We start from the raw sequence: 57,671 nt of genomic DNA, 5'->3' as shown, positions 1-57,671 counted from the left end.
GTGGGAAATATCGTGGTGCTTTCTCCTCTTTCATCATTTTGGGATTGTTTGGAGCCATTGCTGCCATGGTTTGGCAGGGATCGAGATTGCTGCAGGCAGGAGAAATGGCTGCCGGAGACCTGTTTTCCTTTGTCATCTATTCTGTTTTTGTGGGGGGAACCATCAGCGGATTGGCTAACGTGTATACCAATATCCAGAAATTTATTGGAGCAACCGAAGACCTGTTTAAAATTTACGATGAAGTTCCCGAGGAAATTGAGGACATCAAGGAGATCGATGCCAAATACAAAATGAATGGCTCCATACAGCTTAAAAAGCTAAGCTTTGCCTACCCTTCCCGATTGGAACAAAAGGTTTTGAATGATATCAATTTGGAGATTAAAAGCAATCAAATGGTGGCCTTGGTTGGTCATAGTGGAGCTGGTAAAAGCACCTTGGCTTCCTTGTTTTTAATGTTGCACCAACCACCGGGCAATAGTTTGTTTTACGATGAACTCGATTGCCATGCCTATCCCTTATCGGCTTTAAGAAATCAGATTTCGCTGGTTCCACAAGACATATTTTTGTTTGGCGGCAGTATCAGGGAAAACATTGGCTACGGAAAGCCCAATGCCAGCGATCAGGAGATATTCGAAGCTGCACAAAAGGCCAATGCTTTGGAGTTTATCGATCGTTTCCCTGAAAAGTTCGATACTATTGTTGGTGAACGCGGCACGCAGCTTTCGGGTGGTCAGCGCCAAAGGATTGCCATAGCACGCGCCATCTTGAACGATCCAAAGATTTTAATTTTAGATGAAGCCACGTCCTCCTTAGATTCAGAATCGGAACTTTTGGTGCAAGAAGCTTTGGAAAAACTCATGCAAGGAAGAACTTCCATTGTGATTGCTCACCGATTATCCACCATTAGAAAGGCCGATGAAATTGTAGTATTGGAGCATGGTAGCATTGTGGAAAAGGGAACCCATGAGGAACTGATGAAGATCAGGCAAGGGAAATACAAAAAGTTGATTGAATTGCAGTATGCAACTTGATGGATACTCATTTTAAATGGGTTCTTATAAAACTGTCACCATAACATATAAAACAAGACCGAATGCCTACTCCATCCGGTCTTTTGATGGCTTCCCAACCATCACTCACACTTTACAACTACCTATTTGCTGCATACAAGATTTTCTTGTACATCAACCAAGCATTTACTGTATTCCGTTTTATGAATCGTTTTAATTTCTTTCTATATAGAAACCTACTTTTTTCATGCTCCTATTTCCTGCTTCATCCTCTACTTCGATTTGGAAGTAGTAATCTCCTACCACTGCATTTTCATCAACGCCTATGGCAAACTCCAAACAGGTCTCTTTCTTTCCGGATATAACAGGGATATCATTCCCTTTTGCATCTCGTTTTGCATTTACCATATGATTGCAGGAAAAATACCGAGCAAAGCAGAGTGAGCTATCCCCACCCTTGGTTATCTTGATTTGGAAATCCTTTAAGGCCTGATTGTCTTTTACAAGCGCATTCACAATTACCGTTTCACCTTGCATCACTCTTACCGCATCAACCGGGCTAATTAAATCGATGCTGGGCTTTATTACATCTCTAGAATGATCTGTAGAAAAAAGTGTTGTAAGCATTAGAAGTACTGCGCTAAAAAAGTGGTTCATATCGTATTTTCTATAAGAAGAATGTTGTTTGCATTATTTCTGCAATGCTCTCTTCATTTGGTAAAAAATTTTGGCAGGTCGGCTTATAGTTATATTTGCAGACTATGTTAATAATTCAATTTATAGAATAATGCCAACCTGCCCACAGACATATCATTCATGTTTTCTTAGGAGAATAGAGAAAGGGGACTTAATAGGGGTATATTCCCCTTTTCTCTAGTCTTCCACTAACTAAAATTTGTGTAAAGTTTACTTCACTGGCCATTGAGTTATTGAGAAGAGCTCCCCCCAATGAACTGGGGGAAAACTCTAGTTGTTGTTGTTATAAAAAATAATCTACTATTGCTTGGTGAAAACGGTTTCTCCATAGTATGCAAAAGATCCTGCAGATACGGTTGGAGCCCACATTCCAGTGGTAATGTTTCCATTTTCATCAATTGTACATTCGATGTTATCCTGAGGATGATAAACCACATCATTTCTGCCATCACCATTATTATCAGGAACGATTTCGAAACTCACTGCAAAACAGTCACCATACGTACTATGCACAAATAATAACTGTCCTGGAAGAATACTCATCGTTTGGTTTTCAATATCAACCGACGCAACAATGATCTTGTCGTTGATTCCCCAGAAACCTGTCATGAAAACTTTAGTATCATCATTAGGATCTGCCTGGATCACCATATTATTTCCTGAATTTGCATCATACGATCCATCAGTAAAATAGTCATCCTGAACATAGTTACCCAAGATTAGTGCTAAAGGATGCTCATCATCAGAAATGGTAATCAAACATTGTGTATCCGCTCCATCTGCCAAACCTTGGTTTATGCCAGCTGAATTAGATTTCAATTTAATCACAAACTGCTTGTCGCCATCCTTACTGTCATTGTCGATGGTCTTGATGCGAATCACATCAACAAGCTGAGTAGATGAGAAGCTCAATGTTTTTGATTCATTCATGATTTGGTAATCTACTCCTTCTTCAGCCGGAGCGTCTAATCCTTCAAGAACGATTTCATAGTCCAGAGTTACATTTTTCGGGTTAACTGTTGAAATCCTTACTGGGATTTCCAATTCATCAGTTGCATTCTCGGCTACTGAAGCAGATGCCACATTGAATGCAATGTAAGAATCATCTTCCTGAAAGTATTCAGGATCGGCATCACAGGCTCCAAAACCAATGGAAACCAGTAAGATAAAAAGCCAATATATATTTTTCATTTTATTAATTTTTTAGTATCCAGGGTTTTGAACCATATTGTCATTTGCAAAGATTTCCTCAATTGGAATTGGGAATACAAATCGATAGTCTCCCGCTTCAAGATTTACGTTTGATGCAAGTAGCGCATCCTCTTCGATACGATGAATCGATTTCTCAAATCTTCTCAAATCATAGAATCGATGTCCTTCGTAAGCCAACTCTTTTCTTCTTTCCAATAGGATTTCATCCATTGCCAATGTTTGTGAAGCAAAGCTGATATTGGTATAATCAGCAATACGATTTGCTCTTAGCATATTGATATCATCAGCTGCATTTGCAAGGTCGTTGCCTTCATTTCTTCTTGCTGAAGCTTCGGCACGAATCAAATACAATTCAGAAATACGCAACAGTTTCACATCTACAAGGTTTAATGTTCCACCTACTTTGCCTCTGTGCTTCGCAACAACATCCTTACCATCAACCTGAGTAAAATAAACGTTGAATCTTGCATCCTCAGCAGTATACTTTGACATCAGGTCAACTCCCGGATGAAAAAAGACATCACCATTACCAGAACGAGTGTAGATATCTCCCAATAAACCTTCGCCTGGAGTGGTACGAGCTCTGCGGAACAATACTTCTACATCGTCAGCAGACTCATCTGTCCAAAGACTTGCAATTTCTGAAGCATTCGCCATTCTTACAGCAGAATTATCGATCACATCGCTTGCATAAGCAATGGCATTTGCCCAGTCGTTTTGGTACAAAGCAACTCTTGCCAACAATGCTGTAGCAGCATCTTTGGTTGCACGAGTACGATCTGTAAAATCAGCAGGAAGAAGACTCTGAGCATCCTTCAAATCATTAATAATATTGGCATAAACCACCGATGCTTTATCTCTTGCAGGCTCAGCAGCTACATTTGATTCAAGTATGTAAGGAACTGCCAAAGCATCTGGAGAATAGTTGCCAGAGAACAAACGCACCAATTCAAAATGACAGTAAGCACGCATAAATTTAGCTTCTCCAACAATTCTATTTACCAATGCAGCATTTTCGTTATTCGCAGCAAATTTTTCTGCAGCTGCCAATACTCGGTTTGCACGGTCGATGGTATGAGCCATATCAACCCAAACACTCCCTGTACTTCCTTCGCTAGCTGTGAAAGTCCAGTTGTGCATTTGTACACCCTGACCTGTATTCTCGTCAGATAGTCTTAAATCATCACCTGCACGGGATGAATTCACAATAGCCCCTGAACCACCAAAAGAGGAATAAACTCCTAACATTCCTGGCTCAAGATCTTCTACATTTTCAAAGGCCTTCCCTTCGTCAATTGAGTCGGTTGGTTTCAAATCCAGCAGATCCTCACAGGAACTGGACAGAACCATTACTGCCAATAACAGGCTATAAAATATCTTGTTCATTATATTTATAATTAATCTCTAAAAATTAAAAAGCAACATCAACACCTACAGTAAAGAATCTTGAAGATGGATATTCATACTTTGCAATGTTGTCGCTATCCTCAGGATCGAAACCTGTGTAGCTGGTCCAGGTATACAAGTTTTGTCCTTGCGCATAGATTCTTACATTATCAATTACCTTTTGATTTTGAAGCAAGCTCTTAGGTAAAGTATATGCAATCATCAGGTTTCTAAATCTCAAGAATGAGGCATCCTCAATGTCTTTAGAAGAGAATTCTCTCTCGGTTCCCAAACGCTGTATTTCTGTGATATCACCCGGTTTTTGCCAGATGGTATTCATCTCTGTAGAAAGGTTGAACTGTGCAAAGTTTGGATTCTCCTGGAAGAAGCTCTGGTTGTTGAAACGCTTGTATCCATGTGCAAATGAGAAGTTTGCAGAAAGCTCAATTCCTTTGTAAGATAATTTGGTATTGAAACCACCAATGAATGGAGGCTCGCTGGTTCCGAAATCGGTAACTGCATCAGAGCTACGGTAAGTATCAGTTAGCTGTCCATCTTTTGTATAATACATTGGGTTACCTGTTGTTGGATCAACACCAGCCCATTTTACGATGTAATGCGATCCCAATGGCAATCCTACTTTCACAATAGAAGTTCCCTGTTCGAACTCATCGACCTGACCCAACGATAAGATTTCATTGTCATTATAAGAAAGGTTAGCTCCTACACTCCAGGTAAAGTCTTTGGTACGAACTACATCGGCATTGAATAGGAATTCCACACCACGGTTTCTCATTTTACCAGCATTTACGCTTTTTGAGTCGCCAGGAACACCTGCCCAAGAGCTAAGCGTTTGTACAATAAACAGATCAGAAGTGATGTCATTATAGAATTCAACAGAACCCGAAATACGATTATTAAACAAGTTGTAATCGATACCAATGTTGAATTTCTTCCCGATCTCCCATTTGATGTCTGGATCTCCTGCATGTGTCAAGCCCATTGAAGGCTGTCCATTATATGATCCTGCACCATATAGAGTTTGCGACTCATAGCTTCCGATACCTTCCTGGTTACCGGTTGTACCATAACTTGCTCTCAATTTCAGGTTATTCACCCAGCTAAGGTTGCTCATGAATGCTTCCTCAGCAACATTCCAGGTAATACCTAAAGAGTACAATACCGCATATTTGTTGTTCTTACCAAACGCCGAAGACCCATCTCTACGCAAACTTCCGTAGAATGAATATTTTGAATCGTAAGTATAATTCAGAATTGAGAAAACAGAAAATAAGTTTCTCTCCGATTTGTAACCACTTACATTTGGAATAAAGTTGTTATCAGGAGATCCCGGAGTTACAGCAGCAGGTGTTTCAGGTAATTTCCCGTTTAGTCCATAACCTGTATATCCAAAACCATCATATTTTCTTTTGATTAACTCAGAACCAACCAAAGCACCAATTACATGCTTCTCACCAATTTCAGTTTTGTAATCGGCAGTATTGGTGAAGTTCATTTCACTTCTTCGGGCAAAATTTTCACTAATAGAACCTTGCTCTCCATTGGTTACTTGTTGACCTGCATATGAATTTGGATCAAGCCAACGCTCATATGTCGTCATTCTATAGTCGATCCCAACTTGCGACTTAATGGTTAAACCTTTAATAAGGTCATATTCTAAGTGCATGGCTCCAACACCTTTGGTTTCTGCTTTGTTATTCGATGAATTCAACAAACGATCCAAAGCATTAGAACCTGTGCGACCACCACCAGTTACAATATTTCCTTTTTCATCATATGGATTTTCATATGGATTTGCCAGGTAAGCTGCAGCAAATGGATTAGCCAAAGCGATTCCACCTTCCGACTCAATCATACTTGAAGTTGTGTAACCCATAGAAGTTGACAATCCGAAACGCAACTTGTCATTAATCTTATGATCCAGGTTCATACGTCCAGCCGTTCTTTCCAAATCGGAGCGAATGGCTTGTCCTTCCTGCTCAAAACGCTGTAAAGCAAAATAGAATTTGGTTTTATCGTTACCGCCAGACATGTTAATCTCGTGACTTTGTGTTTGCCCAGTACGAGTAAATACATCTCTCCAGTCAGTGTTGGTATTTCTTAGGCGATTCAATTCTCCTTCATTGGCAGCCAACTGAGCTTCAGACAAACCAGCATTGGCTGGATTCAAAGGAGACAATCTCCATCCTTCCCCTCTCATGGCCATTTCTTCAAATGCCAACTTCTCGGTTGAATTCATCATGTCGAACTTATCACGAGTTCTGCTGGTCCAACCATTTTGAAAGCGATAGTTAAACTTGGTCTCACCTGCCTTACCACGCTTGGTTGTAATCAATATTACCCCATTTGATGCACGAGAACCATAAATTGATGATGCAGAAGCATCCTTCAAAACAGAAATCGATTCAAAATCGTTCACATTTAAAGATGCAAATACTGAAGGCTCAATAGGCACACCATCCATTACATACAATGGAGAATTATTACCGGTAATAGATGCATTACCACGAATACGCACCTTTGTATCTCCCGATCCTGGCTGACCAGAACCAGAACTAATATAAACCCCAGTGGTTTTACCCTGCAAAGCCTGATCGAAAGTTGCCATTGGCACTTGCTCCAATTCGGATGACTGTACCGATGTTACAGCACCTTTCAAACCTACCTTACCTTTAGAACCATAAGCTGTTACAACAACTTCGTCCATACCAATGGTTTCTGCTTCCATTTCTACATTTACAAGAGTTCTTGCACCAATGGCAATTTCCTGCATTTTCATCCCTACAAAAGAGAATACCAATACATCCTTGCTGTTTGCCTGAATGGAATAATCACCTTCAATAGTGGTTACCGTACCTACCGTTGTACCTTTTATTACAACAGATACGCCGGGGATTCCAAGTCCATCCTCCTTACTGGTAACCTTACCAGTAATTTGTTTGGCTTGCGCGACTACCATCTGCACTCCCAACACAAAGAAGAGTACCGACAGTCCAATGATTTTTTTCATAGAAAACTTTTTAAATTAGTAATTGAGACAATTAGTTTAGTATTTCTCATTCCCATATCTTATTCTCTTTTCGCCTGAAAAGAGAAGCTATAAGGCTTTTTAAAATTGAAATCCAATCAAGTAATCCTTATACATTATTTTGAATTCCACTTCATCAGTTACATTGCCCGAGACAAGTATTCTCTTGTATCTTTTCCCCTTCTAATCCTCTCCATTTTTCGAGCTGCACAAGGATAAATCTTCCTACTTTTATTCTTAAAAAAACAGCCCTATCATAACTCCTACACGAAAGGCTTTTAGCCATATATTTATTACTACTCCCATGTTTCTTCAGCATATCAACACCACTACAAGCAGGGCTTTTATATCTGGTTTTATGCCACTTATAATCTGACCAACTCTTAATGTGAGTTTTTTAAAAAGAAGTACAGAATGTTTCCATTTGAAGAAATCTTCCATTACATTATCTCAAAATCAACAAGGCAATGAGAAATAGAAAAGGGATTTTCACTTTGGAAAATCCCTTTCTCTTATTCTTCAATTTTGGAAGCTAAGGTTCAACTTCGAATATGGAGCGCAAATCGTATACAGCTTTAAAATAATTAGGAGAACCGTACTTTTGTTCTCCATGGAGTAATCTACTAATGATCCTCGATTTGCTCTATAAAATCCCAATCTTTTCTGAATTGAGTTCAGTTGTCATTAATTAACACTTCCAATTTAGCGCATAAAAACGCTCTTAACTGAAAATCAGACAATCTAAATGAGGAAATTAAGCTCAAAAAAAAGGGATCTACTTTGCAGCAGACCCCCCATTTTCGCATATCAATTTCCAATTAAGGACGGGAAATTTCCAATTGTAATGTTTCTTCACTTCCGTTACCGGATTGATCTTTCACCGATAAAGTGAAAGTATAGAAACCGGCACGAGCATTATCAGCTATACCTATATCAAAGCTCAATTCTATAGATTTCATCCCCTTTATTACAGGTAGTGAATTTCCATAAGCATCCGTATCGGTATAAGAGTTAAAAGAAAACTCCTCTACATTTTTAACAGACTTTGTGCCTCCAGCAGAAATGGTAAGTACATATTCTTCCAATCCGAAATCATCTGACAGGCTGGCATTAACTTTCAATACACTACCTGGCAAGATACTAGTAGTTTCTGTTGGACTATTTAGTGTGATACTTGGTTTTGTTCCATCAACCGGATCATCTCCACCACTACTACATGCAAACAGGACTAAGCCTATAAGTAAGCAAATGGTATGATTTACTATTTTCATTTGTTTTGTTTTTAGTTATTAGTACCATATAATTCAGAATTACTTACTACGTTCATGCTTCTCAAATGAGGAACTCCTCCGCTCTTAAAAAAAGCTACGAATCACCAGTTGAAAGTAATTCATGAATTAAATAAAGAGGGAAGCCACGAAGGCTTCCTCTTCTTATTTTTTAACAACTTTTCTTACGATATCACCGTCGTTCGTACGAATACGAACCATATAAATACCAGATGGCATATTTGTAATATCAAGCTTCGTTTCATATTGACCTTTTGATTTGGTAATCTTTGTGTTATACTGACTGCTACCAATAATATTTAATACATCAATAATTACTTCACCCTCAATTTCGCCACCCAATACAATATTTAATGGACCATCGGTTGGGTTAGGATATACTCTGGTTGAAGATTCTGTGATCTCTTCAATACCTGTAACAGTTGCAATTATTACCTCGAAAGTAGTTTCTGCTTTCAATCCTAAAGGATCTATAGCAATCACCTTCACTGTTGCAGTACCTTCTGCCAATGGCTCAATCACAATACCTGTAACTGAAGTGTAAATATTCACTACAGACTGGTTGTCCACAGATACTTCATACCTCAATTCCTCACCGTCAGGATCGATAAAATGTTCATTTAAATCGATGTTTTCCAACTCTTCGTCTTCATAGTATTCTTTAGTTGCAATTGAATTTGTCAATTCAGGAGCACGATTCACATTGACTACCTCTACCTGGAACTTATAAGAACTCTTTGCTCCATGCTCATCGGTTGCAATCAACTCTAAATCATGAATACCCTGATCGAAGTATCCAGGCGCAAGGCTAATCGTGATGCCTTCTGCAGTAGAAACATAGGTATAATAATCACCAGCTCCACTAACTTCAACATTATAACTATCGCCCTCTTTATCAGTAATTGTAAATGGTACTTCCAAAGTTTCCGCCTCAATAACAGTTGGGTAAGGTACTGTGGTTGTAATATCCGGACCTTCGTTCATTAACAGATTTACATCCAACTCAAACTGCTGGTTGTTCGGATCATTGGTATTTACCAGAATCGTAGCATTGTTGCGAATCTCCTGAGCATATTCTGCCTTAAAGTTCAATGTTAATGTTGAAACCTCTCCTGCTGCCGCAGTTCCTGACATTTGATCAACTGTAACCCAGGTTTTCATATCCAGCTCTCTCTCCATGGCTTTCACCATGTAAGTATAAGTTTCAAAACCCCCCTGAGAAGTAAGATCATACCAATCTCCTTCATACTCGAAGAAGAAACGATCTGCTACAGCATCGTCTTTTTTCTGTAGAATTCTAGTTCCCTGAGGATTGCTTACTCCTAATGGGTAGTGAATTACCACATAAAAATCTTCTCCAGGATAGATATAAACAGCTTCATCCAATGCAATGGTAAAGAATTCGCCAATATCGTCGTTACCGTCTTTCGAATATTCCAATCTTCCTTCTGCCACTTTCGATGCAGTTGCAATACCATCACCACCAGCAAGAATTTCAGCGTGCAGAACGCCAGAATTAACCGTTTCTCTACGGAACCATGTTTTCACATCTGAAACAGAGAATCCGTCCGATGGAGCTGTAAACTTGGTTGCTGAAGTAAAGCTTAAGCTAGCACCAAATCCTAACCAGTTATCCACTTCCGTATCATTGTTATCATACTCCAATACACGGTTGTACTCTCCCGATTTGGTAGATTTTACTGATGATGGAGCAGGATTGTCATTCATTTCTGAGTTCAGAGATACAGGTGCCTTAACAGCAAATGTTTGTGCAGGAGCAACAGCCTCTTCCACTTTTCCTCTATTGAAAACAAACTCAAGATTCCACTCCAAATCATTATTTCCAGCTTCGTTGCCGATTACAAAATCACGAGTATCAGTAAATGTATAATCGTCAGCGTGTAAAGTAATGCTTTCATCGCTAATGGTAGCGACAGGTGGCAACATCGCATTTACAGATGCATTCCAAACCAGAGCCTCGTTGCCATCCGCATCAACAACCACAACATTGGCATTGGATGCACCTGGTGCTGTTGGTGTATAGGTTACAAAGAACTGCCAAGAATCACCAGGAGCCAATTGAGAACCATCAGCAACTAGAATAGGTCTTCTTCCAGGAATAATAATTTGTTCGCCAATAAAATCCTTAATCGGAACATATCCTTCTGGATATCCGAAGATCCCTGGAGCTCCAGGATAGTAAAACTCTACTTTCATGTCGGCATTCATGGTAACCTGAGCTGAATCTAACTGAATGGCTTTGGTACCGGTATTGGTAATGGTAAAACCTTCTACCACTTCCATTCCTTCTGTGTACCAGATATCTCCAAGTTCAACATCTGAAGCCGTCAATTCTGGAGAACCAATCACAGTTAGGTTCAGAGGTACAAGTTTCACACTTTCACCAACGGTATTGTTATTTACAACGATATTTGCATTGTAAGTACCATCATGCAAATTATTTGCATCCAAACGTAGGGCTATATCCTTTGTTGTTTGAGCTGGAACAATTTCCTTCTTCACAGGGAATACCGTATAAGAGTATCTATTAACCCCAGTAGGCATCAGCCCGTAATGTATCAAAAGACCTTCTTTTTCATCCGGACTTTCTACACCAACAAAACCAAATGATTTTACGATCTCAAAATTCTTATAGTTGAAATCGATTCTTCCATTGTTGTAAAGAATCACCTGGAAATCATAATTTTGACTCATAGCAGTCATGTCTATGTATTCATTCCAGGTTACAATTACCTTGTCTTCGTCTATCTGATAATAAATACCATCCTTTTTATCAGCGACAGTTCCATTAGGAACATGAAAGCCACCCATAGGAGCAATTGCACCTGGAACATTATCCTCAAAAGGAATTCCCTGTACACGATCCCACATTGATTCTCCTTTAGGTTTTACAAAACTAACCCAACCCATGAAACCAATGTACAAAGTATCGTAGGTTTGTCCATAGTAAGGAATTGGATTATTCAATTTCACAGCCTTGTAAGGAATCTCATCAAAAACAAACTGATCTCTCAAATTCGTTTCCGCAGCAGTTTCTGTGATATCAATCCAACCATTTCCATCACCTTCCACATTGATGTACTCAAAATCTTTGATATCCATTGCTGGAGAGGATGTCTCCAAAGGATAATACCATGAATCCGGAAGGATGGCAAGTTCCAAATCTCCCAAACCATCATTGGTTATCTGAAGTACGGTATCCTTTATGGTACGCGCAGGCATTTCCCAGGTAATACCCTCAGCAGGAGCAATGCTAATCAATGGATTCTCCACCACATTTCCTTTCAGTACTACTTTGAACTCCTCGCCTGCAGCAGTAGTTATATATATTGCATCTTCCAGTACGGCAGCAACTTCCGTATTGATCTTCACAGGAATGTAAGCAGACTGTCTGGTTCCCACTTCGATAGGAGCTAACTTGCTAGTGCTGAAATTACCATTTTCGAATCGGATACCAGTAATAGTTTCCTTCGCTGTTCCTGCATTAACCACCTGCACAGCAATTGAGTCCTGAGCCGTTTTGAAAACCTCTCCAAAATCGATGGTATCCTTTTTCACACTCATTACAGGAGCGCCACCTGCTACAAAATTGGCATATGTAGTAAAGGTTGAAATTGGTGAAGTAATATCATTACTAATAATAGGCAGTTTCTGATAAATTGAATCCTGTAAAACCTTATCGGTATTGTAGCTCAAAGTAATATCAGTTGTCTGACCTGGCATCAAAATACCTGATGCATTGGTAGCAGCAGTAATCATATCCTCGCCAGGATGATAGAATCTGAAGTAAGAATGATAAGATGTTGTTTCACCCATATTCAAACTGTACTCACTGTTTGTGGCAAAACAAACATCCTCATTTTTTTCGTCAATCAAACCTACAAGCCAGCCTTTGGCTCCTTCATCTGCAGTACCAGTTTTATTAAAGAGTACATCTACATCACCATTGGCGTGCAATACAATCTGGTAGTTAGGAAGAGACTTTCCATATTTCAAATATTTGAACTGAACACGGAATGTACCATCCTCTTTTTCATAGTAGATTGCAGCATTTGTATTATTCAAATCTGCTCTTGCCATTACTGCGGTAATCATATCGCGATCCTTCAAATAGCGCGGATCAAGAGGGGTTCCAGTAATCCAATCTAATCCTACGTTACCATCTTCACCAAAAATCAGGGCTCCTTCATAATTGATCCAAACCTTGTCGTAAAATTTATCACGGAATGGGAAAGAGAAACCAAGGTCTACTTCAATCGCAAATACCTGGTTGGTTTTGATCTGAGGAAGAATATCGTTAGAAGAAATGTTCTTCCAGCCGTATTCCTTTGAATCATTATAGGTTCCGCCGATCACATAGTCGTATGAGTATCCAAATTTGTTGAAAGGTCTTTTCAGTCCTTCCACCTCGTAACCAGGAGCAAATTTAGGTATCATATAATCCAGCGGATACTTTCCATCGTTGCGGATGGTAAAGGTACGATCTGCAATTGTATCGCCAATAGTTAAATCACCCGGTATAGTATCTCTTTCAGGTAAAATAGTAAGTTTGGCAGGTTCTGTAGCAACACCATGTACATTAAATGTATATGGATTGCTTCCATCAGTAATGGTGATGGTTTCGTTGAAAGTACCTGCTTCTGTTGGTTTAAAAGTCACTCTTACCCAACCTCCATCACGAGCCGGAATGTTATTCCCACTGGTCTTGTTGTCCGTGAAGAATATATTTTCATTGGAAGATGAATGAGCGTAGTTACCTAATTTATAACCAACATACCCTTCGTTTACAATCTGAATATCCAGAGTTTTTGTATTGCCAACAAATACGTCTCCAAAATTTACAGTTTTCTCAGATTTCAAGATTGGAAGGTGTCCATCAACATCCAAATTAATTTTGGCTTTCATCACCTTATTAACAGGATCGTTGGATGTAAACACAATATTTTCAGTGTACTGTCCGTCCACAAGGAATTCCGAAACCACATCAATAGCAACCTGAAGGGAATCCCCTCCGTCCACTACTCCATTATTAGGAGTTAAGGTAATGTATTCTCCAAGATCTTCGAACTGGCTTCTAAGGATCATTGCCCAGGCCCAAGTATCATCTTCTATAGCCTCTGCAAGGGGTTGCCAAGATTGTCCGCCGTTAAAACTCATCAAACAGTTGTCTGATCCTGTTTCCGTCTTTTCAGGAGAAATCCCCAAAGGATATAAGTTCCCTGCCGGCACATGGATTACCACCCAGTAATAAGATCCTTTTTTCATGAATACATGTTCGTCCATTTGCACAAAACGAGAATAATCAACATTTGCTTCTGAAAAAATATTTTGAGCAGTAATTAACTTAGCTTCCTCCAGTACAGGACCTTCCCATATTTCAAGCACAGCAGGGCCAATCTCTGGATCAAATTTTAGATGGGCCCACAAACCCGTTAAATTAAAACCTTTATCCTGCTCTACATAAAAACGGGAAGCCGAAGAATTGGTAACTGTAACATCATTATCTCCAATAAGTCTCCAGGCTTGTGACCCTTCACTATTACCCATTCTCTCGTCAATAGCCATGGAGGTTGGAGCCATTACTTTTTCAACCTGTGGAATCTCGTTTCCACCCAAACTTGTACTTTGCGAAAAGGTACTTACATTTGGATAAACGACATCCTTAACACTAAAAGCATCGGGCTCAAGACCCACCAAACCAACGTGAGCATTCCAGTTTAAGACACCAATAGAGTCATTGTAAACCCAAAGAGCATCAGAAACTTTAGGATTAACTGCTACATCAACGGCCATGTTTACATCTTCTCCCAATCGAATGCCAGGGCCTGAATTGGTAGAAACAACTTTCACATCAGAAAGTTCTGACTCATTACCCCAACGGTCATAAGCCTTAATGGCGAAATAATATGGAGTATTGGCATCCAATTCTTCAATCAGGTAATTCAGTTCATCACCTGCATTGGAATAGAATGATTTAATTACGGCAGAATTTGCATATTGAACCTTTGCAGCATCAAACTCATTTTTACTCCAATAAATAGAATAACTAACTGCTTTTCCATCATCTTCATCTGCAGGAACAGACCAGGTTAGAGAAGCAAAATCCTGAGCTGCAGTAACTGCTAAGTCATTAATTTTTTCGGGAGCTTTGGTTGCATCACCTGATTGAAGAGCCATGGCTGCATCAATATATCCATTCCCCATCTTCCCTTTCGCAAAATCTTCAACGAAAGGATCAATATCGTGAACTGAAGTTAGCAAGTGTCTCTTCAACCCCTCAGCTGTAATATTCCCCTTGAACTTTGATACGACCAAAGCAGCTATACCTGAGACATGCGGACAAGCCATTGAAGTACCTTGCAAATATGCATATTTGTCGCCAGGGGAAGTACTTAAAATCCCAGCTTCACGCGCAATTCCCATGTTTCCACCAGGAGCTGCCACATCAACCCAATCACCATAATTGGAGTAACCTGCACGCCCATTGTCTGGACCAAGTGAAGATACAGCAACACAAGGCTCATAATAAGCCGGGTAAGCATTCATCTCAACTCCATTATTACCAGCGGCAAAAATGGCAACCCCACCTTTCATTGGGCTACCTGCATAGTTACCTGCTTCCGCAATAAAGTAGTCAATGGCATCCAATACAGCCTGATCGTAATGATTGTGAGTCTTCCATCCCCATGAGTTCTGAGAAATAACAGCTCCCATATCAGCTGCATAAACCAAGGCATTAGCGAAACCACCAACTCCACCATCTTCAGTAAAAATCTGGCAGGACATCATTTTTACACCGGTTCCTTCGGTTCCATCACCTCCAGCAACACCCGAAACACCAATACCATTGTTGTTTACCGCACCTACAGTTCCCGCAACGTGCGTTCCATGATAATGATCCGTGATTTCACCTGAGTTCGTTACAAAGTTGTATCCGTAGATATCATCAGGGTAACCGTTACCATCATCATCAACGCCTTCCACGCCATTCAACTCTGCCTCATTCACCCACATATTCGCGGCTAAATCCTCATGATCCACATCAATACCACCATCAATAATGGCTACCACAACATCTGATGAACCGGTAGTTTCCTTCCAGGCTTCAAACAAGTTAATGTCAGCGCCAGCTATAGCTCCATCCACTACAGTTCCATCATTATTGTAATGCCACTGTGCATTCAAAGCTGGATCATTCATTGGTAATTCTTCAGAGGTGAGAACAGGAGCCTCGCTTGGTTGAGGTCCATCAATTAACTGAACTTCACCAATGGTTTCTGCAATGCTTACTTCTCCTAATTGTTTATAAGATTTTGCTACTTCTGCAGCATTTAAACTGGCATCGAATTTTACTTGGTACCACAAATGTAAACCATGTTTACGGTGTTTTTCTTCATGTGCTGGAGCATAAGGGAATACGCGCTCCAACTGATATGCTGACACTTTTGCTGATACTGCATCAAAAGCAGATATGCCAGTCTTAACACCACGACGTGTAGTTTTAAAACTTTTCGTGGCTGCTGATAATTCGGGCTTAAACTTTATTCTAATGACACCTTTCTGTGCTCCATTCTCGTATTGCTGTGCATTTGCAACTCCTGTTATAAGGATACAGGAAACGAGTAGTAAGAATAAAGATTTCAATCGTAATCTTTTTTTCATAGAAATTTGTTTTGAGTAAATCACTGTATTAATTCATTAGGTTCAGGTCATCCACTATGGGCTGTTGTTTTGGGTGTTCATTGTTTATGGGTTATTTTGTCTTGTCGTCTTTTCCACTTGACCAAAAACAATCGTTCATGACCATTGCACAAAACCAGAGGTTGATGATTTCAACTTCCAAATTTTATAGTTCGAAAGACCAACACTTGTTTTTATTTCGTTTTTTGATCTCTCTTTTTCTCAATCGACTCCAATATCTTTCGCAAAGCTTCTGTCTCATTTTTTTTCTTGTCAATGAGTTCAAGAATTTCTTTCTCTCGATCTGTTAGTTCTTTAGTTTTCTTTTCCCAATTCATATGCTGGCAATTTTATTTGCTCACAATGATAGACGGTATTTAATAGAGAAAAGAAGGATGTGCCTTATCAGGAATCTTCAACAATTAAAAATGACCTTAGAAATGCATCTACATTCCTATTTAGGCACCATAGCGGCACCTTAACAAAAGCATCCTAACACTTCATTATCTGTCACTTACAAATAAACAACACTAAAAACACTCTAAATCTTAAAACAGAGCATGAATACAATTTTCGGGGGAAAACGGTTGGCTTTTGGGAAGTAGAATTAAAAGAAAAAGTCCTATACAACCAGAAAAAAAATAAGCTGAGTTCAATTCAAAACTACACCATGTTTCAAATCAAACTCAGCTTATTAAATCAATAAAAAAGAATATTTCTAGGGAGTGAAATAAATCAGATAAGAGATGCCCTGATCAATTGATCTGTATTATAACAGCCAATTGGCATTAACATCTCACGTTGTGGATGTTGTAAATACTTACGATAAGGGAAATGAATCTTTACAATTCGGATAAAAAAGTAACCAAATTGACATCCTTGCCAGTAAGATCCAGTTTCTTGCGAATGCGGGACCTGGACACTTCAATACTTTTCACACTCTGGTGAATGATACTGGAAATCTCCTTGCTGGTCATGTTCAGCTTTAAAAATGCACAAAGCTTAACTTCTGAAGGAGACAAGTTTGGGAATCGTTCCTGTAATTTCTTGTAGTAATCGTTATGAACCTGTTGAAAACGCAGCTCAAATTCTTCCCACACATCCTGGTCGGCACCAGCCTGGAGGTCGAAAATGATCTTTTGAATAGGTTCCTTATTTTCTTGTTTTAGTTGGGATTTCAGCTGCAACAAACGGCTGGAAACACTAGTAATCAATTCATTTTTCTTTAAAAGATACATGACATTGGTGGTAAGCTCCTTGTTCTTAATCTCCAAATCCTGATTCTTCAGCACCAAATCTTTTTCCAATGTCTGCTTCTCTAAACTAATCGCCTTAGCCCTACTCTTTATAAAACCATAAAGCAATCCGGTAATAATCATTCCCAAAACCAAAATAGCCATCAGAAAAAGGTAAATCATTTCCTTTCGTTGCTGCTTCACCTGTCTCTCTTTTTCAAGTTTATCGAACTCGTACTGCATTTGTAGGCTGGTAACTTCGCGAACCGATGCTTCGTTGATAATGCTATCGTTATATGCATGAAATTTCTGATAAGCCATCAAGGTCCATCCGAATCGCCCAACTCTTTTTTTATTTGTGAAATGGTCTGGTAGGCTTCCATTAAAGACAGCATCGATCCTGCTTCACTGGCCAAATCTTTCCCAATATTAGCCTCGTCCAAAGCTTTTTGAAACGCTCCTGTTTTCCGATAATACTCTGCCATAAACAGGTGTGAACGAGACATGCCATTTTTATCGTTTATTGCCTTACGTGCTTGTAACGAGAGTTTCATATATTCCAATGACTCATCATACTTGCCCGTTTCCATAGAAACTTTTCCAAGATTGTTATAGATAACACCCAAATTCAATTTATCATCAAACTTTTGGGCTCCTTTCAAAGCTTTTAGAAAGTAAGTTTTGGCTATTTCATACTCTTTTTTCACATTGTAACAGTTCCCAATGCTATTGTAAAAAGCATGATGTTGAGTATAGTAAGTAGAATCTCCCATGGCTAGAATTTTATTTTGCATGGAAAGAGCTACCTTATAATGTTCCAGTGCTTTATCGTATTCCAACAAGCGATAAAAAATACTCCCCATATTGTGCTCAACACCAACCAGTGCGGTATGATTCTTTTCTTCTTCAAATATCTTTTTACTCTTTAGGTAATGGTCCAGGGAACGATCGTACAGACCCTTTCGAAATAAAATATCAGCTATTTTCTTATGACTTCTGGCCTGTTGTAATCTCAACTTTCCTGAGTTAGCAATTGCTAGGGCAGAATTTGCATATTCAAGACTCTGTTTAAAATCTGTATTCTGATAGGTATCTGATAATTTAAGTAGGATTTTAACTTTCGTACTATCTTCTTCTGCTGCATCCATTCGCATACTCAAGCTATCGACCAGAAAACGTTCCTGAGCCAGAAGCATCAATGGGAATAAAAGAATTAATAGTAAAACGTAGCGTTTCATAGATTGTGGGGTTTGGTTGTTTGTAATTTTTCTTGATGTGCCAAATAATTTGGCACATTGCTTATACGATGCAGGCAATACCCGATGGTTGCGTATGAACAATCTCTTTTCTTCAAAATTCTTGCTTACACTTCCATACCCTAGAATATACGAAATTTACAGGGAAAAATATTTATTTGTTTAGATAACGTGAAGAATCCCATTTCAGGTAAGAATTAAATAAATAGGCCATTGCACCAACAATGGGAATCAAAAGAATAACAAGTGAGTAAATCAGTAAGAATCTGTTTTTTTCATTTCGGATTACAAAATAGATAGACACAACACTGAATAGTAAATGAACAACAAGTAACAGAATCCAATCATCAGGGCTAATTACATCAAACATATTCATACGATGATATTTTGGTTCGATCGAAAGAATTGAAAATTTGTTTACAAACAAAAAGCTTCCTCCTTAGGAATTTACCTTACCTACCTTAGCAATACCATAGCAGTACTTTTTATTATCCTGATAATTAGAGCAAAAAAGCAGATAGAAACAATACTTTCGTATTTAACCTACTGAAATGAACTCATGCGAATTGAATTTCCAAGGCTGCTATTTGAGTTCGAAAATGATTCAATAGGTAAGTACTTTTTCAATTGATGGATGAAATATTTGTCGGAGCCAAATAAAATCTATCCCTACAAGAAATTAATGCCTAAAAAAAGGCAACACAACGTGCTGCCTTTAAAATATTTTCTAATAAGCTGAGTTCTTACAATCCGAAGAAATAAGTGAACACCTTACGAACGTAAGAATTATCTTCTACTCCACCTGTTTCGCGAACCGAGTGCATTCCAAACATTGGGTTACCTATGTCTACTGTACGAATATCAACCTGACCCGTTGACACATTACCTAGTGTGCTACCTCCAACTAAGTCGGAACGATTCACAAATTTTTGATAAGGAACATCCGCATTTTTACACAAAGTTTCGAACACTGTACCAGAATCTCCATCAGTAGTATACTTCTGGTTTGCGTGAATCTTAATTACTGGCCCTTTGTTGATGAATGGGCGGTTGGTTGGATCATGCTTCTCTCCAATATTTGGATGAACCGCATGAGCCATATCTGCCGAAATCATGAAAGAACTATAGATTGCACGATGTAATGCTTCCATATCTTTCCCCAATTTGAAAACAATGCGCTGCAAGATGTGACGCAATACCGGAGAACCTGCTCCTTGCTTGGTAACACTTCCCACCTCCTCGTTATCGAAAATGGCTAGCATTTGAGTCTTCTTCGAAGCTCCTACTGATAATAAAGCTTTTAATCCAGCATGAGCCATTGCCAAGTCATCCAAACGTGGTGATGAAATAAACTCATCATTCAAACCAAAGATAGATCCTTTTTCAACTTCAAATAAGTTCACATCAAAATCGATAATGGATTCAGCATCAATTTTCAATTCATCGGCAATCAATTTCACCAAACAATTGTCCTTTTCCATTTCTTCTGTAATCATAGATAGTAATGGAAGCATATCTTTCTGCTTGTTCAACTCAACACCTTCGTTAACCTCACGATTCAAGTGAATCGCCAGATTTGGAATCACCATCAAAGGACGATCAATCTTTACATACAAATGTTCAGGATACAAAGGGTCATTTGATTTTACTGATACGCGACCAGCAATTGATAGTGGACGATCCATCCAAGTATTCAAAATCGGACCTCCGTAAACTTCTGTATTTAATTTGATATAGTTTTCTTCAACTTCAATTTCAGGATTTGGTTTAATTTTAAATCCTGGAGCATCAGAATGGGCACAAATCATCTGGAATCCTTCCTCTTCAATCTCTCCACTTCCGATTTGAAAAGCGAAAATAGCCGATCCATTCTTTGTTGTAAAGTATTTTCCTCCCTTTTCAATTTTCCATTCATCACGAAGGTCCAGCTCCTCGAATCCAGCCTCGTTTAACTCCTTTCTGATATTATTTACCGCATGGTAAGTACTAGGACTTCCATGAATAAAATCGATTAATTCTTGTGCTTGTTGTTTTGAGTTACTCATAGTATATGTTTTAATATTGTCTTCAAAATTTGAATTTCAAATCTACATTAATTTTTAGGTTTGGCAAGTACTTTAGGCGGCTTATCGATTCATTTTTCGTTCAATAGTTTTATATTTGCTCTAATCTAATTACCCTAATAAAAACTGCCTATGACAAACGATCCAATACTGGAACTAAATAAGCATCAATTTGCAATCATTTCAATTGAAACAACTGGTATTTCACCCCAACATGGTGATCACCTTATTGAGGTGGCCATTCAAACCGTAAACTGGAACGGAGAATTACTGGATAGCTACGAAACTTTAATTCATCCGGGAAAAGAAATTGAAGGTTTTCAAATTCATGGCATTACTGATGACATGGTTAAAAATGCTCCTTCAGCTTCAGAAATTGTTCCTGATATCCTTTCCCGTTTAAATGGAAAAACTTTAGTTGCTCACGATTTAGATTTTACCATTCGCTTTTTAGACCCAATTCTAAATGATAGCATGCCTAAATTGGAAGGTATCTGTACTCTAAAGCTGTTCGATTTGGTTGCTCCGGAATCTGGTCTACGCCGATTGGAACAACTTTGTACTTATTACGATATTGAATTTTCAGTACGCCATAGTGCGAAGTCTGATTCATTGGCAACAGCCAAACTTTTCTCCATCCTGAAAAATCTATACGCTCAACAAAATGAGATTGAAGACTTTGTTGAAAACTTCCTTCATCGGATTGAAATTAAAGACTGTCCAAAAGAGCGCAACGTTTACATTAAACGTAAAGAAGCTAAGAACATAGCTAACATCCAAAAAACCAAACTTTACGACTTATTAAACAGACTAACTTCCAGTGCTGGAGATTCTGTTCCTGTACGTCAGTATCTGAATGTTCTGGATCGTGCTTTGGCCGATAGAATTTTAACTGAAAAAGAGATTATTTCTCTGGTTGATTTGGCCACCGATTACAAGCTTTCCAAAGATCAGGTAATGGAAATTCATGAAGAATACTTGCGCAAGCTAATTCGCATTTACCTTTTGGATGAGATTCTTACTAATGCAGAAATGAATGACCTTCATTTGGTTTCAGATTTGCTTTGTATTCTTCCCAAAGAATTGGATTTGCTAATTGAATATGAGCGTACCAAAATTCCGATTACTACACCTGGAATTCAAAAACAATTGAAGTCATTGAAAGGAAAGAGCGTTTGTTTCTCTGGCCACCTTAATTGCAAAATTAATGGAAAACGAATCGATCGTGAATTGGCTCAACAATTAGTAAAAGAACGTGGCTTATTCGTTAAAAGAGTGGTTTCTAAAAATGTTGATTACCTGATTACAGCTCATGCTGAGCAATTCTCCGGTAAAGGTCGAAAGAATCGGAAAGCCATGGAATATCATGTAAATGTGATAGATGAAGAAATCTTTTGGGAGATGATCGGAGTGCAGGTGGATAATGAATAATGAACAATTGGTATGACTAATATTGGCGCGAATTATCGCGCCTTTTTTGATTTAACTCTTACATATCTCACTTAAAGCGATCCTCAAAAGGCTTCGCTCGTAATTATTAATTCGCAATTCGCGATTGATTTTTCTACTTCATTCATTGCAGAGCTTGCAAATACCAAAGGATACATATCTTCGAAATACCAAAGTGAGGCAAAATACAATCCAATTGGGGTAGCTTTGATGTCATTCAAATCATTAGGCAGATGAGCTTGTAACCACTTCAATCCATTACTTATTTCTTCCTGATTATACATGCAAGCCAAAGCACGAATTGCCAAAGAAGTTTCTTCAATAGTAGAGATCAGATTTGCGTTTCCTCCCCATCCGCCATCTTCATTTTGAACAGATTGCAGAAAGGTCTGAGCCTTATTTTTAACTTTACGTAAACCTTTTAAAACATCTGGATTTAAATTACTTATAGAATATAACACTATTGAGGTCCCATACACAGGATTTTCATGCTGCAAATCGTCTTCATTTCCAAACCATAAAGCAACCAAGAGCCATTATCGAGTTGTGAACTTTGCAAATATCTCCATGCCTTCTGGATACTTTTATCTACCTTACTTATGGTATCTACATCCAATTTATCCCGCCAAAGAGATAATGCCTTTATAGCATGTGCTGAAATATCAGGGCAAGAACAGTCGAAAGGCAATTTTCCCCACCCCTTGCAAAAAGTAGGTAATCCTCCATCAATATTCTGCAAATCAATTAACCAATTCACACCATTTTTTATCGTCTCAATGGGAATATCCTGACATTCGTTCAATTTAAGCAGAGCAATCAATGCTCCCGAAGTATCATCGGCATCCGGCACTCCTCCTTGTAAATGAGTCCATGCCCAACCTCCTGGTTTTGCCTTTGTAAATGGATGAATATTCTTTAACTGATAATCAAGGTAATATGAAACAAGCTTCTCTTTATCAGCATTTTCAGTTAACATATTATTATCCAAAGCATTTATAGACAGAGAAGTTACCCAAGTTGCTAAATGTGTGTCAATAGGCCAGGATCCATCCTCACGAATCGAATGTATCAAAAAGCTTGCTGCTTTCTGACAAACTTCTATATCCCGCTCTCCTGCTCCAATCAAACTCATTAGAACGAAACCGGTTAAAGGCGCAGCTTCCAAAAAACCTCCATTGCCAGGCTGTTTTTCAGATAGAATCTTTAAAACTTTAGGTTTTACCAATTGATTCAGCTTCTTTGTTAACTTATTTAGCTTACTATTTTGTGCCTTTACCAAACCAATGGCAATTAATGCCGGGATAGCATAGCTTACCACTGACAAATTCAAAAACTTGAAAAGTTCATCTGGGAAAACCGCCATTTGAAATGGAAGTTGCGGAACCAGCTTCCAACCATCTTCTCCTAACCTTCCCGAAAGTGCACACATGGAAAGTATAGGTACCGAAAAAGTTTGATCACTTTGATAATGATTCAGTATGGCTGTACTTATCGATTCAGGATCCAATCTTTTCAGACGATCAGTCAACCAATTCTCAGCATTATGAATGCATTCAGCAAACTCAGGACGATCTTTGGCAATCGAAAAACAAGCCCATGTAAGCAAAGTAGTACTTAAATTACTTTTGCTTCTTATGGTATCTCCCCAGCCACCATCTAAATTGACATTTTTAACCAACCAAACCAACCCTTTGTTGATATGAATGTCGTATTTCTCTTTATCGTATTTCCACAATGCAAAAACCGCTACTGAAGTTGACAATGCACTACTAGATAATTTTCCATCCCAATATCCATTTTCATTTCGAAGAGAAAGGATATAAGTATCTAGTCTTTGTTTTAGGTTTTGCATGTGGTTGTAATTGGAAATCATGATCTGGTTCAATTTAGCAATTGGTTATCTCTTTCATAAATGGGTTTGTCCTAATTAAGACAAAACACCCAAAGCCAGAAGAGCATAATAGGTATATTCCACATCACAGGACATATCAGCAATGCTACCGAAAAAGCCTCCTGACTCATCCCAATGAAGGTTGATGAAATTTAAGGAATTTTCGGCAAACGAGTCCATATTTTCTCCAGACAATTTCAAAGCCAACAATGCAGTTGCTGTTGATAAAAGATCAGAAACAGGTACATCTTTAGCAGCCATAAATCCACCTCTTTTCGATCTCATTTGAAGTAACCAATCTTTACTTTTTCCATGATCCAAATTCATAATCATACCAGCAGAAGTAGCTGAAGTTACCCCATCTGAACTGTTATTTTCATTCGCATAAGAACCATTCTCCAATATTAATGACTGATTTGCATTTTGAATTTCCTCAATTGTATCCTCTTCTAATTGCAAATCTTGATATAAAGTCCACATTAAATAATTGGCATAAACGGTAGAGTGTTCTGCGTCTTTTCTATTGTGATTGTAACCTTCATCTTTTGCGATATAATTTTCCAGTTCCCACAGTACTTCTGAACAATCAATCATCGTTCTTTTGACCAATTTTCCTATTATTAAATCTTTAGCAAATCCTATTCTTAAATATTTGGTGGACTTAAATACTGTTTTTTGTTTTAAATCAATAAGGTGAAGCAAATAGAAAGCCCTTACCAAACATACTGAATGTACAAAATCAAGATTTTGTTGTTCAAATTGCTTCAGATATTTTTTCTCATCAGCTATATTCAATTTCAAATCCAAAACCAAAGCAAGCGTATATCCAAAAACCGAATAGTACAAATCTGATTTGCCAGCCTTATCGATAAATCCTCCTGATTCACATTTTTGGGAACGTAAAAACGAAATAATATGATTTTGAGCATCCTCGCTTAAAGCTTCTCTGGCTCCTAACAAGAATTCTAGTATAACTTGGTTACAATTAACTGACTTTTTGGACAATGTCATATTTATTCAGGTACAATCCGATTCAATAATCGCGTTAATAATATCTTTAAATTTGAATTGGACAACATGCATAGGCTTTTCATTGCTTTGTATTTGTACTCGCTCAGCATTTCTTCTGCTTCTTGTATTGCCTCTTTGGTTTCATCCCATTTCAGAATATCTGAATTTTGATTTTTCCTCCACTCCTTCATCTTCTGGGGATACTTTTCATTCAGTATACATGAAATCATAGAGGGTTGAACCGTATTAAATCCACTGGCAATTTCATTTTGCCTGAAATCATCCAAATCATCATTAATTTGATAAGCAATGCCAAGCGCTGTACTGTATTCCGTAATCACTTCGATAACATCATTTCCTGCATTGGCATGAATCGCTCCAAATTGCAACGCCACCTCAAAGGCTGGTGAAGTTTTATTACTAAATATTCGAATGATTTCTTCTCGATTAAGCAGTTTACCATTCGATCTCCAAAGCAACTCTTCACCTTGTCCTAAAGACAAATCGCGATGAGCACGAGAAGCTACCTTTAGCAAACTTTTAATATGCTTAGCCCCTGATTCAGCAATCATTTGGTAACCATATCCAACAATTAAATCACCAACATTTAAAGCAACAGGCACATCGAACTCCTTGTGTAAGCTAGGTTTACCATATCTCTTATCATCATCATCGGCAATGTCATCGTGCACCAAAGATGCTTTATGAAAGCACTCTATAGAAACAGCTAATTTTTGAATGGTTTCGTTGTATTCTCCCGATTTTCCTTTTAAGGCATCATAAACTGCAGTCATCATTAAAGGACGCCAACGCTTCCCATCTTTTTCAATCCAGTCAATTGCAATATCTACGGTACCGTCTTTGTAATCAAAAAACTCCTGCAATTTTTCCTTGCTAAACCATGATTTTACAGTTTTCTTCAGATGGTCCAAATCAATCCAACCATGCCAATTGCTTTCTTTTCTTACTGCAAGAACTTCATTCAACCAAATCTCATCGACTTTGGAATCTTTACAGTTGTTATTGTACAATGGAATTGCAATGGATGGAACAGCTTCTTTAACCGCCAAAGGGAAAGATTTTTCGAATGAGTGTAAACACCCTACACCAATTATACACTCTACCTGACCAGATGAAAGCAACACACTTGCTGATGTTGTTCCCTCGCTTACTATGGTATGATAGCCCAAATCATCGGCTCTGGAAATAATATCAGCCAAATCGCATCTGCCACATTGCTCACAGAGTAAACCCAATTCATCGAACTTTGCAGGACAATCGGCATGGCTAAAACATTTTGGCAACAATAGTATTCGACGATTAAAAGGAATACCAGCTACAATATTTTGCCATGCAAAATTATTAATCATTACAGCCAGTAATTTCTGATACAAAAACAATTCAGGATGCATTTTAATTAGTTCTCCTGAATGAAAAATCACCTCCGATTCCTGCAAAGGAGGAATAATTTCCGTTTCAGCAGCATAATCACGTATCAAATCCCTGATTTGCTTTAGCTTCTCAGGAGTTTGTGGTAGTGCATTTCCTAAATTGGTATTTATCTGATCTTTCCTTAATATCATTGCAATCTCATTATCGTAATCTTCTATATTTCCTCTTGTACAGACGCACGGCCGTTATTGATTTTCCCTTGTACAGACGCACGGCCGTGCGTCTCTACAATAATCATTTATCCATATGCTCCAAACCCAAAGAATGAATATTTCTTTGCAAATCGGTATACCCACGATTTTTCGGGAATTTCTTTTCCCGGGATATGATGACCAGCACATGGCTTCATTTTTTGTAATTCTTCGAATGCTTTGCTTCTTTTCGATGAATCGTAAGCATCAGCCTCTTTCAGCATGGTATGTAATTGCTTTGGATCATCCAACAAAATGCATCCTTGTGTACAATCAGTTATCCCATTTCTTAAGCCTGAAATGTATTTTGAATTTTCAATTAATTCAGGAATATTGGAATCCGCCTCAATTTTTTCACCTGCAAATTGTATTGGCGGACAAAACTCAATATCTCCATATGGATTAATATGGTGCGATAAACCTATGGCACCCGGACAAAGCGCATTTCCTTTCTCATCCCAATAGGTATCAATAATCATTAAGGGTGCTTTTACACGAATGTCAACCATGAATTGTCTCAGCTCCAGAATTTCTTCTTCCGATAAAGCCAATTCAGTGGTGGGACGTTCTCCCACTGGTCTATAAATGTAGTACCACAAGTAATGAATTCCCTTCTTGATACATGAATTCACAAACTCCTCGCTCACCAAATCTCTAAAATTCGATTTACAAACACTGGTGGCAACTCCCGTAAATAGTTTGTTATTAATGGCAGAGTCTATTCCCGTCATGGTGCGACCATACACATTTTTCGCTCCCCTTCTGATGTCACTCACATCCTTCAAGCCTTCCACACTAATCAAAGGAGAAACATTCCCTAACTTTCTTAAGCGCTGAGCCACTTCATCGGTCAGCAAAGTCCCATTGGTAAAAAGCTGAAAGTAACAATCGGAATGACGTTCGATCACATCCATTAATTGTGGATACATTAGCGGTTCACCACCTAAAAGGCCAAAAAAGTATGATCCTTTTTTCTTACTGGAATTGATGATATTTTCCAGTGTTTCCACATCCATTCCCTTGGAAGTATTGTTAATCGTTACCCAACAACCCTGGCAATTTAAGTTACAGTTATCCGTAACGGAAATCATCATGAAAGCCGGATACAATTCTCCATTCTTTAAACGCTTTTTATGCTTTGCAACTGCCTTCATGCCTTTAAAGCCAAGATTGTAGCCTAATTTCCAAAGCAACTTTAAATCAACAGTGCGTAATATTCTTGATCCTAATGAAAATATCATTCTTTCCTATTTAACAGCAACATGAATTCGAATCACCATCCTTGCAATCGCAATTACAATCGCAGCTTGCCTCTGGTTCTTCCTTGCAATTGCAGTCACAATCACATTTCTCTTCTTTTTTCTCTTCCGCCTTATCTGCTCCGCTGCAACAAGCTCGTCGCTCTTCCTCTGCCATTTGCAATTGATCTTTCTTCAATAATGACACCTGAAAATTCTTTCTTCTTGCACTTAGTACTGAATAAACATCATCATTCTGAATTTGTTCGAGGATATCTGTTTTTTCATTTTCAGAACCATCGCCTTCTCCTCCATCAATCGGACTTTCGGCATGTTTAGGAAAAATGATTGCATCTTGTGGACAAACCCTTGCGCAGGCAGGACACATGTCTTTACAATTTGCCGAAGCCGATACTACAACTGTTCCATCATCTTCAACAGAGTAAACGCTAAACAAACAGAAGTTCAAACATTTTCTACAGCCATTGCAACGTTCATAATCAATAACAGGATACCAAGGTTTCCAATCATCAGAATATTTAATCTTGAGTGGTTCACCTGTTCCCGATTCCAAACTCGAAATCAATTCCTCCTTGTCATCATCAATATGGTGGTACGTTGTTGTACTTTCTTCTATTCTTCTTCCTGAGTTGTCAACCAAATTCTGCATGGCACGAGCCTGACAGCCAAAAACAACAGCATCTTCAGCTGTGTACAGACTTTCCAAATCATCTGGATTCTTAAGAATTGTGCCACACATATCTTCAATATAAGTGAAGCCAATATTCTTCTCTTCCAGGGTCTCTATCAATTTTTGAACAGACTCTTTTTCGATTTTTCCATCTTTCTCACAACCACATATAAATATCTGCTTACTCATATTTTGATTATTTGATTAGCTTTTTTTCTTAATATCGTATGCCATTAATGCATCACCATGACGGATATACAATACACCATTGGCAATTACAGGTTGAGCAAAGTGCTCTTTGGTTCCTTTGGTAATTTTGAATTGACTTACCAATTCCATCTTTTCAGGACTTACTTCTACTAATCCAACTTGTCCTCTCTCGTTATAACAATACAACATACCATCGGCAGCAATACTCGAGCCTCTACCAAATTTCAAAGTATCTCTGGTTTCACCTGTCTCTACATCAACACTCTTCCAAGATTTCTTGCGATGTGCCGAAGCAATGATTTTCCCATTAAGCTTCACTACACCGCCCATAATGTTATCCAACTCTTCATTTCTCCACACTTCTGTGATTTTAGCACCCTCATCTTCCAATTTCAATTTCACAGTACCATTTCCACATCCGGTAACGTAATACAAATATCCATTTTCAAAAATCGGTGTATTTCCATTTACATCACCCTTTGTAGTATCCTGCTGGTGAGTCCATAAGGTTTTACCAGTTTGAGATTCTACGGCTAACAGTGCATGTTCCGAGAAGGTTACCAATATATTTCTTGTTGGATATTCAATTAAAAGAGGAGAACAGTATGCAGGAATTTCACCAACTCCCGAATTGATCCATTTGGTTTCTCCTGTAAATCGATCCAATGCAATAATGTTCTTTTCTTTCCCTCCAGGAGCAGCAAACACCAAATCACCATCGACCAAAAGAGATTGAGAATATCCAAAACGTGTATTTTTACCTTCAAATTTTTCCAACATGTTGATTTTCCACTTCAATTCACCTGTTTCAGCATGAATACAAGCAACATCTCCCAAACCAGAAGCTACGTAAACCAAACTATCAACAACAGTTGGTGCAGAACGGGATCCGATAAAATTCTTCATCCAATCTTTACCAAATTCTGTTTTCCAAAGCATCTTCCCTTCCAAATCCATTGCAATTAAATAAGCAATGCTATCCACCTCTCCATTCAAATAAATGTTATTATCAGTAACAACAGGCGATCCATAACCATTTCCAACTCCTTCTGCATCCCAAAGAAGATTTGGACCATCTTTTGGCCACTCTTTTAAAAGATTCGTTTCTGCATAAATTCCTGAGCGGTTTTCACCTCTCCATTCGCTTACTTTTTTCTGTTTCGATGTACATGAAAACAGCGATAATGCCATTAAGATTAGGATGTAGTTCTTCATTTGTAAGGGTTTATTATTTAAATTCTAGTTAGTTTTCCGTTATCAAGTTTGTATATTTTCTTCATTTTTTTTGCCAGATCCATTGAATGGGTAACCACTACAAGTGTTACTTTTTGTTTTTCGTTAATCGATACCAATAAATCTCCAAGCTGATCGGCAGATTTCTTATCCAAAGATCCTGTAGGTTCATCTGCCAGTAACAAACCTGGTTGATGGATCAATGCACGAACAACAGCAGTTCTCTGACACTCTCCACCCGACATTTGCCCAGGCAATTGACTTATTTGACCAGACAAACCAACAAAATCAATCAATTCTTGAGCCCTTTGCTCTGCCTCAACTTTTAACTTCTTATCTTTTTCAGGGATCAAGGGCACCAATACATTCTCAATTAAACTCAATTGAGGCAATAGATGATGCGACTGAAAAATGAAACCCAAATTTCTATTTCTGAACTGGGCAACTTCATCTTCTGCCAGCTTCCCAATTTCTCTTTCGCCATGAAGAATTACTCCCGAATTGGCATGATCCAACGAACTAATCAAGTTTAACAGAGTACTCTTGCCAGAACCCGATGGTCCTACAATTGCAATCGAATCACCCGATTCTATTTTCAAGGATAAATCGTCAAGAACCATTCTCTTTTCCTTGCCCGGAACCTGATAGTATTTTGAAATTTGCTTTAACTCTATTTTCATACTTGTAATCTTTTCGAATCCTTAAAATATTACTATTCGATTTTTAAATCACTTTTTTTCGTTCTATGCCTCAATTTTCCTGATAAAATCCACTTTCTCCGCAAATTGTTATTGGTTCATCATTATTTAAAAGCTTTCACCGCCTCCATGCGATCTTTCTCCATCACAATAATCCATTCTCCAGGTAAATCACTCATTTCTCCAGCATTTTTTCACGTTCTCCAAGTCATTTACCCAATTCTCCAGCAAAACAACCCGTTCTCCAGTAAAAAATCCGTTCTCCACAGGGCTTTCAGAAGATTTACCTTTCTCCAAAAACATAAACAGATCCATCCATAGCTGTCACCACAATCATTCCTTCAACCACGGCCGGTGTTCCAATTAAGGCTCTTCCAATTTCATATGACCATATTTTCTGACCATTTTCCTTATCCAATAAATATATGCGACCATCTCCAGATGCCATTACTACCTCATTCGCTGCAATCACAGGCGATGCCTCTATTTTGTTCCTGGTTTTAAATTGCCATTTTATTTTTCCTGATTTCTTATCGAAACAGTACACCTGTCTGTTCTCTGCTCCAATAATCACAATATCACTGGCAATGGCAGGCGATCCCAAATAAGAAATCGCTCCTTCCTTCTTCCAGTTGACCTGATTTTTCCTGAAATCCACACAGTAAAACTCCCCATCGTGATTTCCAAAGAATGCATGATTCCCATCCAAGGCAACTGATGATGCGATATAGGTCTGGATATCCAACTTATTCTTAGCTTTTCCTGTTTTCACATCCACCTGATGCAGGAAACCGTCACAACCACCAAACATGGCAATTTCGCCATTGCATGATGCCGCTCCGTTGATGTAGTTATCCGATTCATAATCCCATAATTTCTTTCCCGATTTGGCATCCAAACAGTACAATTTAAAATCGTAAGAACCGAATAGAATTCTTTTTTGCTTGCTTGCCTTATCGTAAAACCAATTGGCCGATCCTGAAACTTGACCTTCAGTTACAAACTTCCACCTCACTTTTCCAGTGCTCGCATTCAAACAATAAAACGTCCCATCCAAAGCTCCGAAATATACATTCCCATCCAGATACATGGGCGATGCCTCTACTGAAGTCTCCGCATTGAACTTCCACTTCAACTCCCCCAATTTACTTAAGGCATAAAGGTTTCCATCATTCGATCCAACATAGATGATGCCATTACGAACAATGGGCGATGATTTAATAGCATCACCAGTTTTGTAGGACCACAAAAGAGATGGATTCTTTGGCAATTCTGCTTGCGTAACACCACTCAACTGTGCATTCCCACGAAAGGAAAGCCAATTGTGTTTGTTTTGAGCTATTGATGATAGGCTCAATGCGATTGTAAATATGTATAGGAATAAATGTTTCATAGTTACCGAACTCTGACAGGTTCAAGACCTCTGTCAGGTCATTTTCTAGTATTATTAATTGTTAATTACCCATTCTTAATTAGAGCGAAGCGACAGAGCTCCCGTCGGACAAGCCTCGGCACACTCCTTTCCAGCAACTGTCAATGCTTCATTCAATTCCTGATTAAAAGGAACAGCCACTTTCACCGTAAAACCTCTACCAATATTGGTCAATCCCGTTTTCTCACCATGCCTTTCGGCGATTTCTATACACAATCCACATTTGATGCATTTTTCCGGCTCATAAATCACCGAATCATGATTGATGTATTTCAATACAGAATTTCTTTCGCCTAATGCAAATCTTCTACGATCAATCTTGTATTCTTCGGCACAATCTCTCAAACGACAATTGTCCAGCTTGCGGCAATCGCAATGCATACAGCGCTTTGCTTCTGCAATGGCTTCTTCTTTTGTATATCCATTCGGAGATTTTGCATCCACTCTATCTCCTTCAAGCGATTCTTTCAAATACTCAGTCAATTCCTCTTTTCGAAGGGTGCCAAATCGTGAATTGAATAACCTTTCTGTTGCTTTAGCTTTTCCTTCGCTTAAATAAGAATCAACCGACCAGGCAGCTTCTTTTCCCATAGCTATAGCTTTCACCGCCATTTTCTGAGTTCGAATTACACTACCACATGCAAAAACCTTCGGATCTGATGTTGTATAGGTTCCAGCATCTATTTTCAAGCCAGTCTTTCCAGCCTCCAGTCCAAATGTTTCTCCATCTGTTCCATTGGCAAGGATCACTGCATCGTATTCTTGCTTTAAGGATTCAAATTTCACTTGGGAAACTTCAGCATCGCAATTCGTAACTAATCCCAACTGATCTAAAACAGCAACTTCTCTAGCTATCACTTCTGTTGGCAATTCACCATTTAAAACTGATGCCAATAACATTCCTCCAACACCTTCATATTTTTCAAACAGCTCACAATCGTGTCCATTCAACAACAAATGATAAGCTGCAGAAAGTCCAGATGCTCCTCCACCAACAATAGCTACTTTCTTACCGCTTGCTTCTTTCTTCTCAGGCAAATAGTTTTGAGTTTCCTCTTCTGAGAATCGCTTCAACAAACAAATGGAAACTGGCTGGTCCACATCTTTTCTTCTACACACTTTCTCACAAGGAGCCGAGCATACGTATCCCAATATCCCTGGAAGAGCAATTTCCTCTTTTACAATTTTCAATGCCTTATCGAACTGATTATTGGCAATGAAACGGTTCATTTTTGGAATATCCATATAGGCAGGACAAGCTACACGACAAGGAGCTTCGCAATCACCAACATGATCACTCATCAAAAGCTCGATGGCTTCCTTTCTGGCTTCTTTTACTTCTGTGTCCTCACTTGCCAAATCCATTCCATCCACAACTTTCGTAGCACAGGAAGGAATCATTTGCTGATTGGCATTGTTTTTCACCATACAAACCATACAGGTTGGATGATTGCTACATACTTCCATATAACACATACTAGGAATGTGAATTCCTGCAGAACGAGCTGCATTTAGAATACTAGTTCCCTCTGCAACTGTAATGGTCTGATTGTCTATTTTTATTGTTGGCATTTTCGTAATTCGTAATTGATAATTCGTAATTCATTATTTATCAATCCGACGCTGAAAGGTTTTGCAAACGCTATCAGTCTTCCGGGCCTATTTTATTTCTACTGCATCAACCGGGCAAATCTGTTTACAGATATCGCATTTGATACACAATTCATTGTCCACTGTGTGCAATTCATATGGTTTTGCCTGTATGGCATCCACCGGACAACGTTGAGCACACTTGGTACATCCGGTACAATCATCATTGATTTCGTAGCGAATCAGGTTTTCACACTTCCCGGCAGCATTCGCCTTTGATGTGTGCCTCATATTCATGTCGGAAGTATTTTAATGTTGACAGTACAGGATTTGGCGCTGTTTTTCCCAAACCACAAATACTTCCCTTTTGGGTATTAATGGCCAGCTGCTCCAACAAATCCAAATCACTCAATTTTCCTTTTCCTGATTTGATTTTCGCTAAAATCTCAAGCATTCGTCTTGTACCAATTCTACAGAAGGTGCATCTACACACGATTCGTCTTGGGTAAATGACAAGAAATAATGAGCAATATCCACCATACAGTCCGATTCGTCCAAGACGATCAATCCTCCAGATCCCATCATGGCTCCGACTTCTTTAAGCGAATCAAAATCAATGGTTGTATCCGCCATTTCAGCAGGAATACATCCTCCTGATGGTCCACCTATCTGTACAGCTTTGAATTTCTTTCCATTGGCTATTCCTCCACCAATCTCTTCCACAATCTGACGAATGGTGATTCCCATTGGCACCTCAATCAAACCTCCGCGATTGATCTTGCCTGCCAAAGCAAATACCTTGGTTCCCTTGCTATTTTCAGTCCCAATTTCCTTGAAACTTTCAGCACCATTGCGAATAATAAATGGCACCAACGAAAGGGTTTCAGTATTGTTGATTAAAGTTGGTTTGCCCCACAAACCTTTTTCTGCCGGGTATGGCGGACGCAATTCCGGAATACCTCTTTTCCCTTCAATAGAAGCTATTAATGCTGTTTCTTCTCCACACACAAAGGCCCCGGCTCCTTCAAATACTTTCAAATCAAAAGAGAATCCTGAACCTAAAATGTTCTCACCAATCAATCCTTCTTTCTTGCAGATTTCCAGTCCTTCTTTTATTCGGGTTACTGCCAAAGGATACTCTGCACGAATGTACAAGCGCCCTTCATTGGCACCTACCGCATAGGCAGCAATTAGAATCCCTTCAATCACTCGGAAAGGATAGGATTCCAGCAACATGCGATCCATAAATGCTCCCGGATCTCCCTCATCACCATTACAGATGATGTATTTTTTATCAGCCTTGGCATTCTTCACCAAATTCCACTTGATAAAAGATGGAAAACCCGCGCCTCCTCGGCCTTTTAATCCACTTTCTTCTATCTGAGCGATAATCTCATCTGGTGATAGTTCTTTCAAACATTTTGTGAATGCCTCAAATCCATGTTTTGATTTGTATTCTTCAAAATCTGATGGCTTAATTTCTCCTCTATATTCAGTAGCAATGTTTACCTGTCCTTTTAAAAATTCTGCAATAGGTGTATCCTTTTCAGTTGAATTGTACCTATTTGAGCTAACCGGAACATCCGAAAAGGTCAAGTTCTCGGCGTAATTGTAGAACCTGTTTTTGAAGCGACTCATCCAATTTTCGGAGCGAAAGTGGTTTTTAATGATCTCACTTACCTCATTCGCCTTAATTTTTGTATAAAAAGCGGGTTCTTCACCATCCTTATGAATCTCCAACATTGGCACCTGGTTGCAGACACCAACGCATCCAACCTGTTTTACATCTACTTTAATTTTATTGTCTGCAAGAGTTCTTTCCAGTTCTTCCTTTACTCCCGAACTACCACTTGCAATACAACAGGAACCTAATCCGATTCGAATTTCTCCCTGTGAAATTCCATCTTCTGTAAGCTCTCTTACCTGCTTTTCTTCACTTGGTGCAAGATTTTTAAAATCCTCGATGATCTCAGCAACCTTTCCGGTTTCTACATGTCCGTAAGTCACATCATCAATCTGTACAACAGGAGCAATGGTACAACATCCCAAACAAGCCACTTCTTCAACAGTAAATAGCTTATCCACATCGGTATCACCTTCAGTAATTTTCAATTCACGCTTAAAACTATCGTAAACCTGCTTGGCTCCTTTTACGTGACAAGCCGTTCCCACACATACTTTAACAATATGTTTTCCTACTGGATGATGTCTAAACTGAGAGTAAAAGGTAGAGATTCCTGTAATCTGAGATTCCGTAATTTCCGTAGTATCGCAAACTCGCTTCAAAGCCTCCTCTGGTAAATAGTTGAATTTCCCTTGAATGGCTTGAAGAATCGGAATTACCTTATCAGAATCCTTCCCTTTTTCAGCAATTATCTTGTCAACAATATTTTGAATCTCCATCATATCTATTTCCCTATGCAATAAAGATGTTTCTCTCCGCGGATATATACTCTTCCATCAGCAAATGCCGGTGTCATGTCTGACTTCTCTCCCAGTGCAGGAGCTGCTATCTCCTGATATTCTTTATCAGCTTTAAAAATATGCATCACACCATCTCTGTCAAGCAGATATACATTCCCATTGGCAACAATAGGAGATGCATAAAATCCACTACCGAATTCCTGCTCCCAACTTATTTCTCCGGACTTGGCATCATAACATACCACGGCTCCATAACTGGTTACAATTATCAAATTATCTCCTGAAATAACAGGGCTAGGAACATCCGACAAGTAATCGTATGCTTCCCAAAGAACTTCTGGATTTGCTCCTGGTTTAATGGCCACAAGACTAGCATATTCATTCAAAGCATATACAATACCATTACCAACTGTCACAGAAGGACCAACTTCGCCAGTTATACAATCTAATTTCCAAAGTTCCTTTCCTGTATTCACATCGTATGAGGCTACACAAGGGTCAGCAGCCAGAATAAGTTCTGTATTTTCTCCAATCTGAGCAATCACCGGCGATGACCAGGATACACGAACTTTTCTTTTTGTACTCCACAGTTCGTCACCATTTGCAGTTGAAAGTGCCAATACTTTCGCATCTTTCTTGTGATCATACTGTACAATCAGTTTATCCTGATACACCAACAAAGATGAAGAATGTCCGTAATGATTATCAGGAACACCTAGATTCTTTGCCCATTTCTGTTTTCCATTAAAATCCAAGGCAATAATATCGCCATTGGCAAAAATGGCAAAAATTGATTTTCCATCCGTAGTAACGGTAGATGCCGCATGACCTGTGTCTGGTGTTACCTCAGGTGATTTTGCAGGAGAACCTGCAATGCCTTCCACTTTTGCTGTCCAAAGTAGCTTCCCATTATTTCTATCATAGCAGTATACTTCTCTTTGGGTGGCATTGGCTCCTGATAAAAACAGTTTATCTCCCCAAATTACGGGAGAGTTGTAGGCATGAATTGGCACTTGAACCTTCCACAATACATTTTTGCCACTTGCGCCATCCCAATCGGTTGGGATATTCTTTTGATAAGATACTCCCTGTCCACCTGCTCCACGGAATGCAGGGAAGTTTGCCATCATTTCTTTTGTAGGATATGATGCATTATCAGCAACTTTTTTGACAGGAGCTTCCTTTTTTACTTCCGGTTCTTTCTTCTCCGCTACTTCTTGCTTCTTTTCAGCCACAATAGTCTCTTGATTCTTAGGTTCCTCCTTTTTCACCACTTCTGCAGTTTTCTCTACAACAGGTTCTTCTTTTTCAACAGACTCTTCCTTCGCAACTTCTTTAACTGGCTCAATCACTTCCACATTATCACTGGTTTCTTCAGGAGTTGATTGTGCCACCAAAGCAGCTTGGGTAAATTGATTCCCCAATTCTTTATGAGTCAGAAAGGCAATCAATAAGGTTATCGCCACCAATCCAAAACCGCCAAGGCCAATCCATTTACGGGCTTTCTCTTTGAATAAAACAATATTCTCTTGTTCACTCTCCGTTACTTCTGGTAGTTTTTGCTTGCCTGCATAAAACATCTGTAAAGCAATTGCTGTAACAATAACACCTAATAACAAAAGATAACCACCAGCTTTCACCTGCCATTGATTGGTGAAGTATGCTTTACGCACCAAAAGATCCATTTCACGAATCTGCTCTCTCAATTGGTTGTCATTTGGATTTTCTTCCAATCGTTGCACCAATGAATTGATTAATTCTGTATTTACAGGATCAATTCGATTGATTTGTATATAATTCACCAAAACCAACATGCAGATGATAAACGAGAAAGTCCCCGCCACAATTGCAATATTTCTCCATAGAAATTGGTTGGTTTTTCTTAATTTGAACTTATTATTCATAGGTTAGTAATTATTTCAAAGTATTTTATTTTTCTACAGGACAATATTTTAAACATCTGGCACAGCTCACACATTCCCCTTTATCTGGCTCATAGTCTTCTCTATAACGATATATTGTTAATCCTGCCAATGACAAGCCAAATACCAAACCAATAAAGGCACCTAGCATCCACGATCCATAATAAAACTGCTTTAATATAGCTGCTGATTCCAGATATAGTTCCTCCTTGGTTTTGCCCGAGGTCCTGAATCCTTCGATCTCCAAACTTTCCTTCATCGTATTCGAATCGAAATGAAGCAATTCATTGGCCAAACGTACTTTCGAATTCACCATAGCCAAATTTTCATGGAAATTAGAAACAACCCAAGCTCCAATAATCATTAAGGCTGGAATAATCATTCCCAAAAGAATGAAACGTCTCGTTGCCGATCGCTTATCTTCCATTTGTTTGACTTCAACAGGTTTGTTGATGGCATCCAATGGACATGAATTCTCACAAAGTTTACACTGTATACAACTTGCCGGAGTAATGCTTAAATGCTTTTTAGAAACTCTACTTACCAAGTTCAAAATCACACCATAAGGACATAAAAATCGACAGTAAGGACGAGCAATAAAAACACTAATCAGTAGAAATGCTGCACCAATGGCAAACATGAAGAAAGTTGCGTTGAACCTGAATATTCCAACAAAAGGATCGTATCTACAGATAATAAAATCGGTCCCCGTAGCTGCATAAAGAATCGCTAAACCAAGATATATCCATGGAATCAATCCCAGAACTTTCTGCAACCATTTCTTCAAACTAACCGGTCTTAGCAGAAAAACATCTTGTACCGCACCTAAAGGGCAAACTCCTGCACAAAAGGTTCTTCCGAAAAACAGAGTATAAACCAATGGAATCACAAAAAATGCTAAAGCGGAGAGTGGTATATGATATCCTGGATTGAATAAAGCCAACACAACATTTTGAACTGATCCTACAGAACATACACATCCCTCTCTAAGGAATCCAAAATATAAAATGGAAAATAGTGAAGTAATTATAACACCTGTACGTGAACGCTTTTTATGAATAAACCAAGTAATCAAGCTTAAAGCTGCAATTAAAAGCAATACGTCCACCAATGCGAATATTCCTGCCCGAGGCTCTGGCATGGAAGTTATCGGCTGCGTATAGCCCGATTCAAATTCAGGTCTAGGAAATCTTTGAGTTTGCGCAAAAGCTGCAAAATCCATGATCAATAGTACTAACAGAGAGAATATCGAAAAGATTTTCTTCATTTCTTAAATCTTTTTATTGGTTTTGAAGCCGGCAAACTGGTAGGCTTCTTCAAGAGGAACTCGTTTAAATGCATCTGAAGGACAATCGCGTGCAATGGCGCATTCGTTGCAATTCACACACAAATCGTGACTGATTTGCAATTGCAGGGAACCATTTCCAAAAGCACCACAACCTTTTACACATTTGCCACATCCAATGCACAACTCATCAATGATCTCATATTTAAAATAAGGATCCTCTACATAAGTACGTTTGATGGCTCCGGTCGGACAAAGCATGTTTTCTGCTCCTGTAGATAGATTCTTCACATTAGGTCTAAAATATCCACCACACAAATCACAATAACCACACATGTCATAAACATGAATGCATTTTACAGCCGATGGCGTTACAACACAACTGGTTGCACAACGTCCACATTGTGTACATTTGGTTGGATCAAGTTGCCAAAGGTAATCTCCTTTTACACTTTTGCTCGCCAGAACTCCTGCAACTCCAACAATGCTTGCTCCCGCCGCAAAACGAAAGCATGTATTTATAAATTCTCTTCTGTCTTTTTTCATACTGACTAGTAATTAGTAACTAGTTGTTAGAAACTTTTTGATCTCTTTTGAATTTTAAGCCTTCTGGTTTTTTACAACTTTTTAACTGTTTACAATCCTGACATGGAGTTGTAAACTCGCAAGTTTCATTGGTTGTATAGTTTCTATAAACAAACCCCCCGCTAATTGCAGCCAATCCTGCGATTATTAATCCTCTCAAGCCACTTCTTAAAAAATCTCTTCTTTCCATTCTATTTTGCTTCAAAAATTCTAACTAAGCTTTTAGCCGGATCCAAAACCAAAATTCTATCTTCTGAATCCACTGCCAAATCAATACCAACCGTTCCAGGTTCAAACAAATCCGGAGCAGCTACTACCGATTTAAAATCTCCTGAAGGGAGATGTATTTTTACTCTTTCCAATCCTTTTTCTGCAGTCACAAAAGAACCATCAGATAAGATGGCAATATTCGATGGGTTGCAACATCCACTAAATCCTTCCACCCCCATAGAGGTTCTATTCCAACTTGATATTTGTTCACCTTCAAAATTGTATGCCTCAAAAGCATGTCGTCCCGGGTTTACCGCCCATAATTCACCTTGTCTTCCAATTAGCAAATCAAAATATGGACTAGGAATTACAAAACCTTTTATGCCTTCTGCCTGATTCTCTTCACCAATTTCCTTTATTTTTATTCCATCAATACTATAATGATGAATGATTTTCTGACCAGCATCGGCGATAAAAACATTGGTATCCTGAACCGCAATTGAAGTGATATAGGTTCGATCTCCTTTTACTACAAAACTGTTTCTTAAGCTTCCATCAGGTTTTCGTATATCGATACGATTACTCATTCCTACCAGAATATTACCATTCTCCATTACTGTGATACAAGATGCAGCCTGTCTTAATTTCAAACTATTGATTTGCTTGCCTTCTGAGTTGAGTACAAGTACATTTTTATCTGTTCCAACATAGATATTATCATCCTGATCTACGGCAATGGTATGAATTTCATCTGCATCAATTTTGATTTGCTTGCTCTCCTTATGACTTATTTTTGATTCATCTGCATGGCGCAAAGAATTCAAATCATACTCGTACACATTCTCCTGACTTACTTCACCTGTTTTAAACAGATCTTTCGCCATGAATGCGATCAATACGATTAGCAAAACAACAGACAACCATAAAATCAACTTATTCCTCATATCTGAATTCTTTAATTGGCTCGCACACCAATACATAGCATGTGCTTGTCATCTCTCATTAACAAACGTCCATCAACAACCACCAAAGGTCCCCAAGCATCATGTCCATCCATAATTTTAGCTTTATCCAAAAACTGAAAACTCTTTGATGTAGCCTTAGCAATGCTTATGGTTCCATCATCTTTAAGGATAAAGAATTTACCATCTGCAACTACATATGGTCCCAAACCAAATCGATGTGCTGAACCACTATCCCAAAGTATCTTTTGACTATCATTTGGATCAACGCAAACAAAACGATTTCTTAAACCACCGGCATCCTTAGGAAGAATACTAAACATGTGTCCATCATATAAAATAGGTGTTTGCTGTTCAGATGCAATTCCATCCTTTGGCTTGAACTTCTGTAAAGTTTCAACCGAATATTTATTACCTGATTTTTTTACCTGCAACAAAATACCTCCTGCACCATATCCTGCTGTCATGTATACTTTTCCATTGCCAAAAACAATTGGCGAAGGAGCCACAACCGAAGGAGCAAAATCTTTTGTTTTCCATAGGATCTCTCCCAAATCATCACCTTCTGCAGAAACACCAACAATACCACCTACGGCAGCATATACCCACATTTTTTTGCCATTCAAATTCATTGGCATAACAGATGAATGAGACATCTTCCATCCGTCAGGATTTGGAGTTTCCCAAACTACTTTACCCGTTGCACAATCCACACCGATTAATAAAGATGATCCTCCTGGAGCTAAAATGGCAATATTGTCGACGATAATCGGACACTGACCAGTATACCAAAAAGGAATTTCAGACATGTAATCCTTAACCAAATCAATTCCCCACAAGAAATCTCCCGTATTGGGATCGGTACACATCACATGACATCGAGGTCCAATGGTAATAATATACTTATCGTTGATAGCCGGAACAGTTCTGGATATACCATGATTTCGTTTGATATGCACTCGATACCATCTTCTCCACAACTCTTCCCCTGTTTCCAATGAAAAGCATCTTAAAGCATCGGCTTTTTTCACCTCATCGTAATCCAGCACATATACCTTCCCATTGTAAACCACTGGAGCAGCATGACCTTCTCCCAGTTCTACCTGCCAATCAATTTTGGGTCCATTTCCCCATGAATTAATCAATTTTGTTTGGTCTGCTGAAATATTATCTGAATTAGCTCCGCGAAACTGAACCCATTTTCCTTTTAGATCAGTAGATAACTCTTTAAAGAAATCAAATCCTTCACCAATCTTAACCTTTCCTCCACTGGATTCACTTTCCTTCGGACGATTATCCATTCCGGGAATACTTGCATGAATATCTTTAACCGGATTGTATAACAACCAATACACAAACAATACTGTTGCCACAGCAACAGTTAAGAGAATTAATCCTTTTTCGCTTCTTTTCGACAGCATATACTTATTCGTAAGAAACCTGTCAGGCTTTTAAAATCCCAACAGGTTTAGCATTTACATTATTCTTTTATTGAATAGGCCATAAGTGCATTTTCATGACGCACATACATCACTCCATCTTTTATCACCAAATGAGACCAGTGAGGTCCTTTTCCATATGGAACTTTAAACTCACTAATTATTTTAAATTCATTAGGATCAGCTTTCACCAAAGCGATATTTCCTCCTTTTTCATCGTAGCAATACAACATGCCTTCTGCCGAGATAATAGAGCCTTTGGTTTGCCATTGGGTTTCATACATTTTAGCACCTGTATTCCAATCCAAACAACACCAATTTCCCATTCTGTTATTCTCCCAGTTAGAACCATAAATGTAGCCATCCAATAATACTGCACCACCATGATGAACATCAAGTAAAGAATCTACATAAGCTAATTCAACTCCTGTTGCATCTTCATTCAAATTCAACATTACCGATTTGTGGTCGTATCCATTGGTCACATATATCTTACCATCTTTGTACAAAGGAGTATTGGTATTGATATTTGCTTTCCATTTGCCACCAGCATATGCTCCATAATCAAATCGCCATTCTATTTTTCCAGTATCGGGATTTACTCCAAATACATTTTTCTCAATTACCGTAACAATTTGATTTTTACCATTGCGATTGATCATTAATGGAGATACGTAACCAGGATTGTCATTCAAGCTTTCTGATTGCCAAATCGTTTCACCTGTCATTTTATCCAAAGCAATCATGGTAGTTTGTTCTCCACAAGGAGTATAATAAACCATATTTTTGTAAAGAAGTATCGATTCTGCAATCCCCCATTTACCAAAAGTTCCACCAAACTTTTCACTGGCATTTATTTTCCAGTTGATTTCTCCATTCAATGCATTTACACAAGCAACATCTCCCTTTCCACTGGAAAGATAAATTCTATCATCTTCAATGGTTGGAGTAGCACGACTATCTACAAAAGAGGCATCCCATCCTTTTCCATAGGCTACCTGCCATTTCTTGTTTCCATCCATGTCAAAAGCCAGAAGGTAATCCAAAGAATCAACTAATCCTGTTAGGTAAATTGTATTGTGAGCTATGGCAACCGAAGAATATCCTACAGGAATACTATCATTGTACCATAACATTTTTGGTCCCTCAGCAGGCCATTCCTTCAAGAGTCCTGTTTCATTGTAAACGCCTGTTCTATTTGGTCCTCTCCATTCGGTAAAAACCCTTTCCATGGTTCCTTGAGAAAAAGCTAAACAAGCAACAAGTCCCAGTCCTAGTAATCGTTTCATAATTTAATTGGTTATAGGTTATAGTAGTGTTATAATTTTTATTTCGCTATTGAGTACACCATTAATGAACTTCCATGACGTACATATAACTTCTTGTTGTGAATTACCAAATGAGCCCAATGCTGCTTTTCACCATAAGGAACACGGAATGAACTTACCTTATTGAATGAACCATTGCTTACATCAACCAATGCAACTTCTCCACTATCCCCATAGCAGTATAACATTCCATCAGCATAAATCACATTTCCGCGACTCAACATTTTCGAAGAATAAAGGGTTTCTCCTGTTTTCCAATCCAGACAAAACCATTCTCTGTTTACATGCCCTGATCCATAAATCTTACCATCCAGCAATATTACACCACCCATTTGGTTGTCCAGTTTCTCATTTCGCCACAATTCCTTTACACTTGAACCATCACTAGCCAATTGTAACATTACGCCACCTTTTCCATATCCGCTAAAGCAGTATAACATTCCATCTTTATAAACAGGAGTATTGGGATGAATCGAATATTTATTGGGATGATCCACACTCCATAGCATTTTACCATCCTTTGTATCGATACCAACAATTGAATTTTGCGTATGGGTAACCAATAGACTTCTGTTATCTAATTTTATCAAAGCAGGCGAGCAGTAGGCCGATTTTTCACCCTTTGCAGCAGATTTCCAGATTAGCTCACCACTCTTTTTATTCAATGCAACTACACTTGACTGACTGCCTCCTGGTGTACAAAAAAGATTTTCTCCTTCAACCAACAAGTTCTCTGTTACTCCCCAGCGAATGTTACTGCCTTCAAATTCATTTAAAACATTCTTCTTCCAAACAACAGTACCATCATCAGCATTCATTGCAACAAGCTCTCCATGTCCTGTTAATACATATAGCATTCCATCGTTAATCATAGGAGTAGTTCTCACACCATCATAAGAATCCATCCATTCCTTGCCATAAGATTGTTTCCAAATTTGTTTTCCTGAATGATCAAATGCAATCACAAAGCCTTCGTCACCTTCAGTACCTCCAGTGTACACATACTTTTCAGTAACAGCTGCAGATGCGTGTCCATCACCCAATTGATCGAAATGCCATAACATTTTGGGACCTTCAGCAGGCCAAGATTTTAAAAGATTAGAATCAGGATATTTACCATCTCTGTTTTCTCCGCGCCATTGAGCGTTATTCTGTGCAAAACCAGCAAAACTTGAAATAAGAATTACCAGGGATAAAAAAGTACGTAGCATGCTTGAATCATTTATATTTGTTAAAACTCTATAAAGATAATTGCAATGAGTCTTATTATAGACAAATTCACCCCTACACCATCAAATATGTTTTAGGTCTAAATAAAAATGCAATTCACCTAGCATTTTTTGTACCAAACATGAAAAACAACTACTGTCCACTACTGTAGGCAACTCAACACTATTTAGAATCTATCTAATCGTGTCCGTTTACGTTACATCACCGTCCGTTATTGAACTTTTAAGACTTACAAGTCTTTATTTTATTTACAATAACATTCTAAACTCACCCAAAGCAAATAAAAGGCATTATTAATTGGCTCTGGATATTTAAAACTGTTTTAACAAGTTTTTAACTTTCTTCTTTCTTCTTATAAGAATTGATCAAAATAAAACCATTATATTGTAGATCAAATTAAGACATACATCTATGAAAAATCTATTATTATCCTGCCTTTTTATTACTGCCATATTATTATCGGCCTGCAAAAATGAAAAACAAAGTAATTCGATTGACATTCCTGATGGAAAAGAGAAAATCAAAGTAACTGAATTGATTAATGGTAACACATACACATACATCAAGGGAAACAACGAGAACAGTGAAATTTGGGTTGCAATCAGGAAACAGCCAATAGAAATTGGTAAAACCTATTTTTACAAGAATGCCTTGCCAATGAAAGATTTTCACAGCAAAGAATTAGACAAAACTTTCCCACTAATCTATTTCTTAAACTCAATTTCAAGTGAACCATCTGGAAAAGCAGATCCTCACAGCAAATCACAAATGAAAAAACCAAATGCAGTAAAAGTTGAAGTGGACATTGAAGCTGGCGACGACTTTACAAACATCCAAAACATTTTCAAGAATAAAGACGAATTAGTTAATTCAGTTATTAAAGTAAAAGGAAAAGTAACCAAGTTTAACGAAAATATATTAAACAGAAACTGGATACACATTCAAGACGGCACAGAGCACAATGGTAATTTTGATTTAACGATTACCTCAACTCAAAAGGTTAGCATTGGTGAGATCGTTGAATTTAAAGGCGTTTTAATTACCGACAAAGATTTTGGAGCCGGATACAAATATGATGTGCTTTTAGAGAATGCAGAAAGATTAAACAATACAAAATCTCAATAAATTTTATAATAAACTTTTGATCGTTTAATTTATTTTATATAAATTTAATGGTAATCTCAATTACTACATACAACATTACTTTTTACCCACTATGAAAAAACGGCTTCGTCCGTTTTTTTTTATCACATTTTAACAGACAATCGCTATAAAACATACAATAAGAATTTCAATTCAAAATCGATTTGTTAATTTTAATGCTGATTCAAAAATAAGCTATGCAAAAAAGTAAGCTAAATCAACACATACGTTTTGTAATTGTTCTTCTTTTTACATTGAATATGCTTGCCTGTAAATCAGACAACAATCCAATTTTCAAGTCGGATCAATTTAATATCTACCCAAACCGTGTTGAACAAGGCGAATTCCTAGCTATCGCTAAAAACAAAAAGGAAATTAATTCCTCATACCCTCATCTAAAGAGCAACCAGTGGAAACTAAAACGCAGCTTATTTCATTATCCCTCATACCAATCGAATCATGAAATTTTAAATGCGATATACAATTTATCCTTAGAAGAGATAGACCGGAAAATTCTAAATGACAGTATCTTCTCAAAAGAAAATATTACAAGCACTACCTTAGGATATTCTGGCATGCTCTCATTAGCACTACTCCACCCTAAAGTATGCCAAAACAGCCTAATGCAAAGAGTAAAAAACGATAGGATTATTCAAGATGCAGGCACTGGAGGTTCCTGGCCCATAAGTTCGGATCGCTTAATTTGGGGGACAGCTGCATGGGAAATTTACAAAACAACAGGAGATATTGACTGGCTTAGAAGAACCTACTTTATTATTAAAAACAGCATTGATGATGACATCAATTCAATTTGGGATTATCATTCTCATCTTTTCAAAGGAGAAGCTTCATTCCTCAATCAACAGGAACAATCCTACCCCAAATGGATGTCGCCTACCGATATTTACGAAACCTATTCCCTCTCTAACCAAGTTGTTCACTATAAGGCTTTGCAAATACTTATTGAAATGGGAAACCTTCTCGGCAAGGATATACAAAAGTACAAACACATTTCAGAAGCTTTAAAAAAGAGCATCAACAACAAATTTATAATAGAAGACAAAAAATACCTTGGTCAATTTCGATACAACAATTACAATTTGGTATCACCACATTCCGATGCACTTGGAGAATCTCTTGCCAACATTTGGGATGCAAGAGAAAATTCAGTAGAAAACATTCCAATACATCAATTTGGAGTAGCTTGTTTTTATCCACAAATTCCGAACGTAGCCAATTATCACAACAACAAAATTTGGCCTTTTATTCAGGCAACATGGAATTGGGCAGCAGCAAAAAACAAAAATACAAAAGCTGTACTTTGGGGACTTGCCTCTTCGATTAGATCTACGGCACTATTCCTAACCAACAAAAGAAGCTATTCGATTGAAAATGGAGATTTCCAGCCTACAGAAAACCATTCAAATGATCAACTTTTAAGTGCATCCTCAGCCATATCTAATTTTCTTCATGTTCTGATGGGAATCCACCTCACTGCAGAAGAATTAGAATTTAAACCTGTTATTCCACGAGAATTTAAAGGAAAGCAAGTACTAAGTAATTTCAGATACAACAAGGCCATTCTTCATATTGAAGTGTTGGGATTTGGAAACAGGATTAGCTCATTTACTTTTGATGGAACACCTTACAAAAGAGCCGTTGTACCTAAAAACATCGAAGGGCATCACAAAATTGTGATTAAAATGAACAACGAAATCCCAATTGATGAAAAAATAAATATGGTCGAACATTTGTATTCGCCAGAAACTCCAAGCTTATCCTACAAAAACAATCAATTACAATGGAATGAGATAAACAATGCAACGCATTACAAGGTTTATAAAAACGGAGAACTTTTGCTCGAAACAAAAGACACCCACATGGTTGAAGTTAATTTTACGTATCCTGCCGAATTTTGTGTACAATCCGTGGATAGTTTAAACCATCACTCCTTTCTTTCCAAACCAGTTCTTCTCTATGAAAGCAGGTATGAAAAACTGATAGAAGCAGAGATATTTCTAAGCAGGCGAAAATCATCTTTTGTCACATTGAAGAAAACAGATAAAGAGTCATACTACTTTCAGGTTATAGCACCAAGAGATGGAAGCTACAAACTGAGCTTCTTGTATGCAAATGGAAATGGAGACGTTAATACCGGTGACAAATGTGCAAGCAGAAGCCTTTGGCAAAACAATGGATACATAGGCACTATTGTTTTTCCTCAAAGGGGAAAAAGTAAATGGAACGATTACAACTACTCCAACTCCTTTCATGTAGATCTAAAAAAAGGCTATAATTTTTTCAAGATTAGTTTCGAAGAGTTCAACAACAACATGAATGGTGAGCGCAATGATGTTCGCATTGATAAAATTAGATTATTAAGGTTGAACTAAATTAAACGATAAGCATGAAAGTTATATTGGAAACAGAGCGGTTACGATTAAGAGAATTTACTCCTAAGGATGCACAAAGCATGTTTGATCTAAATGCCGATCCTGAGGTTATCAAATATACTGGCGATCCCCCTTTCGAATCAGTCGAGCAGGCCAAAGCATTTCTTCAGAACTATAACGACTACAAAAAGAATGGCTTTGGTAGATGGGCCATGATAACAAAAGCAGAAAATGAATTCATTGGTTGGTGTGGATTAAAACTAAACGAAGAAAAGCTCATCGATCTTGGCTTTAGAGTTTTCAAAAATCATTGGAACAAAGGATACGCCAGCGAAGCTGCAAAAGCTTGCATACAATACGGTTTTGAGACATTAGGATTCGATCAAATTATAGGACGAGTTCTTTCTGAAAACACAGCTTCCATTAAAGTTCTTGAAAAGTTGGGAATGCAATATTGGAAAAGTGGTACATGCCATGGATTTGAAAATGCCAGATACTACAGAATCATCAAAGCATAATCAATTTTCATAAAAATATCCCTGCAAATTAAACTCGCAGGGATAAGTTAGATTAGTTAGTTTAGTGGTTAGCTGAACTCACACTTAATTTGTCTCTTTGCAAAACAACATATTTTTCAATCTAAAACATGTTAATATTATCCTAATTAAGGTTAATCCAGCTTAAATCTTCATACTTATCACTCGCCCAAAAACCAGGATATATGCGTACAATTCGCACACACAAGGCATGTAGCCGAACGATTTGCCCAATCAAAATTAAAGAAAGAAGCCACTGCCGTATTCAATTGTGCTTCTCGCTGATAAAATAATTCTGCTCCACATACCGGACACCTCAGTAGATGTCCCTTTATTTCCACTCTCTGTGGTTCTGGTTTTTTAAACAATCCCATAATTATTAAATTTTAGATATCATCACATTAACTGTCAACACATTGATTTTCCAATTGCAAATCCTCTTGTCTCTTTATATCAAAATATGCCTTTTTATCAAGGAACTGCTTTAAGGTAAAAAACATAGCAAGTATCAATGGAGAACAATTCAATCCTAAATTATAATAGACATCGGCACTTTCGTTAGTACCAAACCACTTTAAACTCATAAAGAACAATGTCATAAAAACAGTCATTATCCCACATGTTGCAATGTATATTACCTGAATTTTAAATTTCTTCTCATTCAAAAACAATTTTTCTTCTCTCTTCGAAATATCTGAGACATCACCCATACTACTAAATCCAAATGCAATTCCCATAAACAAAACACCCAGACTAACATCGTTAAGGTTAGGCTCAAAAACAGAACCTTTAATAATATAGAAAACTGTTAAGGCAAAAAAGGGCCAAAACAAATACTGCGAATAATAAAACAATCTAATCATGTCTTTAATTATTTTGTGAAACGATACAATTCGATATTTTACAAATATTTATTACTTCGAGAGATACTCCAGTGCACAACCCAACATCATATCAGTATCTTTTTCCAATTCTTTTTTTCATGCGCTTATAATTTTTGTATTCGCATTTGCAAAAGGTCTATAAGATCTTCTCTATCTCTTTCCTGATTTCATCACCCTTACCCAAAACGACTTCTCCATTTTCATTTACTACACTTTCAACACAATCCATCACCTGCCGAACAACGCCATTTCTATCTATGATAATGGTTTTAGGATAAGCCGTAATTCCAATTTGATCAATAAGTGCCTTGCCCTCCACCAAATGGTAAAAATCAAAAGGATTGTCTTCCAACACCCTACTTGCCTCACCTGCATTATTAAACGTAATGGATACAAAGCGAACTTTTTCCTCGTACTCCTTTTTAATCTGATTCAAAACTGGCATCTCTCGCTTACAGGGTCTGCAGCCATTAAACCAAAAATTTATAACTATGGGACCATTTAACAAACTATCAGAACAACAAGGATGACCATCCAAATCTTTAAGAGTAAACTTCGGAAACTTTTTTCCTACCATGCCATACACCTGCTCGGCACCCGATAAATCTATTGTTATACCTCCTTTCATTACCAATTGTCTTTTGTAGGTAAGTACAAGAGAATCATTATGCTTGCTTTCATCCACAATCATCAAATGCACATTTACATTAGGCTTTAATTTGTTCTTGTGAATCAGCACATCTACTATCTGATCATACTCGGCCTGATCGATAATTCTGCTTTTACCGAACTCCTTGTAATATTTGGTTTGCGACATAAGACCAAATGAAAAAGCCACAAAGGAAAAGAGAAGTAATACTATTTTTTTCATGATTTTATGCTTTTGATTTAATGATTAATCAATTCATTTTACATTCAGGATGCAGCTCCGTTAATGCCTTCAACAAATACTCCAAGGGAATACACTCCCCTTTCCGAACCCTTCTATTGTCAGCATTGATTACAATCACCAAATCCAATTCAGGAACAACATTTATGATCTGCCCTCCATTTCCCGGAATAAACCATGAATTAAATCCGTATTCCGTTTCTACCATTCGCCACTGAAAGCAACTGTACAAAGGATGCTTGATTTCAATATATGGCTCAAATATTTTTTCCATCCATTCCGATGATACCACTTGCTTGCCTTGCCACTTGCCACGATTCAGATGCAACAAGCCATATTTAGCAATATCTCTCACTTTCAGTTTCAAGCCGCCACTAATATCACATACATCATTCTTGAAAAACCAATCATACTCTTTAATGCCCAATGGCTCAAACAAGTTTTCATTGGCAAATTCTGCCACATTCTGTCCTGTTGCTCTTCTGATGATTTCTCCCACAATGATATTATTTGGCCCACTATATACATACCGAGTTCCTGGTATGGTATCCATTGGCAGTTCCAGCGATTCCTTCAGCCAATCCTCCTTTTTATCCATCTGTACACCCATATTCTGTGGATCATCAACCGCCAAAGCATGCTCATCCCATTCAAATCCAGATGTATTGGTCAACAAATGCTTGATACAAATTCTCTTTTTTAATGTATCAGCAGGTAAAACAGAATACTCAGGAAAGAAATCCAACATCTTTTCATTCTCATTCTTAATCTTTCCTTGTTGAATGGCAATACCCATTAAAATGGCAGAGAAACTTTTTGTGGTGGAGGCTAAAAAATGCATCTCGTTTTCATCCCACCCATTATAATACTGCTCTACCAACAATTCTTTTTTGTGAAGAAGCAAGACCGAATGAACATTTCCATATTTCCCTTGGCAAATGTCTTTATTCACATCCGCAAATCGGAGGCTATCAAAAGCATGCTTTGCAAGTGTAGATACCATTAGGCCATCCCCCTTATCTTCCGGCACTCGATAAGAGCAATTCATCTTCTCTTTACATCCAGTAAAACCTAAAATGATGAAAACGACAATCAGGAATCTCATGTATTTAATTTTTAGATGATCAAGTTGTATAGCCTCCGCTTATTTCACCTCAAATGTCACAGGCGTAATTTTAATTTGATCCGGCAGATTCCTAAACATACTTCTATTCATTTCAAACACACCCTTTTTCTTTAGCCTCACACCAAACTCCCATACCGTGTTATGTACGCCATTTACTATACTTGTGGTAACCGACCTGGCATTCACCTTAAAAATTTCACTCTCTTTAATTATAGCTGTAAGCGATCCATTAAACCTGCCACGTAACTTGATTGTAATTTCCTCTCCACTCTTCCTTCCCTAGCATCTCAATCTTAAAAATCTCTTCGGGCTGTTCTATCACCTCAATAATTACTGTATTCGAAACAAACTCCCTGCCCATCATCTTTATGGTATAAGGCCCCATTACATTCGTCCCTAACTCATTGGGCACTTCGCTTACAAAAGTTCTAAAATCATGGTTCTGATGATAATCGCCAAAGAAACCATCCCAACTTTTAGCCTCTCTGTCTTTAAAAATATCACTCTCAATTCCTTCCAGTGTCAAACGCACTTTTACACTTTTGCCCATAACAATAGTATCGCTTAAAGCAGTAGCCTTCAAGTTCAACTCTTTTTGTGCACAGGCCGACATCGAACAGCAGAAAAGCAGCAACACCAGCAAATTCAATTTATTTTTCATACTATACAGTTCTTCTTTAGCTAATTCTAGCTTCAAGTCTAATTCAAATGCTCATTGCATTTATCAATCAACTTGAATGTCTCATCATCCTTATTTCCAAGCTTTACAGCTTTCCTTAAATCCTTCAGTGCCTTTTTAAACTCACCATGCTCCATATACAATTCCCCTCTTGTGGTATAAGCAACATCGTAGTTTTTATTCAACTCGATACACTTGTCCACATCAAGCATTGCTTTATCAAGCTCCTTGGTTTTCAAATAGAAGTAGGCTCTGTTATTGTACAATCTAAATTCATAGGGATGCTTATCAATTAGCTGACTCATTGTAGCTATAGCACGCTTGTAGTCTCCTCTGTTGGCATAGATACCGCATAAGTTACTTGCTGCACGAAAGTTTTCAGGATTGATCTCCATAATCTTTTGAAGATCTTTCTCTGCTGCCAAGCTATCACCTTTTTGTTTAAATGCATGTGCTCGGTTCAACAACAATCCTTCTTCATTTGGTTTAAGCTTTAATGCTGTATTAAAATCAGCAATAGCCAGATCGTATTTCCTCATCACATTATAAAGCGATGCTCGATTCGCCAATATAAACACGGCATCAGGACGCAAAGCCAAAGCTTTTTTATAGGCACGAAGTGCTTCTTCATTCTTATCCATTCTCCTTAAAGTTGTTCCAAGGTTTGAATAGGAATAAACCAGTTCCTTGTTATTGCCCGTTTGTTCAAGAATGGATATTGCTTTATTCATATGCTTCTCAGCTGCAGCATAATTCCCTTCGCTAAAACTTACTTCAAACTGACGCAAATATTCTTTATACTCCTGAGCACTAATCGTTAGCACACTTAGAACACATACAATAACAAATAATAGTTTTCTCATCATTAGAATTACTTATTTATTTACAAATTCAATCATTTTCAACCTCACCTTCTCATGGTAAAAATCATCAGTCAAATTCAAAGCCGTATCCATCTGGAACTCCTTATAAAGTCCCTTTTTCAATTCAAGCTCCCATTTCGTTGGTATCATTCCTCCCTGCTCAACAACTGTAAAACCTATGACTTCCACTACTTTATTCGAAACCCAATTTGCAGTTTCAGGAATACAAGTACTTCCACAAAACAGTACCGTAAGGCTTTTTACTATCCGATAAGCGGACAACTTGCACTTTCATATCAATACCACTGCCATACGATATCAACTTGCCCTCTTTGTTCTCAATGGAGAGTGAATAACTATCTAAATCCAAATAATAAGTTGAGTCAGGTGAGTAAATAAAGAAAGGTTCATACAGCTTAATCCCTTCACTATTCAGATCATACTTAACCCAATTCATATCAAACTTTAAATCTTCTCCTGTTTCTTGAAAGTCTTCGTGATAAAGGCCATAATATTGTAACCACTTACCATATTCACTCAGATCTTTGTGACATAAACTCATCGAAGTTAATGTCAGTGCCAAAATGAAGAAAATAGAGTGTGGAATGATTGTTTTCATTTAGCTTTGGATTTATTCTATACCTTTGACAACCCCCATCTTAGTTAATGAAATTTATAATTGATTTTGAAAAAATCATTATAAAAACAACAGCAAAAACTCCCCATATGGTATATTGTATTATCCTAATTTTTAAAAACTGATTGTTTCTCAACTGCTCCAAAGATTCAATTATTGATGTAACTTCTTCTGATTCTATATTACTATCAATCTTTAAAATATTTGATTTTAATTCTTTAAATCTTTTTGACAATAATTTGATGTAGTCTTTTTGATTTTCTAAAAGAACATGTAGTATAATTGTAAAAGTAAGTGCGACAATGATAATTAAAACATTAACCACAGAGAACCCTTTTATTAATTCTAACTTTGTCACCAGCAGATAATATCCAATTGGAATAACTACCATTTTTGACGCCATTCCATCTATAGCATCATGGAACTTTTTACTTAAATTAATACTCTCCTCCCTTAGTTCATTTTTTATCTTTTCAACTGAAAAACCTTCTAAGAAAAAGTATACACTTTTTTCATAAGATTCAATTATAGATGACCAGTTATCAATTAAATTTTCGAATCTACTTTCTTCTTTGAATTTAAGAATTGAGCTTAATATCTCTGCTTTAAGAATTGAAATTTTATCATCAATGTATTTATCATCTTTACCTTCAATAATATTTTCAATTTTACTAAAGTCTAAATTTGACCTATTAAGCAAATCAGCATTATAACTAATCAATAACTGATTATGAGTATTTGTAAAAAATATAAATGTTAAGTCCTTACCTTTTTGGGTTTTATAATCCGAAAGTCTTTCTAATAAACTAACTACGTCTATTATCTTTTTGTGCTGTATAATTTCTTTAGGATATGAATCTGCACAACCAATCCAATTTAACTCATAAATGCAAATACATTCAGTTGGTACGGATAATTGATTTTTCTCTACATAATCTTTCAAAGTTTCATAATAACTATCAACCAAGAATCCATTTAGATTATAAAATGCAATATCTCCAACTTTCAGATGTTCTTCAAAACCGATATCATCATTCACCTTCACATCAGAATATTCCAATACATTATTATTGTACAACCATTTAGTAGATGATATAATTTCTTCAGTCAACAAAACATCTCCACATATAGAACCATTATTTATTTTAGGATTATCCATTGCATCACGTAGCAATTTAAAGTGTTCTATTGTTTTCATTAGTTGTTCTTTAGCAATTCTCTAAGGTCCGATGGAATTTTTGTTATTAATAACTCATTGGCTTCTTCATTATAATGGACTGTATCGTTTATTAATTTTTTATTCAACTGTATTGATAAATCATCACTTTTATAGTTTACATATTTCAAATTCTTTAACACATCTCTGCTTCCTCTAAATACAGCACTAACTTGAAATTCTTCTTTGCTGGCATAAATTTTAAATTTATTAGCATCATCTGGATTAAGTAAAGATGATACTGCGCTTAATTTTATATCTTCCTTATTGTGGATACGAGTTGAGCAATATTCAAAAACGGTATTTTTCAGTTTAATTTTCTCATTAACATCAAGATCTTCTTTTGTTAAAAAAGATTCTAAAGCTTTATAAAAAGCCTTTGATGCAATTGTAGATGACTTTTGATTTGTACAGCCTATGAAATCCTTAAAATACTCTGTCACATTTTTCCGACCAGATAAAAACGATAGGTATGAATCTTCACTCGTAGCACTTCTCCATTTATCAACATTAATAAAGTTTGCTATATCTAATTTTTCAATATCCAAATTGGTAAGTTCTTCTAGTTCTAATGAACTATTAATATTGAAACCAATTGTATTATGAAGCATAATAACACATACAAATTCATCCTTTAAAATCTTATAATGAGCAAATAGCATATATCCACCAGTACCTCCTGTATTTTTTATTGATTTCTCAAGTAACTTCATAGAGCTAGTTGTATAATCAATAAAACTCAACCCTTCTTTTAAATATTCATCCACTAACGTTTGATATGGATACACTTGTTGATCTTCGTTAAAAGTTCCATAAATAGGATTACATTTATAATATCGATCCTTAACCTTTTTAATAAATTTGATGGAGAGTTCATTTATTGGCAAACATTTATCTGATAGCTTAACACTTGGGTCGGACTCCTGTTTCTTATGAAGGTAATGTACAACTAAATTAACTAATTCAATATTATTTAATTCTTCAGAATCAGCATTTGTATTTTTGTGTCCTTTCTCTAAAACTATCTTACTCATATTTATTCAATTTACTATATAGAACCTATCATTTTGATTGATATTCAAACATCACTCCCCCAAATCTACCAAACCCCACCCTCAATTCAAAACTTATGCTCAACTAATTTCACTCACAAAGCTATTGCCCATTCAAATTATCCAGTTAAATCCATTCAATCCAAATCAATGTCATTTAAAATACCCTCAAACGGCCCGAAATTGCAAACAAAATGCAGAAAACAACAAACAAGTTGACAAGCAAAGCAAAGCCATTCACATCAACTAAAAATACTTTCATCACATATTATTAGACTTTTAGGATAACCACAGTTCATTTATAGTAAAAACACTCCCCTTTTATTAATTATCATATTTTGAATGATTCTAAACTACATTTATTTAATTTTTATTAAAATTATCGGAAGCATTAGCAATTTCAATAAGTGCAGGTTAACTACCTTCACTCTTCAAATTCAAACAGCCAATAAATATTTTGTATTGTTAATTATATTTTTATACATTCGAAAGGAGTTTAGCTAAACAATACGATATATATTATCAATTTACTGCATTAGCGAAGAACAAGAGAAGGATAGATGAGAATGAAATGGATGTAAGCTTTGCACATGATCCTAACAAGTCATACAAAGGCATTACACCTTCATTCGGAAAGACTAACCGCACAATCCAATAAATTGATAAGCCAAACCAAAGGATTGCATGCGCTTTCGAAAGCATTTAATGGCAATTCCGTTCCTTTTACACGGCCGACCTGTTCATTTACATGGCGTACCAGAACATTTAACGAGCCGTTTAGTCCTCTAACACTGCTACATCAAGCTCTTACACTGATGTTTCATGCTTTTACATGTACTCCCTAAGCATTTACAGGACCGTTTCAAGCATTAACATTTGCGTTTC

General features: G+C 37.5%; 47 protein-coding genes and 1 pseudogene (1 of these 48 running past the window's edge). 6 read left to right on the top strand and 42 right to left on the bottom strand.

The window, feature by feature from the left end; genetic code table 11:
* Both JCM15579_RS22340 and JCM15579_RS16135 read left to right on the top strand, forming a co-directional pair.
* Window positions 1-95: pseudogene (locus tag JCM15579_RS22340) on the top strand (ABC transporter transmembrane domain-containing protein) (its annotated part extends 765 nt beyond the left edge of the window); the annotation flags it as partial.
* A gap of 9 nt (window positions 96-104) precedes the next feature.
* Window positions 105-1,031, top strand: coding sequence for an ABC transporter ATP-binding protein (locus tag JCM15579_RS16135; protein ID WP_373280241.1), 927 nt, complete (start codon window positions 105-107; stop codon window positions 1,029-1,031).
* 192 nt (window positions 1,032-1,223) lie between these two features.
* Here JCM15579_RS16135 and JCM15579_RS16130 read toward each other — a convergent pair whose 3' ends face one another.
* The 11 genes from JCM15579_RS16130 to JCM15579_RS16080 form a co-directional block, all read right to left on the bottom strand.
* Window positions 1,224-1,667 carry a DUF4625 domain-containing protein gene (locus JCM15579_RS16130; RefSeq protein WP_054721653.1) on the bottom strand — a complete coding sequence of 148 codons (444 nt, stop codon included), beginning with the start codon at window positions 1,665-1,667 and terminating at the stop codon, window positions 1,224-1,226.
* A gap of 339 nt (window positions 1,668-2,006) precedes the next feature.
* On the bottom strand, window positions 2,007-2,897 hold the full coding sequence (locus tag JCM15579_RS16125; RefSeq protein ID WP_054721651.1) for a Calx-beta domain-containing protein: 891 nt from the start codon (window positions 2,895-2,897) through the stop codon (window positions 2,007-2,009).
* Window positions 2,898-2,909: 12 nt separating this feature from the next.
* Window positions 2,910-4,304, bottom strand: coding sequence for a RagB/SusD family nutrient uptake outer membrane protein (locus JCM15579_RS16120; RefSeq protein WP_054721649.1), 1,395 nt, complete (start codon window positions 4,302-4,304; stop codon window positions 2,910-2,912).
* Window positions 4,305-4,329: 25 nt separating this feature from the next.
* Window positions 4,330-7,335 carry a SusC/RagA family TonB-linked outer membrane protein gene (locus JCM15579_RS16115; RefSeq protein ID WP_054721647.1) on the bottom strand — a complete coding sequence of 1,002 codons (3,006 nt, stop codon included), beginning with the start codon at window positions 7,333-7,335 and terminating at the stop codon, window positions 4,330-4,332.
* Between the two features lie 836 nt (window positions 7,336-8,171).
* Window positions 8,172-8,624, bottom strand: a complete 453-nt coding sequence (locus JCM15579_RS16105; protein WP_054721643.1) for a DUF4625 domain-containing protein — start codon at window positions 8,622-8,624, stop codon at window positions 8,172-8,174.
* A 162-nt stretch (window positions 8,625-8,786) separates the two neighbouring features.
* Entirely contained in the window at window positions 8,787-16,325 is a 7,539-nt protein-coding gene (locus JCM15579_RS16100) for a S8 family serine peptidase (protein ID WP_054721640.1), read from the bottom strand.
* A gap of 212 nt (window positions 16,326-16,537) precedes the next feature.
* Window positions 16,538-16,681, bottom strand: a complete 144-nt coding sequence (locus tag JCM15579_RS20315) for a hypothetical protein (protein ID WP_157471519.1) — start codon at window positions 16,679-16,681, stop codon at window positions 16,538-16,540.
* A gap of 504 nt (window positions 16,682-17,185) precedes the next feature.
* Window positions 17,186-17,899, bottom strand: a complete 714-nt coding sequence (locus tag JCM15579_RS16095; RefSeq protein WP_054721638.1) for a helix-turn-helix transcriptional regulator — start codon at window positions 17,897-17,899, stop codon at window positions 17,186-17,188.
* Window positions 17,899-18,816, bottom strand: a complete 918-nt coding sequence (locus JCM15579_RS16090) for a tetratricopeptide repeat protein (RefSeq protein ID WP_054721636.1) — start codon at window positions 18,814-18,816, stop codon at window positions 17,899-17,901. Before JCM15579_RS16090 ends, JCM15579_RS16095 begins: the two co-directional genes overlap by 1 nt.
* Window positions 18,817-18,988: 172 nt before the next feature.
* Window positions 18,989-19,210, bottom strand: coding sequence for a hypothetical protein (locus JCM15579_RS16085; protein ID WP_054721634.1), 222 nt, complete (start codon window positions 19,208-19,210; stop codon window positions 18,989-18,991).
* A gap of 367 nt (window positions 19,211-19,577) precedes the next feature.
* Window positions 19,578-20,879, bottom strand: a complete 1,302-nt coding sequence (locus JCM15579_RS16080) for a M18 family aminopeptidase (RefSeq protein WP_054721631.1) — start codon at window positions 20,877-20,879, stop codon at window positions 19,578-19,580.
* A gap of 150 nt (window positions 20,880-21,029) precedes the next feature.
* Between JCM15579_RS16080 and JCM15579_RS16075 the strand changes: the two genes are divergently transcribed.
* Complete coding sequence (locus JCM15579_RS16075) at window positions 21,030-22,328, top strand: exonuclease domain-containing protein (RefSeq protein WP_054721629.1); 1,299 nt, start codon at window positions 21,030-21,032, stop codon at window positions 22,326-22,328.
* Between the two features lie 83 nt (window positions 22,329-22,411).
* Here JCM15579_RS16075 and JCM15579_RS22030 read toward each other — a convergent pair whose 3' ends face one another.
* The 21 genes from JCM15579_RS22030 to JCM15579_RS15980 all read right to left on the bottom strand — a co-directional run bounded on the left by JCM15579_RS22030 (window position 22,412) and on the right by JCM15579_RS15980 (window position 45,349).
* Entirely contained in the window at window positions 22,412-22,807 is a 396-nt protein-coding gene (locus JCM15579_RS22030; protein ID WP_054721627.1) for a prenyltransferase/squalene oxidase repeat-containing protein, read from the bottom strand.
* A complete protein-coding gene (locus JCM15579_RS22025) occupies window positions 22,807-24,219 on the bottom strand; it encodes a prenyltransferase/squalene oxidase repeat-containing protein (RefSeq protein ID WP_054721625.1) in 1,413 nt (470 codons plus the stop codon). Before JCM15579_RS22025 ends, JCM15579_RS22030 begins: the two co-directional genes overlap by 1 nt.
* 54 nt (window positions 24,220-24,273) lie before the next feature.
* Window positions 24,274-25,197 carry a prenyltransferase/squalene oxidase repeat-containing protein gene (locus tag JCM15579_RS16060; RefSeq protein ID WP_172677455.1) on the bottom strand — a complete coding sequence of 308 codons (924 nt, stop codon included), beginning with the start codon at window positions 25,195-25,197 and terminating at the stop codon, window positions 24,274-24,276.
* A 53-nt stretch (window positions 25,198-25,250) separates the two neighbouring features.
* On the bottom strand, window positions 25,251-26,831 hold the full coding sequence (locus JCM15579_RS16055; protein ID WP_054721620.1) for a polyprenyl synthetase family protein: 1,581 nt from the start codon (window positions 26,829-26,831) through the stop codon (window positions 25,251-25,253).
* A 107-nt stretch (window positions 26,832-26,938) separates the two neighbouring features.
* Window positions 26,939-28,132, bottom strand: coding sequence for a radical SAM protein (locus JCM15579_RS16050; protein WP_054721618.1), 1,194 nt, complete (start codon window positions 28,130-28,132; stop codon window positions 26,939-26,941).
* Window positions 28,133-28,142: 10 nt separating this feature from the next.
* Window positions 28,143-29,009, bottom strand: coding sequence for an ATP-binding protein (locus tag JCM15579_RS16045; protein ID WP_054721616.1), 867 nt, complete (start codon window positions 29,007-29,009; stop codon window positions 28,143-28,145).
* Window positions 29,010-29,024: 15 nt separating this feature from the next.
* Window positions 29,025-30,245: an outer membrane protein assembly factor BamB family protein gene (locus tag JCM15579_RS16040; RefSeq protein ID WP_054721615.1), complete on the bottom strand. Its 1,221-nt coding sequence runs from the start codon at window positions 30,243-30,245 to the stop codon at window positions 29,025-29,027.
* 17 nt (window positions 30,246-30,262) lie between these two features.
* A complete protein-coding gene (locus tag JCM15579_RS16035) occupies window positions 30,263-30,943 on the bottom strand; it encodes an ABC transporter ATP-binding protein (RefSeq protein ID WP_054721613.1) in 681 nt (226 codons plus the stop codon).
* 301 nt (window positions 30,944-31,244) lie between these two features.
* A complete protein-coding gene (locus JCM15579_RS16030; RefSeq protein ID WP_054721610.1) occupies window positions 31,245-32,354 on the bottom strand; it encodes an outer membrane protein assembly factor BamB family protein in 1,110 nt (369 codons plus the stop codon).
* A gap of 75 nt (window positions 32,355-32,429) precedes the next feature.
* Window positions 32,430-33,965, bottom strand: a complete 1,536-nt coding sequence (locus tag JCM15579_RS16025; protein WP_054721608.1) for a 2Fe-2S iron-sulfur cluster-binding protein — start codon at window positions 33,963-33,965, stop codon at window positions 32,430-32,432.
* A gap of 87 nt (window positions 33,966-34,052) precedes the next feature.
* Window positions 34,053-34,280: a 4Fe-4S dicluster-binding protein gene (locus tag JCM15579_RS20945; RefSeq protein WP_218186203.1), complete on the bottom strand. Its 228-nt coding sequence runs from the start codon at window positions 34,278-34,280 to the stop codon at window positions 34,053-34,055.
* Window positions 34,234-34,437, bottom strand: coding sequence for an NADH-ubiquinone oxidoreductase-F iron-sulfur binding region domain-containing protein (locus JCM15579_RS20940; RefSeq protein WP_218186202.1), 204 nt, complete (start codon window positions 34,435-34,437; stop codon window positions 34,234-34,236). Before JCM15579_RS20940 ends, JCM15579_RS20945 begins: the two co-directional genes overlap by 47 nt.
* Window positions 34,422-36,389 (bottom strand): NAD(P)H-dependent oxidoreductase subunit E, encoded by a 1,968-nt coding sequence (locus JCM15579_RS16020; RefSeq protein ID WP_218186201.1) that lies wholly within the window; start codon window positions 36,387-36,389, stop codon window positions 34,422-34,424. The genes JCM15579_RS20940 and JCM15579_RS16020 overlap by 16 nt, the downstream gene beginning before the upstream one ends.
* Window positions 36,390-36,391: 2 nt before the next feature.
* Window positions 36,392-38,311 carry a PQQ-binding-like beta-propeller repeat protein gene (locus JCM15579_RS16015; RefSeq protein WP_054721606.1) on the bottom strand — a complete coding sequence of 640 codons (1,920 nt, stop codon included), beginning with the start codon at window positions 38,309-38,311 and terminating at the stop codon, window positions 36,392-36,394.
* A gap of 25 nt (window positions 38,312-38,336) precedes the next feature.
* Window positions 38,337-39,596, bottom strand: a complete 1,260-nt coding sequence (locus JCM15579_RS16010) for a 4Fe-4S binding protein (protein ID WP_054721604.1) — start codon at window positions 39,594-39,596, stop codon at window positions 38,337-38,339.
* Window positions 39,597-39,599: 3 nt separating this feature from the next.
* Window positions 39,600-40,160, bottom strand: coding sequence for a 4Fe-4S dicluster domain-containing protein (locus tag JCM15579_RS16005; RefSeq protein WP_054721601.1), 561 nt, complete (start codon window positions 40,158-40,160; stop codon window positions 39,600-39,602).
* Between the two features lie 19 nt (window positions 40,161-40,179).
* Window positions 40,180-40,389, bottom strand: a complete 210-nt coding sequence (locus JCM15579_RS16000; RefSeq protein WP_054721599.1) for a hypothetical protein — start codon at window positions 40,387-40,389, stop codon at window positions 40,180-40,182.
* Window position 40,390: 1 nt separating this feature from the next.
* Window positions 40,391-41,353, bottom strand: a complete 963-nt coding sequence (locus JCM15579_RS15995; RefSeq protein ID WP_054721597.1) for an NHL repeat-containing protein — start codon at window positions 41,351-41,353, stop codon at window positions 40,391-40,393.
* Window positions 41,354-41,364: 11 nt separating this feature from the next.
* The gene (locus JCM15579_RS15990; protein WP_054721595.1) at window positions 41,365-42,792 is read right to left on the bottom strand and encodes an outer membrane protein assembly factor BamB family protein; all 1,428 of its coding nucleotides are present in this window, start codon (window positions 42,790-42,792) and stop codon (window positions 41,365-41,367) included.
* A gap of 59 nt (window positions 42,793-42,851) precedes the next feature.
* The gene (locus JCM15579_RS15985) at window positions 42,852-44,099 is read right to left on the bottom strand and encodes an outer membrane protein assembly factor BamB (protein ID WP_054721593.1); all 1,248 of its coding nucleotides are present in this window, start codon (window positions 44,097-44,099) and stop codon (window positions 42,852-42,854) included.
* A gap of 38 nt (window positions 44,100-44,137) precedes the next feature.
* Entirely contained in the window at window positions 44,138-45,349 is a 1,212-nt protein-coding gene (locus JCM15579_RS15980) for an outer membrane protein assembly factor BamB family protein (protein ID WP_054721592.1), read from the bottom strand.
* 430 nt (window positions 45,350-45,779) lie between these two features.
* Between JCM15579_RS15980 and JCM15579_RS15975 the strand changes: the two genes are divergently transcribed.
* From JCM15579_RS15975 to JCM15579_RS15965, 3 genes are all read left to right on the top strand, one after another.
* On the top strand, window positions 45,780-46,493 hold the full coding sequence (locus JCM15579_RS15975) for a hypothetical protein (protein WP_054721589.1): 714 nt from the start codon (window positions 45,780-45,782) through the stop codon (window positions 46,491-46,493).
* Between the two features lie 215 nt (window positions 46,494-46,708).
* On the top strand, window positions 46,709-48,904 hold the full coding sequence (locus tag JCM15579_RS15970) for an alpha-L-rhamnosidase-related protein (RefSeq protein ID WP_054721586.1): 2,196 nt from the start codon (window positions 46,709-46,711) through the stop codon (window positions 48,902-48,904).
* 14 nt (window positions 48,905-48,918) lie between these two features.
* On the top strand, window positions 48,919-49,422 hold the full coding sequence (locus tag JCM15579_RS15965; protein WP_054721584.1) for a GNAT family N-acetyltransferase: 504 nt from the start codon (window positions 48,919-48,921) through the stop codon (window positions 49,420-49,422).
* Window positions 49,423-49,601: 179 nt separating this feature from the next.
* Here the strand turns inward: JCM15579_RS15965 and JCM15579_RS15960 are convergent, their stop codons facing one another.
* The 10 genes from JCM15579_RS15960 to JCM15579_RS15920 form a co-directional block, all read right to left on the bottom strand.
* Window positions 49,602-49,814 carry a hypothetical protein gene (locus JCM15579_RS15960; RefSeq protein WP_054721582.1) on the bottom strand — a complete coding sequence of 71 codons (213 nt, stop codon included), beginning with the start codon at window positions 49,812-49,814 and terminating at the stop codon, window positions 49,602-49,604.
* A gap of 27 nt (window positions 49,815-49,841) precedes the next feature.
* Window positions 49,842-50,303, bottom strand: a complete 462-nt coding sequence (locus tag JCM15579_RS15955) for a hypothetical protein (protein ID WP_054721580.1) — start codon at window positions 50,301-50,303, stop codon at window positions 49,842-49,844.
* 157 nt (window positions 50,304-50,460) lie between these two features.
* On the bottom strand, window positions 50,461-51,195 hold the full coding sequence (locus tag JCM15579_RS15950) for a TlpA family protein disulfide reductase (protein ID WP_054721578.1): 735 nt from the start codon (window positions 51,193-51,195) through the stop codon (window positions 50,461-50,463).
* A gap of 28 nt (window positions 51,196-51,223) precedes the next feature.
* Window positions 51,224-52,318: a serine hydrolase domain-containing protein gene (locus tag JCM15579_RS15945; protein WP_054721575.1), complete on the bottom strand. Its 1,095-nt coding sequence runs from the start codon at window positions 52,316-52,318 to the stop codon at window positions 51,224-51,226.
* 250 nt (window positions 52,319-52,568) lie between these two features.
* A complete protein-coding gene (locus JCM15579_RS15940; RefSeq protein WP_157471517.1) occupies window positions 52,569-53,000 on the bottom strand; it encodes a hypothetical protein in 432 nt (143 codons plus the stop codon).
* Between the two features lie 38 nt (window positions 53,001-53,038).
* Window positions 53,039-53,881, bottom strand: a complete 843-nt coding sequence (locus JCM15579_RS15935) for a tetratricopeptide repeat protein (RefSeq protein ID WP_172677454.1) — start codon at window positions 53,879-53,881, stop codon at window positions 53,039-53,041.
* A gap of 12 nt (window positions 53,882-53,893) precedes the next feature.
* Window positions 53,894-54,070: a hypothetical protein gene (locus tag JCM15579_RS20310; protein WP_157471516.1), complete on the bottom strand. Its 177-nt coding sequence runs from the start codon at window positions 54,068-54,070 to the stop codon at window positions 53,894-53,896.
* A 28-nt stretch (window positions 54,071-54,098) separates the two neighbouring features.
* Entirely contained in the window at window positions 54,099-54,500 is a 402-nt protein-coding gene (locus JCM15579_RS15930; RefSeq protein WP_054721569.1) for a hypothetical protein, read from the bottom strand.
* 40 nt (window positions 54,501-54,540) lie between these two features.
* The gene (locus JCM15579_RS15925; RefSeq protein WP_054721567.1) at window positions 54,541-55,716 is read right to left on the bottom strand and encodes a hypothetical protein; all 1,176 of its coding nucleotides are present in this window, start codon (window positions 55,714-55,716) and stop codon (window positions 54,541-54,543) included.
* Window positions 55,716-56,768, bottom strand: a complete 1,053-nt coding sequence (locus JCM15579_RS15920; protein WP_054721566.1) for a nucleoid-associated protein — start codon at window positions 56,766-56,768, stop codon at window positions 55,716-55,718. The genes JCM15579_RS15925 and JCM15579_RS15920 overlap by 1 nt, the downstream gene beginning before the upstream one ends.
* Window positions 56,769-57,671: the final 903 nt, after the last annotated feature.

Origin of the sequence: Marinifilum fragile JCM 15579 (genome assembly GCF_001310955.1) — a bacterium.
GTDB lineage: Bacteria > Bacteroidota > Bacteroidia > Bacteroidales > Marinifilaceae > Marinifilum > Marinifilum fragile.
This window is presented reverse-complemented; position numbering and strand designations above follow the sequence as displayed.

Coding starts and splice junctions, on each gene's coding strand:
- JCM15579_RS16135 (WP_373280241.1), top strand. CDS start 105: ATGGCTGCCGGAGACCTGTTTTCCTTTGTCATCTATTCTGTTTTTGTG.
- JCM15579_RS16130 (WP_054721653.1), bottom strand. CDS start 1,667: ATGAACCACTTTTTTAGCGCAGTACTTCTAATGCTTACAACACTTTTT.
- JCM15579_RS16125 (WP_054721651.1), bottom strand. CDS start 2,897: ATGAAAAATATATATTGGCTTTTTATCTTACTGGTTTCCATTGGTTTT.
- JCM15579_RS16120 (WP_054721649.1), bottom strand. CDS start 4,304: ATGAACAAGATATTTTATAGCCTGTTATTGGCAGTAATGGTTCTGTCC.
- JCM15579_RS16115 (WP_054721647.1), bottom strand. CDS start 7,335: ATGAAAAAAATCATTGGACTGTCGGTACTCTTCTTTGTGTTGGGAGTG.
- JCM15579_RS16105 (WP_054721643.1), bottom strand. CDS start 8,624: ATGAAAATAGTAAATCATACCATTTGCTTACTTATAGGCTTAGTCCTG.
- JCM15579_RS16100 (WP_054721640.1), bottom strand. CDS start 16,325: ATGAAAAAAAGATTACGATTGAAATCTTTATTCTTACTACTCGTTTCC.
- JCM15579_RS20315 (WP_157471519.1), bottom strand. CDS start 16,681: ATGAATTGGGAAAAGAAAACTAAAGAACTAACAGATCGAGAGAAAGAA.
- JCM15579_RS16095 (WP_054721638.1), bottom strand. CDS start 17,899: ATGGCTTATCAGAAATTTCATGCATATAACGATAGCATTATCAACGAA.
- JCM15579_RS16090 (WP_054721636.1), bottom strand. CDS start 18,816: ATGAAACGCTACGTTTTACTATTAATTCTTTTATTCCCATTGATGCTT.
- JCM15579_RS16085 (WP_054721634.1), bottom strand. CDS start 19,210: ATGAATATGTTTGATGTAATTAGCCCTGATGATTGGATTCTGTTACTT.
- JCM15579_RS16080 (WP_054721631.1), bottom strand. CDS start 20,879: ATGAGTAACTCAAAACAACAAGCACAAGAATTAATCGATTTTATTCAT.
- JCM15579_RS16075 (WP_054721629.1), top strand. CDS start 21,030: ATGACAAACGATCCAATACTGGAACTAAATAAGCATCAATTTGCAATC.
- JCM15579_RS22025 (WP_054721625.1), bottom strand. CDS start 24,219: ATGATTTCCAATTACAACCACATGCAAAACCTAAAACAAAGACTAGAT.
- JCM15579_RS16055 (WP_054721620.1), bottom strand. CDS start 26,831: ATGATATTAAGGAAAGATCAGATAAATACCAATTTAGGAAATGCACTA.
- JCM15579_RS16050 (WP_054721618.1), bottom strand. CDS start 28,132: ATGATATTTTCATTAGGATCAAGAATATTACGCACTGTTGATTTAAAG.
- JCM15579_RS16045 (WP_054721616.1), bottom strand. CDS start 29,009: ATGAGTAAGCAGATATTTATATGTGGTTGTGAGAAAGATGGAAAAATC.
- JCM15579_RS16040 (WP_054721615.1), bottom strand. CDS start 30,245: ATGAAGAACTACATCCTAATCTTAATGGCATTATCGCTGTTTTCATGT.
- JCM15579_RS16035 (WP_054721613.1), bottom strand. CDS start 30,943: ATGAAAATAGAGTTAAAGCAAATTTCAAAATACTATCAGGTTCCGGGC.
- JCM15579_RS16030 (WP_054721610.1), bottom strand. CDS start 32,354: ATGAAACATTTATTCCTATACATATTTACAATCGCATTGAGCCTATCA.
- JCM15579_RS16025 (WP_054721608.1), bottom strand. CDS start 33,965: ATGCCAACAATAAAAATAGACAATCAGACCATTACAGTTGCAGAGGGA.
- JCM15579_RS20945 (WP_218186203.1), bottom strand. CDS start 34,280: ATGAATATGAGGCACACATCAAAGGCGAATGCTGCCGGGAAGTGTGAA.
- JCM15579_RS20940 (WP_218186202.1), bottom strand. CDS start 34,437: ATGCTTGAGATTTTAGCGAAAATCAAATCAGGAAAAGGAAAATTGAGT.
- JCM15579_RS16020 (WP_218186201.1), bottom strand. CDS start 36,389: ATGATGGAGATTCAAAATATTGTTGACAAGATAATTGCTGAAAAAGGG.
- JCM15579_RS16015 (WP_054721606.1), bottom strand. CDS start 38,311: ATGAATAATAAGTTCAAATTAAGAAAAACCAACCAATTTCTATGGAGA.
- JCM15579_RS16010 (WP_054721604.1), bottom strand. CDS start 39,596: ATGAAGAAAATCTTTTCGATATTCTCTCTGTTAGTACTATTGATCATG.
- JCM15579_RS16005 (WP_054721601.1), bottom strand. CDS start 40,160: ATGAAAAAAGACAGAAGAGAATTTATAAATACATGCTTTCGTTTTGCG.
- JCM15579_RS16000 (WP_054721599.1), bottom strand. CDS start 40,389: ATGGAAAGAAGAGATTTTTTAAGAAGTGGCTTGAGAGGATTAATAATC.
- JCM15579_RS15995 (WP_054721597.1), bottom strand. CDS start 41,353: ATGAGGAATAAGTTGATTTTATGGTTGTCTGTTGTTTTGCTAATCGTA.
- JCM15579_RS15990 (WP_054721595.1), bottom strand. CDS start 42,792: ATGCTGTCGAAAAGAAGCGAAAAAGGATTAATTCTCTTAACTGTTGCT.
- JCM15579_RS15985 (WP_054721593.1), bottom strand. CDS start 44,099: ATGAAACGATTACTAGGACTGGGACTTGTTGCTTGTTTAGCTTTTTCT.
- JCM15579_RS15980 (WP_054721592.1), bottom strand. CDS start 45,349: ATGCTACGTACTTTTTTATCCCTGGTAATTCTTATTTCAAGTTTTGCT.
- JCM15579_RS15975 (WP_054721589.1), top strand. CDS start 45,780: ATGAAAAATCTATTATTATCCTGCCTTTTTATTACTGCCATATTATTA.
- JCM15579_RS15970 (WP_054721586.1), top strand. CDS start 46,709: ATGCAAAAAAGTAAGCTAAATCAACACATACGTTTTGTAATTGTTCTT.
- JCM15579_RS15965 (WP_054721584.1), top strand. CDS start 48,919: ATGAAAGTTATATTGGAAACAGAGCGGTTACGATTAAGAGAATTTACT.
- JCM15579_RS15960 (WP_054721582.1), bottom strand. CDS start 49,814: ATGGGATTGTTTAAAAAACCAGAACCACAGAGAGTGGAAATAAAGGGA.
- JCM15579_RS15955 (WP_054721580.1), bottom strand. CDS start 50,303: ATGATTAGATTGTTTTATTATTCGCAGTATTTGTTTTGGCCCTTTTTT.
- JCM15579_RS15950 (WP_054721578.1), bottom strand. CDS start 51,195: ATGAAAAAAATAGTATTACTTCTCTTTTCCTTTGTGGCTTTTTCATTT.
- JCM15579_RS15945 (WP_054721575.1), bottom strand. CDS start 52,318: ATGAGATTCCTGATTGTCGTTTTCATCATTTTAGGTTTTACTGGATGT.
- JCM15579_RS15940 (WP_157471517.1), bottom strand. CDS start 53,000: ATGAAAAATAAATTGAATTTGCTGGTGTTGCTGCTTTTCTGCTGTTCG.
- JCM15579_RS15935 (WP_172677454.1), bottom strand. CDS start 53,881: ATGAGAAAACTATTATTTGTTATTGTATGTGTTCTAAGTGTGCTAACG.
- JCM15579_RS15930 (WP_054721569.1), bottom strand. CDS start 54,500: ATGAAAACAATCATTCCACACTCTATTTTCTTCATTTTGGCACTGACA.
- JCM15579_RS15925 (WP_054721567.1), bottom strand. CDS start 55,716: ATGAAAACAATAGAACACTTTAAATTGCTACGTGATGCAATGGATAAT.
- JCM15579_RS15920 (WP_054721566.1), bottom strand. CDS start 56,768: ATGAGTAAGATAGTTTTAGAGAAAGGACACAAAAATACAAATGCTGAT.